The organism is Stenotrophomonas sp. YJH_SMC_12-1, assembly GCF_059370935.1.
Genome location: NZ_JCAFUD010000007.1, coordinates 168747 through 226417 on the forward strand (window position 1 = coordinate 168747; position 57671 = coordinate 226417).

The following is a 57671-nucleotide window of genomic DNA, read 5'->3' on the forward strand; positions in this document are numbered from 1 at the left end:
TGCGCGCGCCCTTGCGGGTGACCGGCAACGGCTTGTTGACCGCCTTGCTGCCCAGGAACGACGGCCGCGTCTCGGTGCGCAGCAGGCGCGTTTCCACCTCGCTGCCGGCGGCGCGACGGCGTGCGCGTGCGTTGTCGTAGGCACCATCGCTGTGGCGATTCAACGGGCCCTGCCTGCTGCCGGCATCCGAACCACTGCTGCTGCCACCGCGTGCGTTGCTGCCGGCAGCACTGCCACCGATCAGCGGATTGCGACCGCCTTCGTCTTCCCCCCCGGGCGCAGCGATCGGGTCGGGCAGCAGGTTGCGGTAGTCAACCGGCGCGTCCAGCGGGAACGGCTTGTATTCGAAGATGTTGAAGCCCAGTTCGCGCATGTTGCGCCGCTTGTACTTGTACGACAACGCATACACGATCGGGTTGTCAGTCGCCGCCAGGCTGTTGCTGGACACCACCACGCGCGGTGGCTGCGGGCGCTTGCGCAGTTCACGGAACAGCTTCTGCGCCGGCTTGGACAGCACCAGGTACGGCGTCTGCAGGATCACTTCCTTCTGCGCACTGGCGATCAGCGCATCCAGCTGGGGCTCGGTCACATGCTGGCCGGCCAGCGGTGCATCGGCCTTCTCGCGGCGATGCTTGCGTGGCAGGTCGGCCACGTAGCGCACCGAAGCCACCGGTAGCGCGGTATCCACGAAGGAACGGGTGACGAACTCGGTGTCGTTGGCTTCGGCGCTGACCCGCTGTACCCGTTCCGGGCGGCGGAAGCTGGCCGGCGGCAGCGTTGGCACGCCCTCGCGCAGCAACGTGCGGCCCACGTCGTTGAGGCGCTCGGCCGGCACGCTGCGGTGTGCGCGCCAGAACGCGTCGAAGTTGGCCGCCATCGCACGTGCTTCCGGGCCGGCGATCAGTACATCGCGGTCGCGGAAGTTGTACTCGCGGTCCCAGTCGTAATAGTCGTCCTGGTAGTTGCGGCCACCGACCACGCCGATCGCATCGTCGATCACCAGCAGCTTGTTGTGCATGCGCTGGTTGAACCGGCGGAAGCAGCACAGCACGCTGCCGGCATAGTCGAAGTAGTTCAGCCGGGCCTTGCCGAAGGTCGGGTTGTAGACCCGCAGCTGGAAGTTCTGGTGGGCGCCGGACAGGGCGCCGAGGATCTGCAGGTCGGAGATCGCCGAGAGCTGGTCGATCAGCAGCCGCACCTTCACCCCGCGCCGCGATGCGGCCAGCAGTTCGTCGATGACCAGACGGGCGCTGTCGTCCTTGTCGAAGATGTAGGTCTGCAGGTCGATGCTGCGGGTGGCGCTGCGCAGCAGGTTCAGGCGTGCGACCAGGGCGCCCTCGCCCTCATCGAGCAGGGTGGCGTAGTGGCGCGGTCGTTCCGGGGTGGATTCGGTGAACGCCCGGCCGGCCAGCGCCCGCAGCGGCGAATCCTGTGCACAGCGGTCTGCACGCTGGCAGTCGACCACGGTCGAACGTGCCTGCACGGCGATTGCCTCGGCGCGGTCGCGCTCGGCATTCGACAGCGATGCACAACCGCTGCCCAGCAACACGGTTGCCAGCGCCAGTACACGCAGCAGGAGGTTCACGGTTTCGGCGCCTCGCTCAGGCGCGCACGCAATACGAAAGTCACTCGGTCACTCAAGGCAAGCTGCCAGCTGTCCATGCCATACCGGCCTCGCTGCACGGTACCGCGGCTGACGACGTCGCAATCATAGCCGGGTCGGGCGCACTCCGCCTTCTCGACCTTCAGTGTCTGGGGGTGGCTGATCCCGCGCAGGGTCAGCCGGCCGTTGATGTCGCCACCGCTCTCCACGGTTTCCGGCCAGTACGGCAGCGAGTCGAACTCGACCACCGGATGGCGGCCGGCATCGAAGAACTCCTCGCCGCGCATCCATCCGGTATAGCGCGCCTTGCCGGGGATCTCGACCGAGCGCGTGAACATCTTCAGATGCACCTGGTGGCGGCCGTCGGAGAGGATCTCGATGCGCCCTTCGAAGTGCGGGAACAGGCCTTCGATACGCTGCCCGAAACGGGTGCGCACCTCGAAGCCGATCTGCGAACGCTGGGTATCCAGGCGCATTACCCGGTGCGCTTCGGCGACCACCGGTGGCAGGGTGGTCGGCGTGGGCACGGCCGCCCAGGCCGGGCCGAGTGCCAGCAGCGCGGGCAGCAGATAGCGGCTGCGCCGCGCCAGGCTCATCGGATCACGGCCACCAGAATGCGTTCAGGCTGGCCACGCCTGGCTCGATCGAGGCCTCGCGCGGGAAGCCGAGCACGGCGATGCCGGCCGGCGGCATGCCGCGGTAGTCGCTGCTGGTGCCCTCGGTCATCAACGCCACCAGCCGCTCCAGGCCCGGGTTGTGGCCGACGATCAGCACCCGGTCGAGATCACGGCGGTCGTCCACCAATGCCGCCAGGGTGCCGGGGGTGGCTTCGTAGATGCGGTCTTCCAGGCGCTTTTCCACGTAACCGATGGTGCCGAGCACGGCTTCCAGGGTTTCGCGGGTACGCCGCGCCGGTGAGCACAGCACGCAGTCCGGCAGCAGGTTGTTCTCCTTCAGCCACTTGCCGGCGGCTTCGGCTTCGGCGAGCCCCACCGGCGACAACGGCCGGTCGAGGTCGGCCTGGCCGGGGGTAGCCGGTTCGGCATGGGCATGGCGCAGCAGGATCAGTTCACGCATCGCGGGTTTCCATGAAGAAGAGGATGCAGCAGGAAGAGTGACGCAGGCATCAAAGCTTGAGCCAGGACAGCAGCGGCTCCCAGTCGGCCTGATGCTCCCGCACCTGGGCCGAGCGGTAGTCGAACAGGCTGCGGCCGAGGCCGGTCATGACCACGTAGCTCTGGCTGTCACGCAGCTGCGCGACCACCGGGTACGGCCATTCGGCCAGCATCTGCAACGCCTGCTGCGAGGTCTGGGTCCAGGGCTTGGTGCGGTTGAGGACCAGCCCCACCGGCAGCTTGCGGCTGTGCACCCGCGGGTTCTGGGCCAGGCTGTTGAGGAAGCCGACGATGGCTTCGATGTCGAGCGCCGAGGGCAGCACCGGCACCACCACCGCGTCGGCAGCGTCAAGGAAATGGGGGATATCGTCGGCCAACGCGCCCGCCGGTGCGTCGATGATGACGGTTTCGGTGCCATCGGGCAGCTTCTGCGCCCACTGCTTCTTTCGATACACATCAATGGGGAGCACCGCGCTTTCCAGCCCGGCCCGCCGTTGCGCCCAGCGGGTGCTGGAGCCCTGAGGGTCGGCGTCGGCGATCACCGTGGCCCTGCCCTGCAATGCCGCGTACGCGGCCAGGTGGGTGGCGACGGTGGTCTTGCCCACCCCGCCCTTGGAACCGGCCACCAGGATCGTCTTCATGCCAGCCTCGCTTCCGGGTACGTGCCCCGAGCGTACACCGGCGGTGGTGACGGGAGGTAGCACCGCGCTGAACCTGCGGCCATCGCCTTTGCTATCGTGGCGCCCCCGAAGGATCGAACCGGCATGAGCGAGCTGCAGGACCTGAGCGCACTGATCCGCGCCAACACCCCCCTGATCGTGATCGAGACCCAGGACGAGGGTCGCATCGTCGACCTGTTCCGGCAGACGCTGATGCACGTCTGGCGGGCGCTGCACCGGTGGTCGATCACCGAGGGCCTGCGCCGCATCGACCTGGACAGCGAAGATCCGCCGGCCGGGCCACCCGACGCCAGCGCGGCCCTGCAGATGATCCGCCAGGCCGGGCAGCGCGGGGTCTACCTGCTGCTCGATTTCCACCCCTACCTGGGCTATGCCAGCCACCAGCGCGCCCTGCGCGACCTGATCCAGCGCCGCCACAGCGAACCGCACGTGCTGGTGCTGATCGGCGCCAAGGTCGAACTGCCGGCCGAGCTGGAAGCGCTGGCGGTCCGCTTCAACCCGCGCCTGCCCGATGCCAACGCCCTGCTGAAGATGCTGCGCGAGGAGGCCGATGCCTACGCCCGCGAACACGGCGGCCGCCGCGTCGAAGTCGACAGCGAGGCGGTGAAGAAGATCCTGAAGAACCTGCAGGGCCTGAGCCTGGTCGATGCCCGGCGCATCGCCCGGCAGCTGATCTACGCCGACGGCGCGCTGCGCGACGACGACCTGCCGCAGCTGGCACGGCTGAAGTTCGAGCTGCTCAACCGCAGCGGCCACCTGTTCTTCGAGCATGACAGCGCGCGGTTCGGCGACGTGGCCGGCGCCAACCGGCTCAAGCGCTGGATCAACCAGCGGCGTGTGGCGTTCATCGCTGGCTCCGCACCGGCCGGGCTGGACCCACCGCGCGGCATGCTGCTGCTGGGCGTGCAGGGTTGCGGCAAGTCGATGCTGGCCAAGGCCACCGCCGCCGGTTTCGGCGTACCGCTGCTGCGCCTGGACGTGGGCGCGCTGTACAACAAGTACCACGGCGAGACCGAGGCCAACCTGCGCCAGGCCTTGGCCTCGGCCGAGCAGCTGGCGCCCTGCGTGCTGTGGATGGATGAAATCGAGAAGGGCCTGGCCAGCGGTGGCGAGGACGGTGGCGTGTCACGCCGCGTGCTGGGCCATCTGCTGACCTGGATGGCCGAGCGCAAGGCACCGGTGTTCATCGTGGCCACTGCCAACCAGGTGCACGAGCTGCCTGCCGAGCTGCTGCGCAAGGGCCGCTTCGACGAGATCTTCTTCGTTGACCTGCCTTCGCCGGAGGTGCGCGTGGAACTGCTGCGGCTGCACCTGGGTCGGCGCCAGCTCAATGCCGACGACTTCGCGCTGCCGGCGCTGGCGGCCGCGGCGAATGGTTTCTCAGGTGCGGAGATCGAGCAGGCGATCGTGGCCGGGCTGTATGCGGCGCACGCCGAAGGGCGGCCGCTGGATACCGAGCTGCTGATGAACGAGATCCGTGCGACGCGGCCGCTGTCGGTGCTGATGGCCGAGCAGGTCGAGGCACTGCGGGCATGGGCGTCGGGGCGGACGGTTTCCGCGGACGATTGAGGTTTCCAGCGAACGGCGCAGCCCCTCGTGGCGGCTGGTTGGCTGTGAACATCAAAAGCCACGCTTGGCCGGGCGGGGTGGATTCGCGGGGGACGCCGTGAACCCGGCCCAACCCCTCCCTCAGGGCCACGCAGGCGGGGCCGCCGCCCAGGCCTGCTGCACTTCGGCCAACGACGCGCGCTCATCCTCGCGCCACTGCGGCAGCAGCTGCGCGTAATTGGCACTGGTGCTCCATTGCGACGGCTCGGTACGCACTGCTGCGGCATACCACTGCACGGCCTCCTGTTTCTGCCCCATCCGCCATAGGGCCAGCGCGTACGTGGGTGGCACCCAGCTGGGCTTGCTGCGCGCATTGCCGGCCGACGACAACCATTGCTCCAGCGCCGCCTCCGGCTTGCCCTGGCGCAGCAGGTCCCAGCCATAGTTCCAACGCACGCTGCGGCCCGCGCTGCTCTGTGCCGGCGCCTCCTTCAGGGCCTCGCCATACAGCTGGTCGGCCAGCTCGGCACGGCCCTGGGTGCTGGCCACCGAAGCCAGCTGCACGGTGGCTTCCACCGCGCGCCGGCCGCGCTCGCGCAACCTCACCAGCTGGGTGACCAGCTCATCGCCCTCGCCCTGCATCGCCACCATCGGTGCCGCCGCCAGGTCGCTGTCGAAGTAGAACTCCTGTGGTGCCGGCATGGCCGGCGCGGCCCACGCCGTGGCCGCTCCCGAGGCCAGCAGCACGCTGGCCAGGATCTTTCCTGGAACTGACATCCCTTCTCCCCAGGCTGCACAACCGCAGCCTCCCTCTCTCGCCCCGATCCTAACCCCAGCAGCGGCGCGGGCGCGAGTGCCGGGCCCACCACGGCCCCGCTGCTACAATTCGCGCCTTTCCCGCCGCGTGCCCGCACGCGGCCGGTGCCAGCCGATCCTACCGGGCCAGCCATGACCAGTACCGCGCAACTCACTTCGCCCTCCTCCGCCGACCTGCTCGACCGTGATTACACGCTCGACCACAAGTACACCCGCAACGAGGGGCGGATCTACCTGAGTGGCGTGCAGGCGCTGGTGCGGCTGCCGCTGATGCAGCGCCTGCGCGATGCCGCCGAAGGCATCGACAGCGCCGGCTTCGTCAGTGGCTACCGTGGCAGCCCGCTGGGTGGCTTCGACCTGGAACTGTGGCGCGCGCGCAAGCATCTGGAAGCGGCCAAGGTGAAGTTCACCCCCGGCCTGAACGAGGACCTGGGCGCCACCATGGTATGGGGCACCCAGCAGACCAACCTGTTCCCCGGCGCCAACGTGCAGGGCGTGTTCGGCATGTGGTACGGCAAGGGACCGGGCGTGGACCGCTGCGGCGACGTGTTCAAGCATGCCAATGCGGCCGGCACCTCGCGCTATGGTGGCGTGCTGGCACTGGCCGCCGATGACCATGCCTGCCGCAGTTCGACCCTGCCGCATGGCAGCGAGGACGAGTTCGTCAGCGCGATGATGCCGGTGCTGAACCCGGCCGGCGTGCAGGACATCCTCGACATGGGCCTGCTGGGCTGGGCGATGAGCCGCTATACCGGCCGCTGGGTCGGCTTCAAGACGATCGCCGAGACGGTGGAATCGTCGGCGTCGGTGCAGGTCGATCCGATGGCGCGCCGCATCGTGCTGCCGGAAGACTTCGAGATGCCGTCGGGTGGCCTCAACATCCGCTGGCCGGACCCGCCGCTGGACCAGGAAATGCGCCTGCACCGCTATGCGGTGAAGGCCGCGCAGGCCTTTGCCCGCGCCAACGGCATCGACAAGGTGGTGATGGATGCGCCGCGCGCGCGGCTGGGCATCGTCACCACCGGCAAGAGCTACCTGGACGTGCTGCAGGCGCTGGAGTACCTGGGCCTGGACGAAGCCGCGTGCGCCGACATCGGCATCCGCGTGTACAAGGTCGGCATGACCTGGCCGCTGGAACCGCAGGGCATCGCGCGCTTCGCGCAGGGGCTGGAAGACATCATCGTGGTGGAGGAGAAGCGTGCCTTCATCGAGCGCCAGATGAAGGAACAGTTCTTCAACTGGCCGGCCAGCTGGGGCCAGCGCCCGTCCATCGTCGGCAAGTACGACGAGAGTGGCGAATGGATCCTGCCGTCCACCGGCGAACTGACCCCGGCCACCATCGCCGGCGTGATCGGCCGCCGCATCCAGAAGTTCTTCAACAACGAATCCATTGAACAACGCCTGCAGTGGATGCAGCAGAAGGAAGCCGAGCTTGCGTTGCCGCGCGCCAGCTTCCCGCGCGTGCCGCACTACTGCTCGGGCTGCCCGCACAACACCTCCACCCAGGTGCCGGAAGGCTCGCGGGCACTGGCCGGCATCGGTTGCCATTACATGGTGACCTGGATGGACCGCAGCACCGACACCTTCACCCACATGGGCGGCGAAGGCGTGACCTGGGCCGGGCAGGCGCCGTTCACCGATACCCCGCACGTGTTCCAGAACCTGGGCGACGGCACCTATTTCCACAGCGGCTCGCTGGCGATCCGCCAAGCGGTCGCGGCCGGCGTCAACATCACCTACAAGATCCTCTACAACGACGCGGTGGCGATGACCGGCGGCCAGCCGGTGGACGGCCCGCTGAGCGTGCCCGACATCGCACGGCAGATGCGCGCCGAAGGCATCCACACCATCGTGGTGCTGTCGGACAACATCGGCAAGTGGACCGGCCAGCGCGAGCACTTCCCCAGCGACGTGGAGTTCCACGACCGCAGCGAACTGGAGGAGGTGCAGAAGCGCCTGCGCGAAGTGAAGGGTGTTTCGATCCTGATCTACGAACAGACCTGCGCCACCGAGAAGCGTCGCCGCCGCAAGCGCGGCAAGCTGGAAGATCCGCAGAAGCGGGTGCTGATCAATTCGCTGGTCTGCGAAGGTTGCGGCGACTGCGGCAAGAAGAGTTTCTGCGTGTCGGTGCTGCCGAAGGAAACCGAGTTCGGGCGCAAGCGCGAGATCGACCAGTCCAACTGCAACAAGGACTATTCGTGCGTGAACGGCTTCTGCCCGAGCTTCGTCACCGTACACGGTGGCCAGCCGCGCAAGGGCAGCAAGCGCGATGCCTCCACGCTGCTGGACAATCTGCCGGCACCAACCATCCGCGGCACGCTGGAACAACCTTGGAACATCCTGATCACCGGCGTCGGCGGTACCGGCGTGGTGACCATCGGTGCACTGCTGGGCATGGCCGGCCACCTGGAAGGCAAGGGCGCGACCGTGCTCGACCAGACCGGCCTGGCGCAGAAGGGTGGCGCGGTGACCACGCACATCCGCATCGCACGCCGCCCGGATGACATCCACGCCGTGCGCATCGCCGCCGGTGAAGCCGACCTGGTGCTGGGCTGCGACATGGTGGTGGTCAACGACTACTGGGCGCTTTCGAAGGTGCGCGCCGGCCGTTCGCAGGTGGTGCTGAACACCTACGAAGCGATGCCGGGCACGTTCACCACCCGTCCGGACATGCAGTTCCCCGCCGCCGACATCATCGCCGGTGTGCGCGTAGCCCTGGGCGGCCAGGAGCCGCTGCTGCTCGATGCCACCCAGCTGGCCACCGCGCTGCTGGGCGATGCCATCGCCGCCAACCTGTTCATCCTCGGCTACGCCTGGCAGCAGGGCCTGGTGCCGCTGTCGTTCGAGTCGCTGATGCGCGCCATCGAACTCAATGGCGCCGCCGTGGCGATGAACCAGCAGGCCTTTGCCTGGGGCCGCCTGGCGGTGGTCGACCCGCAGGCCGTGCAGCAGGCCGCCGGCCTGGTGCGCAACCGCCACACCGATACCGAGTCCACCCCCGGCCCGTTGCACCCGCTGCCGCCGGGCGAGTGGGAAGGCAATGAATGGGGTGCGACCGCGGCACCGCGCAACACCGGCGACGAACGCGAGCTGCGTGGCCTGCCCTCGCACGGTGGCGACGTGGCATTCCTGCCGCTGGACGACGCACGCCTGTCGCGTTCGCTGGACGAAATGATCGAGCGTCGCGCCGCCTTCCTGGTCGATTACCAGGATGCTGCCTATGCCAACCGCTACCGCAGCCTGGTCGAGCGCGTGCGCGCCGCCGAAGCCGAGCGCATCGGCGGTTCCACTGCGTTGACCGAGACGGTAGCCCGCTACCTGTTCAAGCTGATGGCCTACAAGGACGAGTACGAAGTGGCCCGCCTGTACACCAGCGGTGACTTCCAGCGCCGCCTGCAGCAGCAGTTCGAGGGCGATTACCAGCTGCGCTTCCACCTGGCGCCGCCGCTGTTCGCGAAGAAGGACGAGCAGGGCCGGTTGCTGAAGAAGGAATACGGCCCGTGGATGTTCAAGGCGTTCGGCCTGCTGGCGAAACTGAAGTTCCTGCGTGGCGGCCGACTCGACGTGTTCGGCCGCACCGAGGAACGTCGCATGGAGCGCAAGCTGATCGGTGACTACGAGGCGACCGTGCAGGTGCTGCTGGATGGCCTGGATGACGACCGCCTGGCGCTGGCGGTGGAGATTGCCAGCATCCCCGAACACATCCGCGGCTTCGGCCACGTCAAGGAAGCCCACTTCGCGCAGGCCAAGGCGCGGGAAGCCACGCTGCTGGCGCAGTGGCGGAACCCGAAGGCACTGCACATCGTGCAGGTGGCCTGATGGGCGTGCCGGCTGCTGGCCGGCATCCCTCCTGGCAATCGGTTGCCGGCCAGCGGCCGGTACTACCGGCGGTTCAGCCCAGCCGCCACAGCAACAGGCGGTTGTTGGCCGGCATCGCCACATCCCCCAGTCGGGTGAATCCGTGGTCGGCGGCCAGCGCCTGCACCGCTTCGCTATCGCGGATGCCGCTGCGCGGATCACGTGCCTTCAGCCAGGCATCGAACTGCGCGTTGCTGTCGCTGGTGTAGCGGCCGCCGTAGTTGAGCGGGCCATACACCGCCAGCAGCGCACCATGACGCAGCGCCGGTGGCAGCGCGGCGAACAGTGCCTGCACGTGTTCCCAGCTCATGATGTGCAGCGTGTTGGCGCTGAATGCGGCGTCGAACGTGCTGCCCTGTGGCAGGCTGAGCCCAGGCGCCGGTGGCAGTTCCACCTGCAACGCCAGCGGCGGCAACAGGTTCAGCAGCGCGGTCTCCGCACGCCAGGCCTCGATGCCGGGCAGATGGTCCGGATGATCACTGGGCTGCCAGCGCAGCCACGGCCAGCGCTCGGCGAAGAAGGCCGCATGCTGGCCGGTGCCACTGCCGATCTCCAGCACCCGACGGCGGTCGCCCATCCACGGGTCGAGTGCGGTGGCGATGGGTTCGCGGTTGCGCTCGCAGGCTTCTGAATACGGCTTGCTCGACATCAGGACGGGGTCCAGGCGGGGTCGGCTCCATTGTGCACGAGGGGGTGTTGCTCGGCAGGGCTGCGCCCTGCACCCGCAGAAGCCGGAGCAACGGCAACAGCCAAAGCAACAGCAACAGCGGACTTGCTGTGGGATGGCGGGGTAGGTGGGCAGGACCGTTGGCGCCATGGAGGGCGCCATCGAGCCCCAGGGACGGGTTTACGGCGTGTCCTGCCCACCCACACCGCCCCGCCATCCCTCAGCAAGCCCGCTGTTGCTGTTGCTGTTGCTCCGGCTCTGAGCAGGTGCAGGGCGCAGCCCTGCCGAAACACCCCCAACCATGACTGCAGTCACTTGTCCCCACGCCCCGCGCTGGCGAAAGTCGAGGAGTTGACGTGATCGGTCCGGCCCATTGCCAACCGCACGCAAGCGAGAGAGAGAAACGCTGTGCAACGACGTGAGTTCCTGGCTTTTTCCGGTCTGGGCCTGGCGGGCCTGCTGCTGCCGCATTCCCGTGCCATCGCCGCCGAGCAGCTGCTTGCCCCGGTCGATACCGCCCAGCGCAGGCGCCTGGCGGACGTGGCGCTGGCCGCCGCACGCACCGCCAAGGCCAGCTACTGCGATGTCCGCATCGGCCGCTATCTCAACCAGTCGGTCATCACCCGCGAACACCAGGTCGGCAATGTGACCAACCGCGAGTCGTCCGGCGTGGGCGTGCGCGTGATCGTCAACGGCGCCTGGGGCTTCGCCGCGACCCATCAGCAGACCGAGGCCGCCGTACGCGCTGCGGTCGAGCAGGCTGCGGCGATCGCCCGTGCCAACGCCAGCATCCAGACCCGGCCGGTGCAGCTGGCGCCGACACCCTCGGTCGGTGAGGTGCGCTGGCAGACGCCCGTCCGCAGGAACGCAATGGCGGTGCCGATCCAGGACAAGGTCGAACTGCTTCTGGCGCTCAACGCCGCCGCGCTGAATGCGGGTGCCGACTACATCAATTCCACCCTGTTCCTGGTCAACGAACAGAAGTACTTCGCCTCCAGCGACGGCTCGTTCATCGACCAGGACATCCACCGCATCTGGCTGCCGTTCACCGCCACCGCCATCGACAAGGCCAGCGGCAGGTTCCGTACCCGCGCTGGCCTGTCCTCGCCGATGGGCATGGGCTACGAGTTCCTCGATGGCGATGCGAGTGGCAAGGTGCAGCTGCCCGGCGGCATCACCGCCTACCGCGATTCCTACGACCCGGTCGAGGACGCCATCGCGGCCGCCCGCCATGCCCGCGAGAAGCTGAAGGCGCCGTCGGTAAAGCCCGGCAAGTACGACCTGGTGCTGGACCCGTCCAACCTGTTCCTGACCATCCACGAGAACGTCGGCCACCCGCTGGAGCTGGACCGCGTGCTCGGCTACGAAGCCAACTACGCCGGCACCAGCTTCGCCACCCTGGACAAGCGCGATGCGGGTTTCCGCTGGGGCAGCGACATCGTCACCTTCTTCGCCGACAAGACCCAGCCGGGCAGCCTCGGCGCCGTCGGCTACGACGATGAAGGGGTGAAGACGCAGCGTTGGGACCTGGTGCGCGACGGCATCCTGGTTGACTACCAGGCCACCCGCGACGAGGCCCATATCCTCGGCCGCGATGCATCGCATGGCTGCAGCTATGCCGATTCCTGGTCCAGCGTGCAGTTCCAGCGCATGGCCAATGTCTCCCTGGCGCCGGGCAAGCAGCCGTTCAGCGTCGAGGACATGATCAAGGACGTGGAGAACGGCATCTGGATCCACGGCCGCGGTTCGTATTCGATCGACCAGCAGCGCTACAACGCGCAGTTCGGCGGCCAGCTGTACTACCAGATCAAGGACGGAAAGATCGCCGGCATGGTCGAGGATGCGGCCTACCAGATCCGAACGCCGGAATTCTGGAATGCCTGCACCGCCATCTGCGATGAACGCGACTTCCGCCTGGGCGGTTCGTTCTTCGACGGCAAGGGCCAGCCCGGCCAGGTCTCGGCGGTCTCGCACGGTTCGTCCACCACCCGCTTCAACGGCATCAACATCATCAACACCGCGCGCAGTCTCGGCGCTTGAGCCACCCATCCTTCGACATGGAGAGCAGCCTTGCAAAGACGTGACTTCCTGGCCCTGACCGGGCTTACCGCGGGCGGGCTGATCGTGCCCTCCTTCTTCGGCAAGGTGATCGCCGCCGAACAGCTGCAGAGCTCGCTGGACCTGGGGCTGAAGAAGCGCCTGGCCGATGCGGCGCTGGCCGCCGCCCGCCAGGCCGGCGCCACCTACTGCGACGTGCGCATCGGCCGCTACCTGCGGCAGTTCGTGATCACCCGCGAGGACAAGGTGCAGAACGTGGTGAACACCGAGTCCACCGGCGTGGGCATCCGCGTGATCGTCAACGGTGCCTGGGGCTTTGCCGCCACCAATGCGCTGGGTACGGCCGATGTGGCCAAGGCCGCGCAGCAGGCGGCGGCGATCGCCAAGGCCAATGCCGGCGTGCAGACCGCGCCGGTGCAGCTGGCCAAGGCGCCGGGCGTCGGTGAGGTGAGCTGGCGCACGCCGATCCGCAAGAATGCGATGGACGTGCCGATCAAGGACAAGGTCGGCCTGCTGCTGGACGTCAACGCCGCCGCAATGGGCGCCGGTGCCAGCTTCGTCAACTCGATGCTGTTCCTGGTCAACGAGCAGAAGTACTTCGCCTCCACCGACGGCTCCTACATCGACCAGGACGTGCACCGTATCTGGGCGCCGATGACGGTCACCGCCATCGACAAGTCCAGCGGCAAGTTCCGCACCCGTTCGGGCCTGTCCTCGCCGATGGGCCTGGGCTACGAGTACCTGGATGGCGCCGCCGCGGGCAAGGTGGTCGGCCCCAATGGCGTGGTCAACTACAGTTCTTCCTACGACATGAAGGAAGACGCCATCGCCGCTGCCAGGCAGGCGCAGGAAAAGCTGAAGGCACCGTCGGTGAAGCCGGGCAAGTACGACCTGGTGCTCGACCCGTCGCACACCTGGCTGACCATCCACGAGTCGATCGGCCATCCGCTGGAGCTGGACCGCGTGCTTGGCTACGAGGCCAACTACGCCGGCACCAGCTTCGCCACCCTGGACAAGCGCGAACAGCATTTCCAGTACGGCAGCGAACTGGTCAACATCTTCGCCGACAAGACCCAGCCGGGCAGCCTCGGCGCAGTGGCGTACGACGATGAAGGCGTGAAGTGCAAGCGCTGGGACCTGATCAGCAACGGCAAGCTGGTGGACTACCAGACCATCCGCGACCAGGCCCACATCCTCGGCAAGACCGAGTCCGACGGCTGCTGCTATGCCGACTCGTGGTCCAGCGTGCAGTTCCAGCGCATGGCCAACGTGTCGATGGCACCGGGCAAGAAGCCATTGAGCGTGCCGGACCTGATCAAGGACGTGGAGAACGGCATCTACATCATCGGTGATGGTTCGTTCTCGATCGACCAGCAGCGCTACAACGCGCAGTTCGGCGGCCAGCTGTTCTACGAGATCAAGAACGGCCAGATCACCCGCATGCTGGAAGACGTGGCCTACCAGATCCGCACGCCGGAGTTCTGGAACGCCTGCACCGCCGTGGCCGACGAGCGTGACTACCGCCTGGGCGGTTCGTTCTTCGACGGCAAGGGCCAGCCGGGCCAGGTCTCGGCGGTCTCGCACGGTTCGTCCACCGCGCGCTTCAACGGCATCAACGTCATCAACACCGCACGCAGCCTCGGCTGATCGGTCAGGAGCCCTTACACCATGAGTATCTTCACCGAAGCCCAGGCCAAGGCCATCCTCGACAAGGTCATCGCCCTGTCCAAGGCCGACGAATGCACCGCCGTGCTGGCCGGCGCGATCGACGGCAACATCCGTTTCGCACTGAACAATGTCTCCACCAGCGGCATCGTCGACAACACCGAACTGGCGGTCACCGTTGCCTTCGGCAAGCGCGTCGGCACGGCCTCGATCAACGAGTTCGACGATGCCGCGCTGGAACGCGTGGTGCGCCGTGCCGAAGACCTGGCCCGCCTGGCCCCGGAAAACCCGGAGTTCATGCCGGCCATCGGCAAGCAGACCTACCGCGCCAGCCCCACCTTCAGCGAATCCACTGCCGCGATCGATCCGGCGTTCCGTGCCAAGGTTGCCGCAGATTCAATCGCGCCCTGCCGTGGCCATGGCCTGATCGCCGCCGGCTTCCTCGAAGACGGCCAGGGCTTCCAGGCCACTGCCAACAGCAACGGCAACTTCGCCTACCAGCGCACCACCAACTTCAATTACACCTGCACCGTGCGCACCGAGGATGGCCGTGGTTCGGGCTGGGTCGGCCGCAACCTGAAGGATGCGGCTGACTTCAAGGCGGACCAGGACATCCGCATCGCCATGCGCAAGGCCACCGAATCGGCCGAAGCCAAAGCGCTGGAACCGGGCAAGTACACGGTGATCCTGGAGCCGGCTGCGGCGGCCGGCCTGATCAGCTTCATGATGAACTTCTTCAGCGCACGCTCGGCCGATGAAGGCCGCAGCTTCCTGTCCAAGAAGGGCGGCGGCAACAAGCTGGGCGAGCAGGTCTACGACCCGCGCGTGACCATGATCGCCGACCCATGGCACCCGGACGCACCGGTGCTGCCGTGGGACAACGAGGGCCTGCCCCGCGAGCGCATGGCCATCATCGAGAACGGCAGGATCGCCAACCTGGACTACTCGCGCTTCTGGGCGCAGAAGCAGGGCAAGACCGCCAAGGCGTCGCCGGGCAACCTGCTGATGAGCGGTGGCGACAAGAGCACCGCCGAACTGGTTCGCGGCACCCAGAAGGGCATCCTGGTCACCCGCACCTGGTACATCCGCATGGTCGATCCGCAGACCGTGCTGCTGACCGGCCTGACCCGCGACGGCACCTTCTACATCGAGAACGGCCAGATCAAGCATCCGGTGAAGAACTTCCGCTTCAACGAATCGCCGGTGATCATGCTCAACAACATCGAAGAGCTGGGCAAGCCGGTGCGCGTGGCCGGTGATGAATCCAGCTACGTGATGATGATCCCGCCGATGAAGCTGCGCGATTTCACCTTCACTTCGCTGTCCGACGCGGTCTGATGGATCGCCGGGCCTGCCTGCGCTGGTTGGCCGCTGCCGCTTCGGCGGCGGCGCTGCCAACCTGGGCACAGGCAGGCCCGCGCAGTTCGCGCTACGACTTCTGGTTCACCCGCCTTCAGTACGACTCCGGTGACTGGGACGTGGACGCGCGCATGCCGTCCAACCTGATCACCTCGCTGATCGACTACACCTCGCTGCGCGTGGACCCGCAGGAACACGTGGTGGCGCTGGCCGACCCACGCATGCTGGAAGCGCCGTTCTGCTACCTGGCCGGGCACACGCTGGTGGAGTTCAACGCCGCCGAGCGGCAGAACTTCGTGCGCTACGTGCGCAATGGCGGCTTCGTCTTCGTCGACGACTGCAACCACGATATCGACGGCCTGTTCGCTACCTCGTTCGAGGCGCAGATGGGTCGCCTGTTCGGGCCCAGGGCATTGCAGAAGCTGCCCAACAGCCACCCGCTGTACCGCAGTTTCTTCCGCTTCCCGGATGGCCCGCCTGCCACCAGCTTCGAACTCAACGGCTGGGGCGACGACCTGGTGCACGACTACCTGAAGGGCATCGAGGTCGACGGCCGCCTGGGCCTGCTGTACAGCAACAAGGACTACGGCTGCGAGTGGGACTACGACTGGCGCAACAAGCGCTTCCTGGCCGAAGACAACACCCGCTTCGGCGTCAACATCGTGATGTACGCGTTGAACAACTGATAGGACCTGCACGCCCATGACCTCCCCCGACCTCGATTCCCTGCTGCCGCGCCTGGATGAGCTGCGCGCCGCGCTCGCACGCGCCGTGGTGGGCCAGAACGCCGTGGTCGAGCAGCTGCTGATCGGCCTGCTGGCCGGCGGTCACTGCCTGCTGGAAGGCGCACCCGGGCTCGGCAAGACCCTGCTGGTGCGCTCGCTCGGCCAGGCACTGGAGCTGCAGTTCCGGCGCGTGCAGTTCACCCCCGACCTGATGCCCAGCGACATCCTCGGCACCGAGCTGCTGGAGGAAGACCACGGCACCGGCCATCGCCACTTCCGCTTCCAGCAGGGCCCGATCTTCACCCACCTGCTGCTGGCTGACGAACTCAACCGCACCCCACCCAAGACCCAGGCCGCACTGCTGGAAGCGATGCAGGAACGCACGGTCAGCTACGCTGGTACCACCTACGCGCTGCCCGCGCCGTTCTTCGTGCTGGCCACGCAGAACCCGATCGAGCAGGCCGGAACCTACCCGCTGCCGGAAGCGCAGCTGGACCGCTTCCTGCTGCACGTGCTGGTGGATTACCCCAGCGAAGACGAGGAGCGGCAGATCCTGGAACAGACCACCGGCGGTGCCACCGACGCGGTGCCGAAGGTGATGGATGCCGACGCGGTGATCGCGCTGCAGGCCGCGGTGCGCCAGGTGCATGTCAGCCCGGATGTGCTCGCCTGGATCACCCGCCTGGTGCGCGCCAGCCGGCCCGGCGACGGTGCTCCGGCGGCGATCAACCAATGGGTGAAGTGGGGCGCCGGCCCGCGTGCCGGCCAGTCGCTGGTGCTGGCAGCGAAGGCACGCGCGCTGCTGCAGGGCCGTTTCGCCGCCACCCGCGAGGACGTGCAGGCGCTGGCCGCGCCGGTGATGCGCCATCGCCTGCTGCTGTCGTTCGCCGCCGAGGCCGAGCAGAAGCGTGCCGACGACGTGGTCGCCGCGCTGCTGCAGGCCGTGCCCTTCCCGGGTTGAGCCACGCGTGAACGCAGGTACGCCGTTGACCCTGCCGCCGGAACTGCGTGCGCGCTTGCGCATGTTGCGGCTGCGACCGCGCCTGGCCAGCGGTGCCAGTGGCATCGGCCAGCACGCCAGCCGCAGCCGCGGTGCCGGCCTCGAATTCGCCCAGTACCGTGCCTATGAGCCTGGTGACGAACTCCGCCAGATCGACTGGAAGCTGTATGCACGCTCGGACCGCTTCTTCGTGCGTGAGTCCGAGCGCGAAAGCCCGATCACGGTCTGGCTGCTGCTCGATGCCACCGCCTCGGCCGGCCAGGCTGATCGCGCGGTACCGCAGCGCACGCGCCTGGACCACATGCGTGGCGTGGCCGCGTGCCTGGTTGAACTGGCCCTGCAACAGGGTGATCGCTTCGGCCTGCTGGCGATCAATGGCGCTGGCCTGCAACTGGTGCCTGCGGCGAACGGCGCGCGCCAGCGTGATCGCGTGCATCTGCAACTGCACGCCCTGCAGGCGCGCGGCGCCTGGCCTGCGGCCGATCGCCTGCGCCCGCTGTGGGAGCGCGTGCGCCCGGGCGACCTGCTGCTGGCAATCGGTGATGGCTTCGACGACGCCGGCATCGTGCTGCTGGAACAACTGGCCAGCGCGCGCCGCGAAGTGGCACTGCTGCAGATCCTCACCGCCGACGAGCGCGACTTCCCGTTCGACGCCGGCCACCGCTTCCGCGACCCGGAGACCGGCGAGGAACTGCTGGGCGATGGCGCGGCGATCCGCGCTGACTACCTGCAGCGCTTCGCCGACGCACGCAGCGCATTGCATGCGCGCCTGCAGGCCAACGGGATTGCCAGTGCCACAGGCTGGCTCGACCAGCCGCTGGACCAGGCGCTGCAGGCGTTGTTTGGCCGTGGGGGCGATGCATGACCCTGCTGTTCCCGCTCGGCCTGGCCGCGCTCGCTGCAGGGTTGCTGCCGCTGCTGATCCACCTGGCCCGTCGCCATCCCTACACGCCACTGGATTTCGCCGCGCTGCGCTGGCTGCGCGCGCAGATGCGGCCGCGCCAGCGCATCCGCTTCGATGACTGGCCGTTGCTGCTGGTGCGCCTGCTGTTGCTGGCCGCGCTGGCCCTGCTGCTGGCACGACCTGCGTTGACTGGCCCGACGGCGCCTCCCGCTGCATGGACCGTGGTAGCGCCGGGACTGGATGCTACGGCCCTGCGTGGAACGGCCGAGGATGGCAACTGGCACTGGCTGGCACCCGGCTTCCCCGGCATCGATCAGGCGCCATCTGCATCAACCGCCCCCCTGCCCAGCCTGTTGCGCGAACTGGACGCGCAGCTGCCCGTTGGCACCGCATTGACCGTGCACGTTCCCGATCCCCTGCCCAGCCTGGATGGGGCCCGCCTGCAGCTGTCGCGCGACGTGCAATGGCACACGCAGCCGATACCGGTCACTGCGCAACCGAGTGCCGCGACGTCGCCGCGCCTGCGCGTGCACAGCGATGCTTCGGCCACTGCCCAGCGCTGGTTGAACGCACTGCAGCGCGCGTGGGGCGTGCAGGCACCGCTTGCTCCGCTGCCGGCGGATGCCCTGCCGGAGCGCGGCGAGATCGGCGTGTGGAGCCGCAGCGATGCACTGCCGGCGAACTGGCAGGCGTGGCTGCGCGGCGGCGGTCGTGTCATGACTGCCGGCAAGCCTGCTGCCAGCACGAGCATCCTGCTGCGCGATGCCGAGGGCGCACCGCTGCTGTGGCAGCAACGCATCGGCCACGGCTATCTGCTGGCGCTGCCGGGTGGCTGGAATGCCGCCAGCAACCCTGCGCTGCACGATCCGCGCCTGCCACGTGCCCTGCTGCTGGCGCTGCAGCCGCCTACGGCCCCGCGCCTGGGCGATGCACGTGACCAGGCACCGCAGCGGGCCGCATTGCCTGCTGCAACACCACCGCTGCGTGAGCCCACGCCTTGGCTGTTGCTGGCCGTCGTGCTGCTGTTCGCGCTGGAACGCTGGATGGCCAGCAGCACCCGGCGCAGGGTGGCCGCATGAACACCCTGCAGCACGCCTGGCAACGCGCACGCCGCCGCCGTGCGCTCATCACCCTGCTGTTGGGCCTGCCATGGGCATTGGCCGCCGCGGTGCTGGCCCTGCGTCTTGCAGGCTTCGATATCGCCTGCGTCGTCGGCACGGTCAGCCTGCTCACCTGCGCGGTCTTCGTCACTGCGCGTGCCCGCCAGCTGGACCGGCAGTGGCTGCAGCGCCAGCTCGATGGCAGCGGTGCCAGCGAGGACAGTGCCGATCTGCTGTTCGCCGACACAACCACACTCAATCCGCTGCAGCAGCGCCAGCGTGTGCATGTGCTGGCCATGCTGGAACACGCGATGCCGGAGCTGCGTCCGCGCTGGCCGCGTGGGGCACTGGCGCTGTACTGGATCGCAGGCCTGGCCATTGTTGTGCTGGCATTCGGCTGGCCACTTTCCAGCCCCGGCTCCGTGCCTGTCCGCACGCCGACGCCTGGCAGCGCTGCTGCTGCGGGCCCGCTGCGCCTGCAGTCCACCCGCCTGCGCATCGACGCGCCGGCCTATACCGGCCAGGCCACGCTCACCCAGAATGCGCTGGATGCGAAGGTTGCCGCCGACAGCCGGCTGTCCTGGTCCCTGCGCTTCGACCGCGCCCCGGACAAGGCATGGCTGCAGTTCCACGATGGTCGCCGGTTGGCACTGAGCGAGCGCGAAGGACAGTGGCAGGCGCAGGATGTGGCACGTATGCCGCTGCTGTACCGCGTGGTGAGCGAACCGGCACTGGCAGAGACCCGCCTGCATCGGCTGGATGTGGTGGCCGACCGTGCACCCAGCGTGCGCGTACTGGAGCCCACGGCCAGCCTGGTGCTGGGCACGCCGGGGCAACGGCAGTGGGCACTGCGCTTCGAGGCCAGCGACGATTACGGTGTCGCGGCGCAGGCAACGCTGTCGATCAGCACTACCCAGGGCAGCGGTGAGAACATCACCTTCGTGAAGCGCAGCGTCACGCTTGCCGGCAGCGGCGAAGCCACCGCGCGGCGTTTCGCCCACACCCTTGATCTGGCTGCGCTGGGCGCGCAGCCTGGCAACGATGTGATCGCCCAGCTGGAGGTACGCGACAATCATGCACCCACCCCGCAGACCGGGCGCAGCAGCAGCGTGATCCTGCGCCTGCCCAGCGCCGAAGTCGCGCTCGGTGCAGAGCTCGAGGGCCGCATCAAGAAGACCCTGCCTGCGTACTTCCGCAGCCAGCGGCAGATCATCATCGATGCCGAAGCGCTGATCCGGCAGCGACGCAGCCTGGCCGCCGAGGACTTCGTGAAGCGCAGCGATGCGATCGGTGTCGACCAGCGCATCCTGCGCCTGCGCTACGGCCAGTTCCTGGGCGAGGAAAGCGAAGGTGCGGCGAAGCCGCCGCCGACCAGCGACCTGCCCACCAGCGATGCGCCGACCGCAGACGGCCACAACGACGATCACGGACACGACCATGGCGCGCAGGCCGGCGCGCAAGACGACCATGGCCACGATCATGGCAGTACAGCCAACGCAGATATCCCGCCGGTGTTCGGCAGCGAGACCGACGTGCTTTCCGAATACGGGCACACCCATGACCACGCCGAGGCGACCACCCTGCTCGACCCGCAGACCCGCGCCACGTTGAAGGCCGCGCTGGACCAGATGTGGTCGGCCGAAGGCGAGCTGCGCCAGGGCCGCCCGGAGCAGGCGCTGCCATTTGCCTACAAGGCGCTGGGCTTCATCAAGCAGGTGCAGCAGGCCGAGCGCATCTACCTGGCCCGGGTCGGGCCGGAGCTGCCACCCATCGATGAAAGCCGCCGGCTGGGCGGTGATCGCGCCGGACTGGCCAGTCGTGAACTGCCGTTGGCCGCGCGAACCCCGCCGGACCCGGCCATCGTTGAAGCCTGGCAACGCCTCGGTGAAGACAACGGCGCACCGGATCTCGATGCGCTGGCGGCCTGGCAGCAGCGCAACGCCGCCTACCTGCCCGATGCACTCGATCTGGCTGCGGCCATCGAGCAGCTGCGCATCGAGCCCGACTGCGGCGACTGTCGCCAGCGCCTGCGCGCACAGTTGTGGCGGGCGCTGCAGCGTCCGCTGCCACAGGCGATGCGGCGCAGTGCCGCCGATGCGATGGGCCAGCGCTACCTCGACGCGCTGGAGGCGCAGCCATGAACGCCTCCGCTGTGAACCTGTGGATTGCACCGGCACTCGCCCTGATCGTGGTCATCGCCAGCGTGCGCCAGCTGCGTGCGGACACAGCGCACCCCGGCCGCCGGTGGGTCGTGATCGCACTGCAGATCGTCGTCGCCACGCTGCTGTATTTCTGCCTGGCGCCCCCCAACCGCCAGCAACCCGCAGGCGGGCTGGTCGTGCTTGGCGTCGATGCCGGCAAGGCCGGCGCACTCCCGGCCAGCGAAGGCCCGCTGTTGCTGTTGCCGGAAGCTGCCGATGTGCCCGGCGCACAGCGCGTACCCGACCTGGCCACCGCGCTGCGCCAGCATCCGGCCGCCACGCTGACGCTGGTCGGTGCGGGCCTGGTCGCACGTGACCGCGACGCGGTGCTGCCGCCGGATGTGCGTTGGCAGGCTGCACCGGAGCCGCGCGGCTGGATCGCGCTGCAGCCGCCGGCCGATGTCGCACCCGGTGCCCGCTTCGACGTGCAGGCACAGGCGCGTGGCGCGGCCAAGGCGAAGGCCGAACTGCTCGACCCGGCCGACAGCGTGGTCGATCGCACGGAGGTTGCCGACGACGGCCGCGTGCAGCTGAGTGGTATCGCCCGCGCCGAAGGCCGCAGCGTGTTCCAGCTGCGCCTGCTCGATGCCGACGGCCATGTGGTGGACAGCGTACCGGTGCCGCAGCAGACCCTGCCGTCCGCACCGCTGCGCCTGCTGGTGCGCGCCGGCGCGCCGGGTCCAGAGCTGAAGTACCTGCGGCGCTGGGCAGCCGATGCAGGCATCCGTGTGCAGGTGCAGGCGGATACCGGGGCCGGACTCAGCATCGGCGATGGCGCGGTGTCGATCAATGCAGCATCGCTCACGCGCAGCGATCTGTTGCTGCTGGACGAGCGCAGCCTGGCGGCATTGAGTGCGGGCCAGCTGGCCGCCGTGCGCCAGGCGCTGCGCGATGGACTGGGCGTGCTGGTGCGCAGTGCGGGCGCACCTTCGGCCAGCGCGCGGCAACGCCTTCGCGATCTGGGCCTGCCAGTGCAGGGTGATGGCAGCAGCCACCCCCTCGAACTTCCCGGCGATGGCGAAAGCGCGATCCTCGCCGCACGCCGTGGCCCGCTCGCCGCTGGCACATTGCCGACCGGCTACGGCGAAGAGGCCGACCGCAGCTCGCACAGTGCCGCGCTGCCTTCGCTGGAAGCACTGGCGTTGCAGGCGCCGGGCAGCAACGCGCTGCTGCACGATCGGGGCGGCCAGGCCGTCGGCGGCTGGCGCGCGGTCGGCAAGGGCCGCATCGGCCTGCTGCCGCTGACCGACAGCTGGCGCTGGGTGCTGGCAGGCCGTGATGACCGCCACGGCGAACTGTGGAGCGACGTGGTTGCCACGCTGGCACGCGCGCAGGGCAGCGGTGATGCGCTGTGGTCACCACAGCCCATCAGCTGGGCAGGCGAACGGCAGGCGCTGTGCGGCGTGCAGGCGCCGCTGCAGGCCTTCAACCCGCGTGGCGACAGCGTGCCGCTGATCGCCGATGATGCAACGTCGGCGCTGCGCTGCGCCGGCTGGTGGCCCCGTGAGGCAGGCTGGCAGCGCCTGCAGCATGGCGACAGCGTTGTCTGGCGCTATGTGTTCGACCCGAAGCACGCACCCGCACTGCATCGACAGGCGATGATCGATGCGACCACGCAGGCGTTGGCCTCCAGCACGTCGGCGAACGCGTCGGTGATGCAGCCCGTGCCGGGCTCACGCTGGCCGTGGTGGCTGGCGTTCGTGTTGTGCGCATCGCTGCTGTGGTGGCTGGAACGGCGGCGCTGACCCGGGGTCGGATCCCTTTCGCCCGCGAAAGGGCTCTGACCCCCTCCGTCAGGCGTTCTTCAACGCGAGCCCGCGCGCCGGTACACGCCGTTGAAGCGCACGTTCATGCCACCGCATTCGCTGTTGTCGGCCACGATCAGCACCTCGCCCAGCGAATGCACGCGTACCTTGCAGGTATCCTCGACGAACTCGACGTCGGCACCGCGCGGCGCGGCGCGCGCTTCCACCTGGCCCATGTTCGGTCCGTAGGGACGCTGCTCCGGCGTGGGGTTGGCGGAGGGCCAGTAGGCGTCCCCCTCCACATGCAGTTGCCCACCCTGCACGGTGATGCGCAGGCCGTTGTCGCCGTCCTTCCAGTTGCCCGCCCAGTCCTGCAGCGACGGCACGGCCACCGGCAATGGCTGCAGCTTGCTGCGGTCCACCCAGCCGGCACTGCCACCCACCCTGTTCGGGAAGAACGCGCAGCGATAAGCGCCCAGGTCGCGCCCGGTCACCACCGTATCGCCGTTGACCACATAGCTGCGCTGTCGGCAGGCCGGCTCGCCCTTGGCCGGGCAGCCGTCCATGTCGCCAAGCAGGTACAGGCGCGGTGCATCGACCACCCGCGCCAGTGCAAACCGGCTCTGTTCGGACGGGAACGCGCCATTGCGGCAGGCGCCGTCATCGGCGATGCCGGAAGCGAAGGCGGAGGCCGGCAGCAACGCGGCCATCAGGCAGATCGAACGCAGGAACATGGCAGCACTATTGGTGGGGAAGCCGGCAGGATATACCGGCCTACTTCACCGGCGACGCATCACCCGCACCTTGCTCCTGGGAGAACCGCAGCGCACGCTGCTGCTGTTCGGCACTCAGCTCCGGCGGTGGCCGCGCCACCGCGGCCTGGATCTGCGAAGGCCCGCCGGTGAGTTTGTTGATCCCCTTGGCCGCCGCCATCACACCCTTGACCACGCCCATCATGATGTAGCCGCCGCCCATGCTCACCTGCTCCGGCGATGGCGGTTCGCTCCAGTCACGGCTGAAGCGGTTGTCGCCGAACTTCACCGGGTTCTTGAAGCGGTAAAGATCCAGCGGCTCCTCTTCCGGCTTGAGCGCACGCACTTCGCCGAGGGTGGTGACGTTGTCCTGCGGCAGAGCGGTGGAGATCGGTGCGGTGGTTGCCGCCGAAGCATCCACCGGGGGAACGGGCGCAGGATCGGGCACCGCCACCGGCGTGGCCTGCTGCGCCTGCGCGATGCCGGCCAGCAGCATGCCGGCCAAGAGGGCTCCCTGCGTTCCACGTCGTGCCACAGCCATCCACCTGTTGGTTGCGTCCAGCGCCCAAGGATACGGATGCCGGCTTCAGATTTCGTTGCTGCACTGGCAGCTGTTCAGCCAGGGGAGATGCGGCGACTCCACGGGACGCGGGCACTGAACGGTTCACGCCCTCCGTGTGCGGTGTCTCACATCCTGAGACGTGAGTGTGGTGCCATGTGACCCCTCGCAATCCGTCCCGGCTCCATCTTCCATGGCCTACGAACTCGCCAAGCGCACCGCCGATGCCGAGCAGAAGCTCGCCACGCGCGACGGCCTGCCCGCCCGCGACGGCGCCCTGCTCAGCGCGCGCCTGCAGCGCCGCTACCAGGACCGCATCACCGGCAGCTTTGCCATTCCCGGCCGCGAAGGCCGCTATGCGCCCATTCCCGATTCAGTTCCGCCTGCCCTGGCCGCCGCCCTGAAGGCGCGTGGCATCGAACAGCTCTACAGCCACCAGGCCGAAGCCTGGGAGGCCAGCCAGCGCGGCGAGCACGTGGCCATCGTCACCCCCACCGCCAGCGGCAAGTCGCTGTGCTACACCCTGCCGGTGGTCAGCGCGGCAATGCAGGACAAGGCCAAGGCGCTGTACCTGTTCCCGACCAAGGCACTGGCCCAGGACCAGGTGGCCGAGCTGCTGGAACTCAACCGCGCCGGCGATCTGGGCGTAAAGGCCTTCACCTTCGATGGCGACACGCCCGGCGATGCACGACAGGCCATCCGCCTGCATGGCGACATCGTGGTGTCCAACCCGGACATGCTGCACCAGGCCATCCTGCCGCATCACACCAAGTGGGCGCAGTTCTTCGAGAACCTGCGCTACATCGTCATCGACGAAGTGCATACCTATCGCGGCGTGTTCGGCAGCCACGTCACCAACGTGCTGCGCCGGCTCAAGCGCATCTGCGCGTTCTACGGCGTGAAACCGCAGTTCATCCTGTGCTCGGCCACCATCGGCAACCCACAGGCGCATGCCGAGGCGCTGATCGAGGCCCCGGTGACTGCCATCACTGAATCCGGTGCGCCCAGCGGGCCGAAACAGGTGCTGCTGTGGAACCCGCCGGTGATCAATCCGGACCTGGGCCTGCGCGCCTCGGCGCGCTCACAGAGCAACCGCATCGCGCGCATCGCGATCAAGTCCGGGCTGAAGACCCTGGTGTTCGCGCAGACACGTTTGATGGTGGAAGTGCTGACCAAGTACCTGAAGGACATCTTCGACCACGACCCGCGCAAACCGCCGCGCATCCGCGCCTACCGCGGTGGCTACCTGCCCACCGAGCGGCGCGAGACCGAGCGCGCGATGCGTGCCGGCAACATCGACGGCATCGTCAGCACGTCGGCGCTGGAACTGGGCGTGGATATCGGCAGTCTGGACGTGGTCATCCTCAACGGCTACCCCGGCAGCGTGGCGGCCACCTGGCAGCGCTTCGGCCGCGCCGGCCGCCGCCAGCAACCCGCACTGGGAGTGATGGTGGCCAGCTCGCAGCCGCTGGACCAGTATGTGGTGCGCCACCCGGACTTCTTCGCCGAGGCCTCGCCCGAGCACGCGCGCATCGCGCCGGACCAGCCGCTGATCCTGTTCGACCATATCCGCTGCGCGGCCTTCGAGCTGCCGTTCCGGGTCGGCGATGGCTTCGGCCCGATCGATCCGGAGGTATTCCTGGAAGCGCTGGCAGAGACAGAAGTGATCCACCGCGAAGGCGAGCGCTGGGAATGGATCGCCGACAGCTATCCGGCCAACGCGGTCAGCCTGCGTGCGGTGGCCGACGGCAACTTCGTGGTGGTCGACCGCAGCGATGGCCGCCAGCAGATCATCGCCGAGGTCGATTACTCCGCCGCCGCGCTCACCCTGTACGAGGGCGCCATCCACATGGTGCAGTCCACCCCGTACCAGGTGGAGACGCTGGACTGGGAGGGGCGCAAGGCCTACGTCACCCGCACCCACGTGGACTACTACACCGACAGCATCGACTTCACCAAGCTCAAGGTGCTGGACCGTTTCGATGGCGGCGTGGCCGGCCGGGGCGATTCGCATCATGGCGAAGTGCACGTGGTGCGCCGCGTGGCCGGCTACAAGAAGATCCGCTATTACACCCACGAGAACATCGGCTACGGGCCGGTGAACCTGCCCGACCAGGAACTGCACACCACTGCGGTGTGGTGGCAGCTGCCGCAGGCGCTGCTGCTGCGCGCGTTCGCCAGCAAGCAGGATGCGCTGGATGGCTTTCTCGGCGCCGCGTATGCACTGCACATCGTCGCCACCGTGGCGGTGATGGCCGATGCGCGCGACCTGCAGAAGTCGGTGGGCAACGGCGATGGTTCCTGGTTCGCGATCGCCGACCAGAGCGGCCGCGGCCAGCTGCGCGGCAGCGAGGGTGATCCCGGTGGGGTGGAGCTGCTGCAGGAGTTCGTGCCGACCGTGTACCTGTACGACAACTTCCCCGGCGGCGTCGGCCTCAGCGAACCGCTGTGGCAGCGCCAGGCCGAACTGGTGCAGCGCGCGCGCGAACTGGTGCAGCGCTGCGACTGCAGGGCCGGCTGCCCGGCCTGCGTGGGCCCGGTGCTGGCCGCGCAGGAAGACGATGAGACTTCGCCGCGCGCGCTGGCGCTGCGTGTGCTCGACCTGTTCGATGCCGACGCCTGCCAGCACGTGCCCGACGTGGTGGTGACCACGCGCGACCCGATGGAGCTGCTGGCACCGTGAGCCTGAGCCTGGACAAGCTGCGCCTGCTGCGCCGGCAGGCCGGCGACCCGAAGGCGAGCACACCGGCCGCGCCGGACGTGCCCCCTGCACCACCGGCACCCGTGGCCGCGAACGATGCGCGGCAACCACCGGCCGAACGTTCGGTGTTCGCCTGGGTCGAACAGGAGATCCGCCACAAGCCGACCGGCGCTGCGGTTTCCACACCGGCACCCGCACCGCTGCGTCGGCCGGAAGTGGGCGGTCTGCATCGCCTGCTCGGCCTGCGTTCGCGCGGTGGAGCCGCGCCGGCGCGCGCCAGTGCACAGGATCGTCAGCTGCCCGGCGAGGAGATCGCGCCGGGCCTGTTCCTGATCGAATCGCTGCAGCCGCAACCAATCCCGACTGCGCCGCTGTCATTGGCCTTCGCCAAGCGCGAGGACCAGCACGTAGCTGCGCGCGACCTGCTGTTCTTTGATACCGAGACCACCGGCCTGGCCGGTGGCACCGGCACGCGTGCCTTCATGATCGGCGCGGCCGACTGGTACGTGTGCCCGCAGCGTGGCGCAGGCCTGCGCATCCGCCAATTGTTGATGTCCACCATGGCCGCCGAGGACGCGATGCTGGCCACCTTCGCCAGCTGGCTGCAGCCCTCCACCGTGTTCTGCAGCTACAACGGCCGCAGCTACGATGCGCCGCTGCTGAAGGCGCGCTACCGGCTAGCGCGCCAACGCGATCCGATCACCGCGCTGGACCATGTGGACCTGCTCTACCCCACCCGTCGCCGCTATCGCGGCACCTGGGAGAACTGCAGGCTGTCCACCATCGAGCGCCAGCTGCTGCGCGTGGTGCGCGAGGACGACCTGCCCGGCTCGGAAGCGCCCGGCGCATGGCTGCGCTTCCTGCGCGGCGGCGACGCGGTGAACCTGCGCCGGGTGGCCGACCACAACCACCAGGACGTGGTAACCCTGGCCCTGCTGCTGCAACGGCTGGTGCACGAGGAGCAGCGCGAGCGCGAGACGCTGGCGCTGGTCGCCAGGCAGGACGACTCGCGTTGACCGCAGCGCCCGCTTTTTCCCCGCGATTCACTCAGTCAAGAACTTCCGCAGTCGTCCAGCAAACCCACTGGGCGCGGGCACGTCGCTGCTGGACGAATCGACAGCGGCGGCCTTGATGCGCTCGGCAATGGCGAAGTGATCCAAGGTCGCTTCCAGGTTTGCGGCCCGTTCGTCTACGGCGACCAGCAGCCGTTCCAGGTCCTGCTGTGGGTCAGCATGGAACCAGTCGACGGTGAACTTCAGGGTCTGGCCAAACTGCTGCTCCAGGGGGGGCAACGCCAGGCTGCGCAACTGCATCAGTGCTCCACTGCGCGCAGCGTCACGCACCCACCACGACAGAAACTCCAGCGCCAGCAAGCCTGCCGGGCCGCCGTCCAGTTCAAACTCGATCCCAATCAGCACCTCATGCGACAGAGTACCTTCGCTACGCCGCAATACGGCCAGCGGTAGATCCGCGTAGGGCAATAGCGACAATTCGTCTACAGCCAGCTCCGACAAATCCTGCTTGGTCACCGAAGCGGTGCGCACGCCAGGAATGGACGAAACCGCATTGATCAGGCGTTGAACGCGCTCAACCATCGGACATGCGCCTTGAGTTGACTGGGTGCAAGACACTAACCGCTGCCCGCACAGGCATCAATCCGCTGCTCTTCGACGACTTCACACACTGTGGCGCTTGCCAGGCACGGATTCAGGCCGCGTTGACACCACTGACACGCGCAGCGGCGACACTGCCCCCTGTCCCTTCACCGGAGCCGTGCCCATGCGCCCTACCACCCTGTTGCTGCTGGCCAGCATCCTGCCGCTCGCGGCCTGCAGCCATGCCGGTGCCAACGGCACCGCCGATACCGGCAGCCTGCCGGCCAAAGTCTCCGATGGCCCGCACGAATGCCGCCCCGAGGCGCTGGAAGCGTTCACCGGCAAAACCGCCGACGAAGCCACGATCAAGAAGCTGGTGGCTGACAGCGGCGCGCGCGGTGCACGGGTAGTCAAACCCGGCATGGCGGTGACCATGGACTTCCGCCAGGACCGCGTGACCGTGCAGGTGAATGCGCAGAACCGCATCGAGCGCGCCAGCTGCGGTTGATGTTCCTTACCGATCCCGCTGGCACCGGGTATCCACCCGCGCCAGCGGGATAAGCTTCCAGCCACACTGCAAGGAGTGCTGTATGCCGAGGTTCCGCAACGGGAAACCGTATCGACGGTGGTTGGGCTGTCTGTTCGCCACTCTGCTGTGCGTGGCCGCCCCCCCGCTGGCGGCACAAGAGGGCCGGCCCCCATGGTCCGCCACCTGGTTCGCCGCCCAGCAGGACTACGGCGTTACCTTTCCGGACAACATCGTTCCCCCGCCCCCACCCGTCACCCTGGCCGACCAGACCGTACGCATGACCGTACGTCTTTCGCGCGGCGGAGAAACACTGCGCGTTCGCTTCTCCAATCGGTTCGGCAAGGCCCCGGTCACATTGGAGGACCTCCGTATTGCGCCAAGCATGGGCGCCGATGGTATCGTCCTCCACAAGCAGCGCTCATTGCGTTTCAGTGGTGCAGCACGCTTGACGCTCGCCCCCGGCGAAGAGCGCTGGAGTGATCGGATCAACCTGCATGTGGCTGACCAGACGGAACTGTCCGTCAGCCTGTACGTCATGGCACCGACGCCGGTGGTCACCACGCATTCGGTCGGCCTGCAGACCAACTACCGCGCGCCCGGCAACCAGGTCGGCGCGGCCCTGCTGCGCTTCGCCGACCCCATGCGGGCCTATTATTGGCTGGACGCCATTGACGTTGCCGGAAACCAGCCATCGGCGGTACCAGCAGCTGGCGGCAAGCCGGTGGTCATGGTCGCCTTCGGTGACTCGATCACCGATGGTGCCGGCTCTACAGTGGATCGCAATTTCCGCTGGCCCAACCTGCTTGATGACCGTGTCCGCAGTGCAGGCCTGCGCAAGGTCAGCGTAGTCAATGGCGGCATTGCCGGCAATCGCTGGCTGCATGATGGAGTCGGGCCAGCAGGCGTGTCGCGCTTCGGGCACGATGTGCTGGCGGTGTCCGGTGCCAGCCATGCCGTGCTGCTGCTGGGCATCAACGATATCGGCATCGGCCAGCTGCATCCGCCGCAGGCGGTGTCTGCAGCGCAGTTGATCGACGCCCTGCGCACGTCGGTGCAGCGAGCCCGGCAACGTGGGATCAGGGTGATGCTTGGAACGTTGCTGCCCTATGGAGGATCAGGCTACTTCGACGCCGCCGGAGAAACCAAGCGGCAAGCCGTGAACGATTGGATCAGGGCAGCACAGGGCGTCGATGGTGTCATCGACTTCGATCGCATCATGCGCGATCCACAGCGCCCGACCCATCTGCGTCCCAGCTATGACAGCGGGGATCATCTGCATCCCAGTGATGCCGGCTATGCAGCGATGGCGGACGCGTTCCCGATACGCTGGCTGCAGCACTGATTGCCCCAGGGTAGTGCCGGCCGCTTGCCGGCACCCCCCATTGCCGGCCAGCGGCCGGCACTACCGATCAGAGTCGGTCGGCCTTGCCACTGGCCAGTGCGCGCGCGATCACCTGCTGCGCCTGCTGCGATGCCTGCGCATGCACGCGTGCCTGGCGCTCGCCCAACGCGGCCTGTTGGCTGCCCAGCGCCGCCTGGCGGCTGGCCAGTTCAGACTGCTGGCTGGCCAGGCGCTGCATGGCGCGGGTGCGGCTGGCACGCGCGGTTTCGTTGTCCACTTCCTGCATCGCACGACGCGCCTCGGCGGCAGCCTCACGTGCGGCCTCACGTGCAACCGCCGCGTCGTTGGTCGCGCCCCGCGCCGCCTTCGCCGCTTCGGCCGCCGCTTCGCGGTTGATGTCATGCGCGGCCATCGCACTGCGCGCGGCCTCCGCTGCGGCCAGTGCCAGGCGGCGCGCCTCTTCACCCTGCAGACGCCCCATCTCACCCATCTGCTTGCCCAGGTCGCCCTGCTGGCGGTCCAGCGCACTCTGCTGGCGGCCCAGTTCGCTCTGCTGGCGACCAAGGTCCGCCGCACCGGCATAGGCGCGCTGCAGCGACTGGATCAACATCGGGTCGCGCACCACATAGCGCTTGTCGCCCTGGCGGAACCACAGCGCCGGGCCCTTGCCGAGCTGCCGGCGGGCCACCATCACGTCGTCCATGCCGCCGTTGGCGAAGGTCGAATCACCATCGACCAGCACGAAGGCCTCCCGGGGCGACTTGCCCAGATCGAGGCGACCGTAGGTCGTGATGGAGGAGGTGGTGGTCGTGCCGTCATGGTCCTCATCCATGCCAGCGGCATCGTCGACATCGGCCACATCGGCATCGTCAGGACCGGAGGGTTCTTCCATATCGGCCGGTTCTGCGGGCGGTGCGGGAGCCACCGGCTCGGCCGGAACGCGCGCGGCCGAGGCTGGTGCGGGCGGCGCTTCCGGGGCCTTCGGCGGCCGCGGCACAGCAACCTTCGGTGCGGCCGGAGGCGCAGGCGGTGCCGGCGGCACCGGCGCTGCGACCAGCCGCATCGGCGCCACGCCCACCACCACCACGACGGCGGTCAACGCCATCGCCAGCAGACGCGGGCAGGACCGGTGCGACTGCAGCGAAAGCAGGCGACGCTTGAGGCTGGTGGTGCTCGGTGCGGCACTGGCCACGCCCAGATGCGGCTGCGCTGCCACGCCCAGCTGCAGCAACAGGCGGCCATAGGCCTGGCGGCTGGCGCCATGCTGGCCGACCACGGCCGCATCCACTGCTTCCTCGCGGGCCTGGGCGTATTCGCGCACCGACAGGCGCAGCAGCGGGTGGAAGAAGAACAGGTGCTGGGCCAGCGCGGGCAGCAGGCCCCATTGCAGGTCACGGCGCTGCAGGTGCTGCAGTTCGTGGGTCAGTGCCAGGTCCAGCGCGTCACCCTGCAGGGCGTTGTCGCCGGCCGGCAGCAGCAGCACCGGGCGGAACGGCCCGACCAGCTGCGGCGAGTCCACCTGCGCGCTCATCCACAGCCGCGGCGCAGGGCGCACGCCGTGCGCGTCGGAGGCCAGCTGCAGGGCCTGCACCAGCGCCTCGTCCTCGCAGGGATACGCCGCAGCCAGCAGTGCGCGGCAGCGGCGCCACTCACCGAAGGTGCGCAGCGCCATCACCAGCACGCCGGACAGCCACAGCGCGGCCAGTGCGACCGCCCACCATGCAACTGCCGGTACATCGGCCGTGGGCAGCGGCATCGCGGCCAGCAACTGCGCAGAGGCCTCCGGGGCCAGCGGGTAGACGATGTCAGCGGCCACGTCGGTCGCGGTCATCGCCACCGCCTGCGGCGCCGGCAGCCAGGCCAACTGCAACGGCTGGCTCCAGAACAGGCCGAGCACGGCCTGCAGCGAGACCAGCCACCACAGGCGGCAGCGGGTCGCCGCCGACAGCGACGGCAGCGCGCGGCACAGGCCGTACACCAGCGCCACCAGCAGCACGGTCTGCAGGCTGGTCCAGCCCAACCGTTCCAGCATCGGAATCAGCATCGTGGTGTCCATGGCTCAGCCCTCGTGGCGACGCGATTGGAGTTGGGCGACCAGCGCTTCCAGCTCGGCCAGTTCGTTGTCGCTGACCTGCTGGCGCTGCGACAGGTAGGCCACGAACGGCGACACCGAGCCCTGCAGGGTGTTGTCGACGAACTGGGCCACGGCACCCTGCAGCACGCTCTGCGGGCCACGGGTGGCCTGGTAGCGGTAGACGCCGTCCTGCTGCCGGCGCTGAAGATACCCCTTCGCCCGCAGCCGCTCCATCATCGTCAGCACGGTGGAACGGGCCAGGCCGCGGGCCTCGCCGTAGCCACTGGCGACCTCGCCGACGCTGGCCGGCGCATGTTCATCGATGTACTGCAGCAGGGCCAGTTCCTGGTCCCCGATGGTCTTGCCACGCATGACACCACTCCCTTGACTACACGTGTCGTCACTGTCAGCTTGACGACAACTGTAGTCAACCCCCCGGAAGTCATGGGCCGACGAACGGTAGGCACCACCGAGCGCTTAAACCTTTGACCCGCCCGCTGCATCCGATCCGCAACGCCCCGCTGGAATTCCGCATGTCCCGCCCAATGCTCCGAGTCCTGCTCATGCTCATCAGTGCACTGCCCTTCGCCGCCGTCTCTGCCAGCCAGGACCAGGCCAACGACCAGACCCGCCGCCTGATCCGCCAGATCATGCTGGAGCAGCGCATCCCGGGATTGCAGATCGCGGTGGTCAAGGACGGGCAGACGGTGTTGTCCGAGGCCTACGGGCTGGCCAACGTGGAGAACGGTGTGCTTGCCTCGCGCGACACCCGCTTCCCGCTCAATTCGGCCACCAAGGCGTTCACCGGCGTGGCGGCCGCGCAACTGGCCCAGCAGGGGCAGCTGGATCTGGACGCACCGGCCTCGCGCTACCTGGATGGCCTTCCGCCAGCGTGGAGAGACGTACGCGTACACCAGCTGCTGGCGCATACCTCCGGCCTTCCCGACATCCTTGATGCGAAGGGACTGCTGGGCGGTGGCTCAGAAGCGCAGGCGTGGGCGGCCGTCACTGCGCAGCCGCTCGAAGCCGAACCCGGGCAGCGCTTCGCCTACAACCAGACCAACTACGTACTGCTGGCACGAATCATCGCGAAGCAATCCGGCATGCCCTACGAACGTTTCCTCGCCACCGGCCAGTTCAGCAGCGCGCGCATGGCCCGCACCACCTTCGGCGACAGCTACGACCTGATTCCCGATGCGGCGACGATGTACAGCCTGGCCCCGCGTGCCACCGACGCTGCGGATGCACCGTCCCGCCTGTCGCACTGGTTCTACGACATACCGCCTTCGCTGTGGGCCGGTGGCGGCATCCTCACCACCGCCGACGACACCGCGCGCTGGCTGGTCGCGCTGATCGAAGGCCGCCTGCTGCCGGAGACCGCCCTGCGGCGGATGTGGAGCGCAGAGCGCCTGGCGGATGGCCGTGCCGGCCCGTGGGCGGGGGGCTGGCCGGTACTGCGCGCATCGCCCGACCTTCAGGTGGCCGGTATCGGCGGTGCGCGCTCGGCGTTCGTGGTCTATCCCGAGCGCGGCGTGGCGGTGGTGGTGCTGACCAATCTTGTCGGTGCCAATCCGCAGCAGTTCATTCCACGCATTGCCGATTTCTATGCGCGCGATGCCTCAACGCCCAGTCACGAACGGGTCGCCCCTGCACGGCAATAACGGGCTGTCATCGCAGGGCCATAGCCCGGCCGGCACGGTCCTGGCCACTTCGAAGTGATCCTGGTTCCAGCGCAGGAAACCGCCGTGGATGGCATTGCCATGGTCGAAGCTGCGCGCATCGTCGGCTAATGGCTGCTCAGGGTCGGCTTCGGCCACCCAGCGCACCACCGGTACCTTGTCCAGCTGCGCGATGAAGGCGAACAGATCGCCCGCGCCCCTGTCCTGGTAAGCCGTCATCGTCGCCGCATCAGGCAGCTCGGCCTGCGCCAGCAACGACGCGGTGACATCCTGCAGCGGTGCGGCTCCCTGTGCGATGTAGGCGCGCATGCCCGTGGTGGTTGCTGGGCAGTCCTGCAGCTGCACGAGATACCCGGTGGTACCGCCACTGCTGGAGAACGAGCGCATCCAGTAGCGGAAACGCGGACCGCTGCGATCGGTGACCATGAAATCCTGCTGGCCACCCTGCGCGGGAATGGAAAGCACCTGCGCATTGCCGGCACTCTCCACGTTGCACTTCAACTGCGCCAGCACCCGCCTGGCCGGTTCGGGCAGCACAGCGTAGCGGCCGCCGGGATGGGCGCTGCCGGAAGCTTCCGGCAATGCAGGCAATCCGCGTTCAGTGGGTCGTGCCTGCGCAGGCAAGGTCTCCGGTTTCGCCTCAGGCTTCGCTGCGCGTGCGACCGGCACGGTGTGCTCCCCGGCGGGTGCACATGCGCTGCACGCCAGCAGCAACACCCACGGCAAACCGGACATCAAGGGTAGACGGATCATCCTTCAACGTACTCCCATCGCGGGTGTTTCGTGCTGCTGTGCCGGCGCGGGCACGGGTGCACCCTGTTCGCGCGCTTGCTGCTGCAGCTGGCGCAGGCTGGTTTCCACCGCAGTCTCGCGCACCTCGGCTGCGTTGACGCCTGCGCGCACGGCCGCCGGGTCGCCCGGAGTGCCCTGCACCAGGAACAGTGTCTCACCCGCAGCGCGGCCGCCACTGGGATTGCTGGCCACGATCTGGTCGACCCGGGTGATGCCTGCGGCCTTCGCTTCGCGCAGCATCACCAGGCTGTAGTCATCGGCGTGCTCGGCGTAGCGCCCGCCCAAGGCCTGCAGGTGCGTGCTGATCTGCTGCTGCAGGGCGTGGTCGCGATGCTGCGGCTGCCGGGGATCGTCATTGGCCGCGAGCGGTGTGTCCTGTCCCAGCCCGCGCGCCTGGCCCGGCGCAACCGAGGTCAGCACATACTGCCAACGGTTCTGCCCGGGGGTGCCGCGTACCGTCGCCACGAAGTCGTCGTACTCACCGCCGCCGATGGTCTGGCAGCCCGCCGAATCGGTATTGGACCGGCTGCCACGATGGATCTTGAAGGTGTCGTTGAGGTCCTGCACGCCCTGGGTATCGCGCGCATCGAACCAGCCATCACCATTGCTGTCGCGCTCCACCCGTCCAGCGCCGGCGGTGATGGCCGCCTGCGAAGGGCGCAACGCGAACTCATCGGGATGGCCGTTGCGCGGATGCGTGGTCGCGCGCATCTCGGTGGTGCCTTCGCCCAACCGTCCAAGATCCTTGACCCGGTCGCCGTTGACGTCCTCGCCCTCGGTCTTGGTACGCGGCGCCACGTTGCCGAAGCCAGGGCTGCGTGGCGTGGTCTTGGCGTGTCCGTCGTACTGGGCGGTCGGTTCTGTCGTGGCCTGGTTGAACTCGCGCACATGGCCGTGGCCCTGCGCATCCTTCCACAGCACCACGATGCGGTCGTCGTAGACACCACGTCCTCGCGCCTCGGTGGTGCGGTTCTCGTCGCGCAGCCCCAGCACCACGCGATCCTGCGTGGCCATCGCATCGTTCGCGGCGGCGTTGCCGCGCTGGGCCACGATGCTGCCATACACGTCGTACTGCTGGGCCTGGCTCAGGCCCGCAGTCTCCGCGGCGTCGGGCATGCGCGGTGGGCGCGTCGCGTCGCTCAGGCGATCCAGCATCGGGTTGACCGTGGCCGCGTCGGTGGCGGATACGCCACCGCTCTGTCGCAGCGCCTCAAGCTCGGTGGCGCCCCGCGCCGCGATGTAGCGATCCAGCGATTCCTGCACCACCGCACGCTGGCCGTTGTGCAGGGCCTCCAGGCGGGCGGCCGCGCCACGGGCATCGTTCTGCCGCAACAGGGCGACGACTTCATCGGCCGCTGCGTTGATATCCATCTCCGGCATGATCTTTCCCTGAACGTGATCGGTATGGGAGTCCAGCCTACCCCACCGCACCGGCGCAGCCGTTGACACACGCCACACGCCTGCGCGAAGCCCCGTTCAGCAGACGCCACGCCGTAGTGCTGTTCACCCTCGTGGCCCGCCCATCACCGGCAGGATCACCCCGCTGATGTAACTGGCACAGGCCGGCGAGGCCAGGAACACGTAGGCCGGCGACAGTTCCTCGGGCTGTGCAGGCCGGCCCATGTCGCTGTCCTTGCCAAATTCCGCCACGTCCTGCGCCGGCTTGTCGGCCGGGTTGAGCGGCGTCCATACCGGCCCCGGCGCCACGCAGTTGACCCGGATGCCGCGCGGCAGCAGCTGGCTGGCCAGCGATTTGGTGAACGCGTGGATCGCGCCCTTGGTCGCCGAGTAATCGATCAGCGCCTTGCTGCCGAAGATTCCCGTTTCCGAACCGGTGTTGATGATGCTGGCGCCCTCGCCCAGATGCGGCAGCACCGCGCGCGCCATCTGGACGTACCCGCCGATGTTGGTCTGCAGGGTCTCCTGCAGGTGCGCGTCTTCCAGGTCTTCCAGCCGCTCGCAGTGCAGCTGGAACGCGGCGTTGTTGACCAGGATATCGATGCCGCCGAAGGCCTTGGCCACCTGCTTCACCGCTTCGTCGCAGAAGCGCGGATCGCGCACGTCACCGGCGATCACCACGCAGCGACCGCCTTCGCGCTCCACGTGCTGGCGGGTGATGTCCGCGTCCTCGGCCTCGTCCAGGTGCAGCACGGCCACGTCGGCACCTTCGCGTGCGAACAGCACCGCCACCGCGCGGCCGATGCCGGAATCGCCACCGGTGACGATCGCACGCATGCCCTGCAGTTTGCCGCTGCCGGTGTAGTCGGGTGCAAGGAAACGCGGCGCCAGCTCCAGTTCGTGTTCGTGCCCGGGCTTGGCCAGCTGCTGCGCCGGCATCGCCTCCGGCTGGCGTCGTGCTCCGGCCTGGGTCGCGGTCTTCTTTGTTGCCTTCTTGGTTGCCTTCTTGGCCGCACGGGCGTCCCTGGCCTTCTCCTGGTCCTGCAGGCGCCGCTGCCGTGCCGCAACGCGGGCGGCGCGGGGATCGCTGGCGGCTGCCTTGCGGGTTGCAGTCTTCACCACGCGCGGGCGATCGGGGTCGGCGATGGTCCTGGTTGCAGTGCTGCCTTTGCGCACCTTGGGTGAGGCTTTGCGGCGGGCGGGGGTTTTCCTGGTGGTGGCCATGCAGGTCTCCTCGGGGGGGGGAATGGGATTGCCGGCCAGCGGCCGGCACTACCGGGCGCATGCGCCGCAGTACCGGGGGCGGCATCCGCCGCTCCTGCAGTGTCTCCACCCCTGCTGTTGGCGGCAGTGAGTGCGCCGTGTCCATGATGTGCACGGCATTCATTCCGCCACCACGTGCGCCGTCGCACCCTGCACGCAATCACACAAGGAACGCCTTCATGAAACACGCCATCGCCACCGCCGCCGTCTGCTTTGCCCTCGCCGCCTGCAGCAGCACACCGGTGGCCCAGGTACAGCCGATCGACGGTGTGATTTCCGGCCAGTGCCACAGCGACAGGGTGCGCGGCGCACTTGGCCTGGCCGCGTCGGACGCCACCGTCGCACGCGCACGGGTGGACAGCGACAGCCTGCACGTACGGGTGCTGCGCCACGACGGCCCGCGGGTGCCGCCGGCCAGCGAAGGCGGCGACCGCCTGACCATCGAAAAGGGCCGTACCAACAACATCACCGCGATCTACTGCGGCTGAGCCGGCGCGCCCTGCGCAGCACGCGCAGGGTCGCCTGTTCCCACTGGCGCGGCCCACGCAGGCCGGCCAGCGTGGCCAGTTCGCCGCGCTCCCAGCCGGCGAACACGCAGGGGTCGATATAGGCCTTGCGGCATACCGCCGGGGTATTGCCCAACAGCGACGCCACTTCGCACACCACCGCGCGCTGCGCCTGCGACAGTGCGCGCTGGCTGGCCGGTTCCGGCAGTTCGGTGGCGGCGAACGCCTGCACCGCCGCAACCGTCCCGCCCCAGGTGCGGAAATCCTTGGCAGTGAAGTCCTCGCCCATCACCTCGCGCAGGTAGTCGTTCACCGCGCCGGAGTCGACCGGCTGCAGCGCACCGTCGTCATCGCGGTACTGGAACAGGGCCTGCCCCGGCAGCTGCTGCAGGCGCCGCACCAGCAGCCCCAGCCTGCGGTCGCCCACGGTGACCTCCTGCAGCTGCCCGGACTTGCCACGGAAGCGCATGCGCACGCGGCCACCGCGCAGCAGCTCCAGATGCCGGTTTCGCAGTGTGGTCAGTCCGAACGAACGGTTCTGCTGCGCATAGGTCTCATTGCCGACCCGCACCAGCGTGTCCGCCAACAGTGCGACCACCATGGCCAGCACCTTCTCCTTCGGGAAACCGGGGCGCTTGAGATCCCGCGACAGCCGCCGCCGCAGCGTAGGCAACGCCTCGCCAAAGGCGATGATGCGGTCGAACTTGCCGGCATCGCGCTCCCGGGCCCAATCGGGGTGGTAACGGTACTGCTTGCGACCGCGCGCATCACGACCGGTGGCCTGCAGGTGGCCGTTGGCATGGGCGCAGATCCACACCGCGGTGTAGGCCGGTGGGATCGCCAGTGCGCGGATGCGTTGCAGGGTGGTGGCGTCGCGTATCGCGTGGCCATCAGCATCGCGGTAGCTGAAGCCCTTGCCGGCGCGGCGCCGGCTGATGCCCGGCTGGGTGTCGTCGACATAGCGCAGGCCGGCCGCGCGCGCTGCCTGTCGTTCGGGGGTGGAGGGAGTTGGCATGTCTCCAGTGTCGCCGTCGCCATGCCGCGATCCTGTCGATAACACAAGACAAACACGTGAGGGCCGGTTCGCCGCTATGCTCGGGTCTTCACAACCCCTTCCGGAGTCATGATGTCGTTCCCGATTCGCGCCCGTTCGCTCTCCGCCCTGTTGCTGCCGGCCGTGCTGGCCCTGACCGCCTGCCAGGCACCGGCGCTGGATGAACAGGATTCGGCCACCGCCCACGCCCAGCAGGCCGCCGAAGCAGCCAAGGCGCCGGCCGACGACGCCGGCAAGGCTACCGAGGCTCCGCCGGTCGGCACCTGCGATGCCAGCCAGGTACAGAGCCTGGTCGGCCAGGCCTACACCGATGCCCTCGGCAAGCAGGCACAGGAAGATGCAGGTGCCAGCCAGGTGCGCGTGCTCAAGCCCAATGATGTGGCCACGATGGAGTTCCTCGGCGACCGCCTGAACATCGAAGTGGACGACAAGGGCGCCGTCAGCGGCGTGCGTTGCGGCTGAGTCCCGCCCCGCGCCGGCACTGGGTTGCCGGCGCGTTCCGTTGCACCTGCAACCGTGTATTGCGGCGTTGCAGCAACCTGTGATCTAGTCGAGGCATCCGGTGGCCTCACGATGCGCTCCAGGGAATGAGCGGGGACGAGTGTCGCCGCCAACCCTATACGCATCGAGGTAGAGATGGCCCCCCGCAACCGCCAAGGGCTTTACGACCCGCGCTCCGAGCGCGATGCCTGTGGCTTTGGCATGGTCGCCCAGCTCGACGATCAACCATCGCGCCTGTTGGTTGATACCGCCATCGCCGCGCTTTCGCGCATGACCCACCGTGGCGGTGTCGCCGCCGATGGCCTGACCGGTGATGGCTGCGGCCTGCTGCTGCGCCGCCCCGATGCGTTCCTGAAACTGCTGGCGAGTGAGGCCGGCATTGCCGTCGCCGCGCGCTTCGCCGCCGGCCTGGTGTTCCTGCCGCACGACGCCGACGCGGCGCAGGCCTGCCGCGCGCAGCTGCAGGCGCAGGTGGAAGCGGTGGGCTGCAAGGTCGCCGGCTGGCGCGAGGTACCGACCGACGACAGCGTCTGCGGCCAACTGGCGCGCGACACGCTGCCGCGCATCGAGCAGGTGTTCGTCGATGCCGGGGTTGGCCAGGATGATGCCGGCTTCGCACTGGCGCTGTTCCTGGCCCGTCGCCGCAGCGAACAGCAACTGCGCGAACACGCCGACTTCTACGTCGCCACCCTCACCCCGGATGCGATCAGCTACAAGGGCATGGTGCTGCCGGACAAGCTCAGCCGCTTCTTCCCGGACCTGCAGCGCCGCGAGCTGGCCTCCAGCGCGATCGTGTTCCACCAGCGCTTCTCGACCAACACGCTGCCGCGCTGGCCGCTCGCCCACCCGTTCCGCATGCTCGCCCACAACGGCGAGATCAACACCATCGAAGGCAATCGCCGCTGGGCGCAGGCGCGCAGCAAGGTGTGGAAGACGCCGCGCTTTGACATCGCCGAATTCGACCCGGTGATCTCCATGCACGGCTCGGACTCGCAGAGCCTGGACAACATGCTGGAGCTGATGGTCGCCGGTGGCATGGAGCTGATCCAGGCGCTGCGCATCCTGGTGCCGCCGGCCACCCAGTCGCTGGAGTTCAAGGACCCGGACCTGGCCGCGTTCTACGAGTTCCACGGCCTGAACAGCGAGCCGTGGGATGGCCCGGCCGGCATCGTCGCCTGCGACAGCCGCTATGCGGTGTGTACGCTGGACCGCAACGGCCTGCGCCCGGCGCGCTGGATGCTGACCGCCGACCGCCACTTCCTGGTCGCCTCCGAGGCCGGCGTCTGGGAAGTGCCAACCGAGCGCGTGGTGCGCAAGGGCAAGCTCGGCCCCGGCGAGATGGTCGCCATCGACCTCAAGCGCGGCGACCTGCTCGACTCCGACGCGGTGGACCGCATCAACCGTGGCCGTGCGCCGTACAAGCAGTGGCTGCAGCAGGGCGTCACCTACCTGCAGACCGAGCTGATCGATCCCTCGCTGGTGGAGGAACCCTTCGACGAAGCCACCCTGCGCAGCTACCACAAGCTCTACCAGCTCAGCAGCGAGGAAGTGGAGCAGGTGCTGCGGCCGCTGGCCGAGACCGAGCAGGAAGCCACCGGCTCGATGGGCGACGACACGCCGATAGCCGTGCTGAGCCAGCGCAGCCGCCCGCTGTACGACTATTTCCGCCAGGCCTTCGCGCAGGTCACCAACCCGCCGATCGATCCGCTGCGCGAAGACTGCGCGATGTCCCTGTCCACCCAGCTCGGCAAGGAGACCAACATCTTCCATGCCGGCCCGGAGACGGTGAACCACGTCATCCTCAACTCGCCGGTGCTGAGCCAGCGCAAGCTGCGCCAGCTGCTGAAGATGGAGCAGTACGTGCAGGCCAACCGCCTACTCGACCTGTCCTACAGCGAGGACGAGGGCCTGCGCGCCGGCATCGAGCGCATCTGTGCCGAGGCCGAACAGGCCGCGCGCGATGGCATGGTGATGCTGCTGCTGTCCGACCGCTACCCGGTGGCCGGTCGGCCGATGGTGCATGCGCTGCTGGCCACCAGTGCCATCCATCACCACCTGTCGCGGCTGGGCCTGCGCTGCGACGTGAATCTCATCGTCGAGACCGGCACCGCGCGCGACCCGCACCACATGGCCTGCCTGCTCGGCTTCGGTGCCACCGCGGTATACCCGTACCTGGCCTACCAGACCCTGTTCGACCTGGGCCGCCGCGGCATCCTCAAGCTGAGCAAGGGCGGTGAGCAGTCGCAGATCGGCCGCCGCTACCGCAAGGGTGTCTACAAGGGCCTGTCGAAGATCATCTCGAAGATGGGCATCTGTACCGTGGCCAGCTACCGCGGCGCGCAGCTGTTCGAGATCATCGGCCTGGAACCGGAAGTGGTGGACCTGTGCTTCCCGGATACCGCCTCGCGCATCGGTGGTGCTGGCTTCGCGCGCCTGGATGCCGACGCACGCGAGCTGTGCGTGCAGGCCTGGGACGCGCAGCAGGACGTGGACGTGGGCGGCCTGCTGAAGTACGTGCACGGCGGCGAGTACCACATGTACAACCCGGACGTGGTCACCACCCTGCAGCGCGCGGCGCGCAGCGGTGACCCGCGTGCCTGGCAGCAGTACTGCGATGCCGTGCACGCACGGCCGCCGTCGGCGCTGCGCGACCTGCTGGAACTGGTGCCGGCGGCCACGCCGGTAGCGCTGGAAGAGGTGGCTCCGGCCAGTACCCTGTTCCCGCGCTTCGATACTGCGGCGATCAGCCTGGGCGCACTGTCGCCGGAAGCACATGAAGCATTGGCCATTGCCATGAACCGCCTCGGCGGCCGCAGCAATTCCGGCGAAGGCGGCGAGGATCCCGCCCGCTATGGCACCGCAAAGCGCAGCAAGATCAAGCAGGTCGCCTCGGGCCGCTTCGGCGTCACCGCCGAATACCTGGTCAACGCCGAAGTGCTGCAGATCAAGGTCGCGCAGGGCGCCAAGCCCGGCGAGGGCGGCCAGCTGCCGGGCCACAAGGTGAACGAACTGATCGCGCGCCTGCGCTATGCCCGGCCCGGGATCGGCCTGATCTCGCCGCCGCCACACCACGACATCTATTCGATCGAGGACCTGGCGCAGCTGATCTACGATCTCAAGCAGGTCAACCCGACCGCGCTGGTGTCGGTGAAGCTGGTCAGCCATGCCGGCGTGGGTACGATCGCCGCCGGCGTGGTGAAGGCCGGTGCCGACCTGATCACCATCTCCGGCCATGACGGTGGCACCGGAGCCTCGCCGGTCAGCTCGATCCGCTATGCCGGCGTGCCGTGGGAGCTGGGCGTGGCCGAAGCGCACCAGGCGCTGCTGGCCAACGACCTGCGCGGGCGCACCCTGCTGCAGACCGATGGTGGCCTGAAGACCGGCCTGGACGTGGTCAAGGCCGCGCTGCTGGGCGCGGACAGCTTCGGCTTCGGCACCGCGCCGATGATCGTGCTGGGCTGCAAGTACCTGCGCATCTGCCACCTCAACAACTGCGCCACCGGCGTGGCCACCCAGGACGAGCGCCTGCGCGAGAACCACTTCACCGGCCAGCCCGAACGCGTGGAGAACTTCTTCCGCCTGCTGGCCGAGGAAGTGCGCGGCTGGCTGGCGTACCTGGGTGCACGTTCGCTGGAAGAGATCGTCGGCCGTACCGACCTGTTGCGGCAGATCGAGGCTGCGCCGCGTGACGGCGTGCGCGTGGACCTGTCGCGCCTGCTGGCCGATGCCCGTTACGAGGGCAGCCACTGCGCCGCCCAGCGCCTGTACGAATCGCCGGACAGCCTGGCCACGCAGATGGATGGCCTGCTGGCGCCGGCCATCGAGCACAAGCGCGGCGGCGAGCATCGCTTCCTGATCCACAACACCGACCGCAGCATCGGCACCCGACTGGCCGGTGCGGTGGCGCGCGCGCACGGCAACCAGGGCATGGCCGAGGCGCCGCTGGAACTGCGCTTCCGTGGCAGCGCCGGGCAGAGCTTCGGCGCGTTCAACGTGGGCGGCCTGCATCTGGAAGTGGAAGGCGAAGCCAACGACTACGTCGGCAAGGGCATGGCCGGCGGCCGTCTGGTGGTGCGCCCGCCGCGTGGCGCGCGCTTCGAAGCGCGCAGCACCGCGATCATCGGCAACACCTGCCTGTACGGCGCCACCGGCGGCGAGCTGTTCGCCGCTGGCCGCGCCGGCGAGCGTTTCGCGGTACGCAATTCCGGCGCGCTGGCGGTGGTGGAAGGTGCCGGTGACCACTGCTGCGAGTACATGACCGATGGCGTGGTGCTGGTACTGGGCAAGGTCGGCCTGAACTTCGGTGCCGGCTTCACCGGTGGCCTGGCCTACGTGCTGGACGTCGACCGCGATTTCGTCGACCGCTACAACCACGAGCTGATCGACATCCATCGCGTCTCCGCCGAGGGCTTCGAGAACTACCGCCAGCACCTGCACCGCCTGATCGGCCGCCACCGCGAGCTGACCGGCAGCATCTGGGCGCAGCAGATCCTGGACGAGTTCCGCGATTACATCGGCAAGTTCTGGCTGGTCAAACCGAAGGCCGCCAGCATCGAGTCGCTGACCGAAACCCTGCGACGCGCCGCGTAACGGTAGTGCCGGCCGCTGGCCGGCAACCCAGGACCACGTAGTGCCGGCCGCTGGCCGGCAACCGCAAAACACCACAGAGCCCGCCATGAGCCGCAAGCACGCCTTCCAGTTCCTCGACCTGCCCCGCAGCATGCCGCAGCGCATTCCGGTGGAACTGCGCACGTCCGGCGACTGGGGTGAGTTGTACGGCAAGTTCGGTAAGGAAGATGCCCAGTACCAGGCTGGTCGCTGCCTGGACTGCGGCAACCCCTACTGCAGCTGGAAGTGCCCGGTGCACAACGCCATTCCACAGTGGCTGCAGCTGGTGCAGGAAAACCGCATCCACGAAGCGGCCACGCTGTGCCACAGCACCAACCCGCTGCCGGAAGTGTGCGGCCGGGTCTGCCCGCAGGACCGGCTGTGCGAAGGCAGCTGCACACTGGAGGAATTCGGCGCAGTCACCATCGGCGCGGTCGAGAAGTACATCGTTGATACCGCGCTGGCCACGGGCTGGCGCCCGGACCTGGGCGCGGTGCAGCCGACCGGCCACAGCGTGGCGGTGATCGGCGCCGGCCCGGCCGGGCTGGCCTGTGCCGACCGTCTGGCGCGCGCCGGCATTGCCGCCGTGGTCTACGACCGCTACGAGCAGATCGGCGGCCTGCTGCAGTTCGGCATTCCCAGCTTCAAGCTGGACAAGGATGTGATCCACCGCCGCCGCGAAGTGCTCGAGGGCATGGGCGTGCAGTTCCGCCTCGGTGTGGAGATCGGCCGTGACCTCAGCGTGCAGCAGCTGCTGGACAGCCACGATGCGGTGTTCGTCGGTACCGGTGCCTACCGCTATACCGACGGTGGCCTCGACGGCCAGGACCTGAAGGGCGTGCTGCCGGCACTGCCGTTCCTGGTGCAGAACAGCCGCATCGTCGGCGGCGATGATCCGAAGGGCCGGCCGATTGCCGGCTGGGAAGACAGCATCGCCCTGCCCGACCTCAACGGCAAGCGCGTGGTGGTGCTGGGCGGCGGTGATACCGGCATGGACTGCGTGCGCAGCGCGGTGCGGCTGGGCGCGGCCAAGGTCACCTGTGCCTACCGCCGCGACGAAGCCAACATGCCCGGCAGCGCGCGCGAAGTGGCCAATGCGCGCGAGGAAGGCGTGCGCTTCCTGTTCAACCGCCAGCCGCTGTCGATCGAAGCCGGCGCCGACGATGAGGTGATCGGCGTGACCGTGGTCGAAACCCGGCTGGGTGAGCCCGATGCCAATGGCCGCCAGAATGCGGTGCCGATCGACGGCAGCGAATCGCTGCTGGAGGCCGACGTGGTGATCATCGCCTTCGGCTTCTCGCCAACCGTGCCGGCGTGGCTGGCCGAGCACGGCGTGGAAGGCCGGTCCAACGGCCGCATCGTGGCTGGCGGCAAGGACCGCCTGCCATTCCAGACCGCGCACCCGCGCCTGTTCGCCGGCGGTGACGCAGTGCGTGGCGCCGACCTGGTGGTGACCGCCGTGGCCGAAGGCCGCGACGCCGCCGCCAGCATCATCCGCCTACTGGCGCACTGATTCCGGCGCCAGCAGCACGGCCAGCAAGCCCCGCAGTTCCTGCGCCGCCACCGGCTTGGCCAGGAAATGATCGATGCCCGCTTCGCGGCAGGCCTCGCGGGTGCGATCCAGCGCGCTGGCCGTGAGCGCGATGATCGGGACCTGCGCGCGAACCGCGCAGGCGTCGGCGCGGATGGCCCGTGCCAAGGCAAAGCCATCCATGTGCGGCATGTGGCAGTCGGTGATGACCAGGTCGAACGCCCGCGCCTGCCAGGCCTCGAAGGCCTGGCGACCATCGGTGCAGGCGTGCACCTGCAGACCCAGATCATGCAGGCGCTGCTCCAGCAGATGCAGGTTGGTGGGGTGATCTTCAGCTACCAGCACCCGCGCCGACGACAGTGGCCGCGCCGCCTCTGCCGGAAGCGGCAATGCCTCGGCAGGCAACTCACAGGCGTCCAGATCCAGTTCCAGCCACACGGTGGTGCCCTTGCCTGGCGCGCTGCGCAGGCACAGTTCTGCTTTCATCGATGCAGCCAGTTCACGGCAGATCGCCAGGCCCAGGCCGCTGCCGCCGAAACGGCGCGTTGTCGATGCCTCGGCCTGGGTGTAGGCAGCGAACACCGCCTGTTGCCGTTCCGGGCTGATGCCCACCCCGCTGTCACTGACCTGCAGGCGAAGACGTTGGCCGCGATCGTGCTGCTGCAGCACCTGCACCTGCAGATCCACGCCGCCATGCTCGGTGAACTTGAGCGCGTTGCCGGCAAGGTTGAACAGGATCTGGCGCAGGCGCAGGCCGTCGGCCAGCGATCCGGCCTGCAATTCCGGATCAAGTTGGATCCGCAGATGCAGGCCCCGGCTGGCCGCCACCGGCATCAGCAACTGCTGCACCGCGCGCACCAGTGCCGCCAAGCTCGTGGGTCGCAGCTGCAGCGGCAGTGCCTGCAGCCGTTGGCTGTGCAGCACGTCGTCCAGGATCTGCCGCAGCATCTGGGCAGCATCACCCACGGTCACCAGGACCTGTTGCTGGCGATGATCCAGATCGCTGTCCTCCAACCGCTCGAGCATGCCCAGCAGGGTGCTCATCGGCGTACGGATCTCGTGGCTCATGGTTGCCAGGAAGTGGGCCTTGGCCAGCGCTGCCTGCTCGGCCGCACGGCGCGCCTCGGCCAGCGCATGGGTGCGCGCCTGCACTCCGCTTACGTCGATCCAGTAGCCACTCCACTCGACGTCGCCGCTGTCCAGGGACAGCGGCCGTCCATGCGAGTGGACCCAGCGCCAGCCTAGTGGCGAGCGCGTGCGGAAGGTGACATCGATCGGGCCCCGCGCCAGGGCAGCGGCGTCGACGGTGTCCATCAGCCGCGAGCGATCATCGGGATGAACCGCTGCCAGCAGGCGCTGATGATCGATCAGGGCGGTTTCCACGCTGATTCCGAACAACGCCTGCACGTCGCCTGCGATCTGGGAAAAGCTGTAGTGGCCGGTGGCAGAGCGACGCGCCTGATAGACCACCGCTGGCAGGTTCGAGGTCACCTCCTGCAGGCGTTGCGCAGCCACGCGGCGACGCTCGCTCTCGCGATGCACGCGCCAATAGCCGAAGGCGTACACCAGCATGAGCGCCAGCAGGGTCAGCGAGGCCGGCACCAGCCAGCGCAGGGGGGACGTAGGGGGCGGGTGTCGCGGCTGGTTCGGCAGCCAGGCCGTGCGGATCGCCTCGCGTTCGTTCGCGGTCAGCTGCGACACGGCCCGCTCGAACACCGGGATGACGTCGGCGCAGGCGGGCACGGTGGCCAGCACCGGCGCGTCGTCGATTCCGGCCGGCGCAGCGATTACCAGCGGCTCGCCCCGATAGTGGCGCAACGCGGCCTCGACCTCTCCAAGATTGGCGACCACGGCATCGACCAGGCCCGTGCCCAGCAGTGACAGGGCGTCGTCGATGGGGGCGGGGGGCAACAGCTGCACGCCAGATGCCTGTTCGGTCAGCGCCCCGACCAGCGACAGCGGGTCGGGACTGGCCACGGTGCCTCCGCGCAACGCCTCCAGACCCAGCACCGGCGATGCATCCCGGCGCCGCACGATGACCTGTGGCAGCTGCACGTAGGGCGCACTGGCCACCCACCCCGTCGGCAACTGCGAGCGCGACCAGCCCAGCAGTGCCTGGACGTCGGGCGGCACCGTTCCCTCCGCGATGGCGGCGGTTGGCAATGGCTGCATCTGCAGTGGTCGCTGCGCGCCCAGCAGCTTCAGGTACTGCGCGCTGAGCCCGCGCGGCTGGCCCTGCTCGCTGGAGGACAACGGCGCGCGGTCGGCGGGCCAGGCAATGCGCAGCGGCGTCCTGCAATCCGCAGCGGCGGCCAGGGCAGGCAACAGCAGGCCGGCCACGACCGCGGTGGCGGCACGCAGGCCAGCGGCGTTCACGATGGGCATCCTCTTCTGGCGGGCGGAATGAACGGCCGCGCAGCGGTACCGCTGCCTCTTACGCTAGCGGCGCGTGGACGGGGCGCAATGAAGAAAGTTGTAGAAACGCCAAGATAGGTGAATGGCGACATACACTGCCGCTTTCACCCGTCTCTGCGGAGCATTCGATGCGCATCGGCCTGGCTGCCAACCGTCTCCATCACCACGACGCGCGCGCCGCCCTGTTCCGCTGGCTGCGCGTCAGCGAACCCGGCCTGCGCGAGCTGGGCGTGTCGCTGCACGCGGTCGGCCGCACCCATGACGCGATACAGCGTCAGGGCTTCCTGACCGGATACGCGGGCCTGCATCGCTACCCCTACGGTCGCGAGGGTGGCTTGATGAAGCTGGTGGCCGAGGTGGTTGGCATGGGGCCGGATCGGACACTGGATGGCGCGGTCTACCTGATCGATCCGGTCGATCCATCCTCGGTGTTTCCGGAAGCCACGGCGCTGAAGCGGCAGTGCGTGATCCACGGCAAGCCTTTCATTTCCACCGTGGCCACCGCGCGCGACTGGATCGAGGTGGAACGCATCCATGCCGGACTGGTTGCCGATGCTGGCGCCGACGACCTGCATGCGTTCGAAGGACAGACGCTGGCGCTGATCGCGCACGACGCGATGAAGCCGGCGATGCTGGCCTTCGCCGATGAGCACTTCGATGTGCTGGCGCGGTTCGGTGAGCGGGTGGCAACCGGAACCACCGGCCAGCGCTTGAACGAGCTGGCGTGGAGCCGTGGCTGGCCCAGCGATACGCCCTGGGTGACGCGCTACCAGAGCGGCCCGATGGGCGGCGATGCGCAGATTGCCGACCGGGTACTGGAAGGGCGCTGCCAGCGCGCGATCTTCTTCGAGGATCCGCACGTGGCGCGCCAGCATGAGGCGGATATCCAGCTGCTGGAGCGCGCGGTGACGACGGTGACCGACCAGGCGGTGTGCATTACGGCGCCGCGGGTGGCGGCGCGCTGGGCGGCGGCGGCGGCGTTGCGGGCGAGGTGAGGATTTCGGCCAACGGCTGAGTCCCTCGTGGTGGGTGGCATCCGAAGGCAAAGCCGTGCTTGGCCGGGCGGGGTGGATTGCGCAGGGGTCGCTGCAAGTACCCCTCCGGGGCCCGGCCCAGCCGCTGGCGGCTGTGCGTTCAGGCGCTTGCGAAGCAGTGCTTCGCAAGCAAAGCGCCTTCACCCCTGTAAGCTCGGTCGCCGCATCCATGCGGCTCACGCCCCTGCGCAACCCACCCCGCCCGGCCACGGACCGATTCCGGTGTGCCCACCACGGAAGAAAGAAAAGAAGAGCAGGCGCGGGTCGCGCGCTGCGCGCGCTCCATGGCGCGTTGCCATGGTGGGGAATGCCCATTCTTTGCGCAGCATCGGGCTTGCTCGACCGCTCAGCACACGCTCTGGAGTGAAGCCCCTTCTGTTGAAGGGGCGCGCCGAAGGCGGGGGTAGAGGAAGAATGCGTGGGCAACTGCTGTAGCGCTGGCGCTACAGCAGTTGCCGCAGCATCGCCTTCAGTCGGCGCCCTTCGAGCTGGAAGTAATCGCGCTGTTCGCGCCAGGCGGGGAAGCGTTGTTCCACTTCGTGCCAGAACGCGGGCGAGTGGTTGGGCTGGATCAGGTGGCAGAGTTCGTGCACCAGCACGTACTCGAACGCTTCCGGACGACCGAGCACCAGGGCCAGGTCCAGGGCCATGCTGCCATCGGGGGCGAGCGAGCCCCATTGCGAGGACATCACCTTCAATCGCAGGCGGCTGGGTGCGCGCGGCAGTGTGGGCAGGTACTTCGGCAGCCAGCGGCCGACGTCGGCGCGGGTCTGTGCTTCGTAGAATTCGCGCAGCAGGCGACGCAGGGTGGCGTCACCACCACGTGTCGGCCACTGCACGCAGGCGCCGTGTGCGTCGATCTCCAGGCGCGCGTAGCGGCCTTCCTGCCAGCGCAGCGGCAACAGTTCGCCGCGCAGGGGCAGCACGCCGTCTTCGCCCGGCTGCAGCGGTGCCGGCAGGTCCTGGCCCTGGTACTGGCGCAGCTGCAGTGCCAGCCAGTCGCGGTGCTGTTCCAGGAAGCGTTCGCCCATCACCAGGCTTGCGCGCGGCGGCAGGGTCAGGCGTGCACCGCGTTCGTCCACGCTCAGCTTGATCCGGCGCGCACGCGGATCACGCACGCGCAGTACCTCGATCTCGGCATCCTCCAGGCGCAGGCGAACAGTGTCGCGCTGTACGGTGGCGGGCGGGGTCGGGCTGATCAGGCGGCGCAGCAGACGGCTCATGCGCCCAGCATAGCGCCGCTTCGGGCCGCCGGATGACCGGCGGCCGTCGGGCTGCCTGTTCAGTCAGCCTTGCTGAGCTTGAAGGCTTCTTCCAGCAACAGGAACAGACGGCGGATCTCGGCGCTCTGCAGGGCGAAGCGGGCGTCGAACTCGGCGCGGCGGCCGTCTTCGTCGGCATGCTCCAGCTGGTCCAGGGCACCGTCGAGGAACTTCAGCTTGCGCACGATCAGGTCGTCGCCGATGACGAAGGACAGGTTGTCTTCGAAGATCAGCGCCAGCTTGGTCACCTGCTTGCCGGCGTCCAGGTGCTTGTCGATCTCGTCGCAGCGCAGTTCCTGGTGCTGGCACTTGACCACCGCGCCGCCTTCCACCGGGTCCTTCATCTCGCACTCTTCGCCCAGGCTCAGCCCGGTCGGCAGCGGCTCGCCGGCGATCCAGCCGGTCAGGATCGAACGCGGCGCGACTTCGGCGTTCAGCGGCATCGCCGGGAAGCTGCCGAGCAGGCCGCGGATGTCGGACATGAAGTACTCGCCGGTCTTGCGGCTGGAGGTATCCACCGCCACGTAACCGTGCTGCAGGTCGATGAAGGCGTCGTTGCGCGAGGACTTCACGAAGGCGCGCGGCAGCAGTTCATGCAGCAGGTCGTCCTTCATCCGCTTGCGTTCGCGGCCACCCGGGCGGCGGCCTTCCTTCTCCTCGATCTCCTCCAGCTTGCGCTCGAGCAGGTCGTTGACCACCGCCGCCGGCAGGATCTTGTCCTCGCCGCCCACGGTCAGCCACAGGTGTTCGGCGATGCGGTGGGAGAGCAGTTCCTTCTCCTCGCGGCCGAACGGCGAGATGAAGCCGCGCGAATTCATTTCCAGTGCGCCGACCGGCTTCAGCAGGGCGTGCGGCAGCAGCGTGTCGACTTCGGAAAAATCGGTGGTGGTCGGGAAACGGAAGAACGTCAGGTTGCGAAAGAACATGGAATTCCGGATGGCAAAGAGGAAGGGCGACCGACCTTAAACGGTGGGCGTCTCGGGATCTGCGTCGGCGTCGGCCGGGGAACCGGCCAGCCAGGCATGGGCGTCAGGCAGCGGCGCGTCGTCGCGACGGCCCAGCGCCATGAAGTCGAACAGGGTGGTGTCGGCCAGCTGCGAGGGCCGGACTTCGCCCATGGCGCGCGCGATCTGCTCGATGCGGCCCGGGTGGTCCTTCTCCCACTGCTTCAGCATCAGGCCGACCTGGCGGCGCTGCAGGTTCTCCTGGCTGCCGCACAGGTTGCAGGGAATGATCGGGAACTGGCGTGCCTGCGCGTAGTCGACGATGTCGCTCTCGCGCACGTAGGCCAACGGCCGGATCACCACATGCTTGCCGTCATCGCTGCGCAGCTTCGGCGGCATGCCCGACAGCTTGGCGTGGTGGAACAGGTTCATGAAGAACGTGGCCACCATGTCGTCGCGGTGGTGGCCCAGCGCGATCTTGGTGAAGCCGTGGGTCTCAGCGTAGTTGTACAGCGCACCACGACGCAGGCGCGAGCACAGCGAACACATGGTCTTGCCTTCCGGGATGACCCGGCTGACCACCGAATAGGTGTCCTGCTCGATGATGTGGTACGGCACGCCCAGCCCGGCCAGGTACTCCGGCAGCACGTGCTCGGGGAAGTCCGGCTGCTTCTGGTCCAGGTTCACCGCCACCAGCTCGAACGGCACCGGCGCCTTCTTCTGCAGCTGCAGCAGCACGTCCAGCAGGGTGTAGCTGTCCTTGCCGCCGGACAGGCAGACCATCACCTTGTCGCCGGCCTCGATCATGCCGAAGTCGGCAATCGCCTCGCCGACCTGGCGGCGCAGGCGCTTGGCCAGCTTGTGCTGCTCGCGCTCGGCCACGCGCGGATCGCGGGCGGCGCGCGGCTGGGGATCGGGGAGGGAAATCACGGCACTCATGGGCTCCATTCTAACGGCTCGGAGCGGCCACGGCCGGGGGTCGGGATTCCCCTCTCCCGGCGGTCATCATCGCTGTGTATCCTCGAAGCCGTGGATACCTACGACCCCGCCGAGATTGTCGAACGCCTCGCCGCCCTGCGCGCCGAGCACCGCCTGCTGGATGAACAGATCACCCGCATGGCCGCCAACGGCGAGGATGAACTGGAATCCAAGCGCCTGAAGCGGCGCAAGCTGCAGTTGAAGGACTGCATTGCCAGGCTGGAAAGCCTGCAGATTCCCGACGAACCGGCCTAAAGACCGTCCTGGTGGGTGCCAACCCTGGTTGGCACGGCTGGGAGGTGTGGACCAAGGTCCACACCCACCGCATGGCCCGGCGCTGCCTTCAATCCTGCGGCGCCGGCTCGTCCGGGCGTGCCGCTTCCGGGCTGACCCGTTCGATGGTGTGGCGCAGTTCGCGGCCAAGGATGAACTTGGCGTCCTTGGCCCAGGCATCCAGGCGCTCGTCGAACAGCAGCTTGCTGTTCTCGTCCGGCCACACCAGGCGCAGTTCGCGCAGCTTCTGGATGAAGCCGCGGAACAGGGTGCGGTCGAAGAACTCCGGCGCGGCCGGTGCATAGAGCAGGCTCAGACGCTGCGCCGCCTGCTGGCACAGGCTTTCCAGCTCGGCCGCGCCCAGCACGCCCGGGCCGTTCTTCACCAGCACCGAAATGGCGATGTAGTAGCGCTCGAACGCCTGCTGCAGCGAGTGGCCGATCGCACGCAGGCGGAACACCTCGTCGGTCTGCCCGGTGTTGCGCGCCAGGATGCCGCCGTCGTCGTCATTGACGTTCTGCAGCAGGCCCTCACGCACGAACACGTTGATGGTCTGGTCGATGCGCTGTGCGAATTCGTCCTCGCTCCACGGCAGGAACAGCTCGGCCTGCAGGAATGGGTACACCGTGCGGCCCAGCTGGACCAGGCCGGTACGGCTCATGCGGCGGTTGTTCTGGAAGCAGCAGGCCACCCACGACGAGGCGGTGAACAGGTGCAGCACGTTGTTGCGGAAGTAGCTGAGCAGCACCGCGGTATCGCCGCTGACGCTGAGCACGTCGCCCAGCGGGTGCTTGATGCGGGTGAGAACGTTGATTTCCTCGGCGTGGGCGATGATCCGCTCCGGCGAGTGCGGGGTCACCGTCACCCGGTCCGAATACGGCATCTCGACCAGCAGCGTCTTGCACAGCTCGATCTGCGCGATCAGGTCGGCCTCGCCCATCGCGTGCTTCGGCGTGGACAGCAGCGCCAGCGCCAGCAGGTTGATCGGATTGACGTCGGCGGCGCCGTTGATGCGCACCTGGATGCGTTCGGCCAGCGTGTCCACCGTGGTCGACAGCCACGCCGGTTTCTCGTCCTCGGAGACCGCCTCGCCCTTCCACTCCGGCGCCTTCTCGGCCAGTACGTCGTTCAGTGCGATCGGTTCGCCGAAGTTCACCACCACCTGGCCGTAGTTCTGCTTGAGCACCTTCGGGATGCCCCACAGCAGCGACCAGATCGATTCCTTTTCCTTCGGCCGGCCGGACAGTTCGTCCAGGTAGCTGCCGCCTTCCATCAGCTTCTCGTAGCCGATGTAGATGGGCTGGAACAGCACCGGCTTGCGCGGCTGGCGCAGGAACGCACGCAGCGTCATCGAGATCATGCCGCCCTTGGGCTGCAGCAGTCGGCCGGTACGCGAGCGGCCGCCTTCGACGAAGTACTCCAGCGAGTAGCCGCCAGCCACCAGCTGCGCGACATACTCACTGAGCACGGCCGAGTACAGCGCGTTGCCACGGATCGAGCGGCGGATGAAGAACGCACCGCCCTTCCGCAGCAGGGTACCGACCACCGGCAGGTTCAGGTTGATGCCCGCCACGATGTGCGGCGGCACGATGCCACGGTCGTACAGCAGGTAGGACAGCAGCAGGTAGTCCATGTGGCTGCGGTGGCTGGGCACGTAGACCACTTCGTGGCCCGGCGCGGCGGCCTTGAACTTGTCCAGATGGTGCACCAGCACGCCCGCATAGATGCGGTTCCACACGTGGCTGAGCATGAAGCTGGCCGAGCGCACCACCGGGCTGGAATAGTCCGCGGCGATTTCCCAGGCGTAGGCGTGTGCCTTCTTCCAGGCATCGGCCGTCTTCGAATTGTCGCGCTTGGCCTGCGCGGCGATCGCTTCGCGCACCGGTTCGGCGGCCAGCACCTGGTCCACCAGCAGGCGACGGGTCGACAGGTCGGGGCCGATCACCGATTCACGGATGCGGCGGAAATGGGTGCGCAGCACGCGCTGCAGCTTGCGTACCGTGCGTTCCGGCTCCAGGCCTTCGTCGATGATGGAACGCAGCGAGATCGGCGGCGCGAAGCGGACGATGGTGCTGCGGCCATTGAGCAGCACCGCCAGCAGGCGGCGGAAGCGGCCGACCAGCGCCCAGTTTTCCGAGAACAGCACCGCGAACCAGCCGCTCTGCTTGTCCGGCGCGCGGCCGACGAAGATCGACACCGGCACCAGGTGCACGTCCAGGTCATCGCGCACGCGATGTGCCTGCAGGACCTTGGCCAGCGAGTCGGAATGGGTCTTGGCACCGCGCTGCTCGGGGATCAGCGAATTGCTGGAGCTGCGCCGCGACAGCGCCAGGTAGGCGCGCTTGCGGCCGGTCGGGTCACCGGCCAGCGGCACCAGCGGCGACGGCAGGCCGGCCTGGCGGCAGGCCTTGTCCAGGATCAGCGCGTTGGACAGGCCGTAGTCTTCCAGCACGTACATGACCGGGCGGCCATCGTTGTACTGGCCCGGGTCTTCCGGCTCGATCTTCAGCGACAGCCACGGCTCGACCAGGCGGCCCAGCAACCGTGCCCACAGTGGGCGTCGGCCGGCCGGACGCGCGTGCGCGGGCGGCGGTACCGGGTTCGGGCCGGTACCGGTCGAGGGGGACGCCGGCACCGTATCGGCGGGCGTCGACTGGGATTCTTCGCCGGGGAACGGCAGCGGGTTCTGTTTCGACATCGGCGCCATTATGGCTTAGGCGGCGGCGTTGCCGCTTCCCCACCCTCGGCGGGGGCTTCAGCCGGTGACGGCGACGCAGCGGCGCGGGCCGCATCGGCCTTGCGCAGCAGGGCGTCGGTATCGGCCAGGGTGCGGGTCAGGTACCAATGGCCTTCGCGGCGGCTCAGCGGCAGCTGCAGGCTCATCTCGCGACCGGCGAGGTCGTAGCGCAGGCGTACCAGGGCGTTGTCACCTTCCACCGACAGCAGTTCGCCGCGCACGCTGCGCAACGCGTCGTCCACGCCCAGCCCGTAGCTGCCCAGCACCGCCTTGAGGGTGTGGATGAACGGCGCCAGCTGCGCCAGGCTGCCTTCCATGCCCGCGGCCTGCAGGCCGGCTTCGTCGTCGAAACCGACCTTGTTGGCGGCGCCGACCAGCGCGGCGATGGTGCTGCGTGCGCGGGCCCGGTCACTGATCGGGGCACCCTGCGCCCAGCTGGCCAGGGTTTCGACCAGGGCGATGTAATGCGCCTGTTGGCCAGGCGTATAGCCCTTCTGGTGGCGCAGGTACTGCACACCGAAGTTGCCCATCGATTGTGCGGCCTGGCGAACGGCGCCGGCCTGTCCGGCCAGCTGGCGATCGAAGCTGCGCTGCAGTTCGGCGCTGGCATTGGGCCTGCGCAGTGCGGCCAGCATCGGCAGCAGCTGGTCACCCAGCGGCAGTTCGGTCAGCGGCCATTGGCTGTGGCCTTCGGTCCAGGCCTGTTGCAGGCGCTGGTACTGGCTGGGCGGCACCGACAGCTTTGCGTAGCCGACCAGATCGTCCTCGGCCAGGCGCAGCGCCATGGCCTGCACCGCCGCGACCGGCCCGGCCGCCGGCTTGGCCGGGTCCTGGGCCGATTCACGACACGCCGCCACGGCCAGCAGCAGCATGGCTGCCAGCCCCCATCCACGCGCAGACCTTCCTCGCACTGCCACGCTCATGCACTCGGACTCCCCGGACCGGTCCGCATCTTGCGGCCTGTGACGTGACAGCGGCAAGCCGGGACGTCACGGTTTCCGCTGTTGCTTGTGCAAGTCACTGATGGGAATAAAAAAAGAGCCGGGATCACGGGGATCACAGGCTCTTCAAACCGACGCAGGGCCGGTGGACAGTGTTGTGGCACATGTCCGGTCCGAGGACCGGATGGCGGCGATCCTACGCTGCCGCTCAAGTTAAGGCAACACTTCACCTATCGTCGTATAAATCATTGATTTTATTGATCCACCTGATGATGGGCGTAAAAGCAATGAAATCTACGGCAGGTTTTGCGGCGATTCGGGCACAACCGCTCGGTGGACGGACGCAGAAACGCCATCCCGCGCGGGTCGGGATGGCGTTCGGGCCTGCAGCCTGCGCAACGGAATCTCAGCGCGCAGCCAGCGCCGACGCGATTTCCTGCTGGATGGCCCGCGCCGCGGCCTGCGGATCGGTGGCCAGGCGGATCGGGCGACCAACCACGATGGCATCGGCGCCATCGGCAAAGGCCTGGGCCACGCCAACGGTACGCTTCTGGTCATCGCCGACCGGGCCACCGGGGCGGATGCCCGGGCAGACGATCGAGAACCCGGCGCCGGTAGCGGCGCGGATCGGGCCGGCTTCCTGGCCCGAGGCGATCACGCCATCGATACCGGCCGCCTGCGCGGCCAGCGCGCGTTCGACCACTACGTCCACCGGTTCACGGTCGATGCCCATCTGCGCCAGGTCCGGGCGGCCCATCGAGGTCAGCACGGTAACCGCCAGCAGGCGCATGTCGCTGCTGTTGGCGGCGGCGCAGGCTTCCATCATCGCCGGGTGCCAGCCGTGGATGGTGGCGTAGCTGACCGGCCACTGCGACAGGCGCTTGATCACCGCCGCGGCAGTGGCCGGGATATCGAAGAACTTCAGGTCGACGAACACGCGCTTGTCGCGGCGGGCCAGCTCGTCCAGCACCTGGAAGTACTCGCCCGACGCCAGCAGTTCCATGCCGATCTTGTAGAACGCCACGCTGTCGCCGAGGCGGTCGACCCACTCCAGCGCCTGCGCGCGATCAGGCACGTCCAGCGCGAAGATCAGGCGCTCGTCATCGCGCAGCGGCAGCGGCGCGCGGCTCACGGCGCGTAGTCCAGGGCAGCGCGCTTG

Annotated in this window: 45 protein-coding genes (2 of these 45 cut by a window edge); 22 read left to right on the forward strand and 23 right to left on the reverse strand. The window is 68.3% G+C overall.

Going from position 1 to position 57671, the window contains the following annotated elements; genetic code table 11:
* The 4 genes in view from AC5P8Y_RS14360 to AC5P8Y_RS14375 are tightly spaced (at most 49 nt apart) and all read right to left on the reverse strand, a layout consistent with a single transcriptional unit that may run on beyond the window.
* On the reverse strand, positions 1–1585 hold the 5' portion of the coding sequence (locus AC5P8Y_RS14360) for a phospholipase D family protein (RefSeq protein WP_005407541.1). 464 nt of this gene lie to the left of the window's left edge; the window shows 1585 of its 2049 coding nt (coding positions 1–1585); it begins with the start codon at positions 1583–1585; its stop codon lies beyond the left edge, outside the window.
* The gene (locus AC5P8Y_RS14365; RefSeq protein ID WP_495202031.1) at positions 1582–2199 is read right to left on the reverse strand and encodes a YceI family protein; all 618 of its coding nucleotides are present in this window, start codon (positions 2197–2199) and stop codon (positions 1582–1584) included. The genes AC5P8Y_RS14360 and AC5P8Y_RS14365 overlap by 4 nt, the downstream gene beginning before the upstream one ends.
* 4 nt (positions 2200–2203) lie before the next feature.
* Entirely contained in the window at positions 2204–2680 is a 477-nt protein-coding gene (locus tag AC5P8Y_RS14370; RefSeq protein WP_005407539.1) for a SixA phosphatase family protein, read from the reverse strand.
* Positions 2681–2729: 49 nt separating this feature from the next.
* Positions 2730–3359 (reverse strand): nucleotide-binding protein, encoded by a 630-nt coding sequence (locus AC5P8Y_RS14375; RefSeq protein ID WP_005407538.1) that lies wholly within the window; start codon positions 3357–3359, stop codon positions 2730–2732.
* Positions 3360–3482: 123 nt separating this feature from the next.
* On the opposite strand from AC5P8Y_RS14375, the gene AC5P8Y_RS14380 reads away from it, so the two are divergent.
* Positions 3483–4967, forward strand: coding sequence for an AAA family ATPase (locus AC5P8Y_RS14380; protein WP_005411847.1), 1485 nt, complete (start codon positions 3483–3485; stop codon positions 4965–4967).
* A gap of 120 nt (positions 4968–5087) precedes the next feature.
* Here the strand turns inward: AC5P8Y_RS14380 and AC5P8Y_RS14385 are convergent, their stop codons facing one another.
* Positions 5088–5723 carry a tetratricopeptide repeat protein gene (locus AC5P8Y_RS14385; RefSeq protein ID WP_005407536.1) on the reverse strand — a complete coding sequence of 212 codons (636 nt, stop codon included), beginning with the start codon at positions 5721–5723 and terminating at the stop codon, positions 5088–5090.
* A 171-nt stretch (positions 5724–5894) separates the two neighbouring features.
* On the opposite strand from AC5P8Y_RS14385, the gene AC5P8Y_RS14390 reads away from it, so the two are divergent.
* Positions 5895–9581: an indolepyruvate ferredoxin oxidoreductase family protein gene (locus AC5P8Y_RS14390; RefSeq protein ID WP_049402864.1), complete on the forward strand. Its 3687-nt coding sequence runs from the start codon at positions 5895–5897 to the stop codon at positions 9579–9581.
* A 73-nt stretch (positions 9582–9654) separates the two neighbouring features.
* On the opposite strand, the gene AC5P8Y_RS14395 is transcribed toward AC5P8Y_RS14390, so the two are convergent.
* Positions 9655–10269, reverse strand: a complete 615-nt coding sequence (locus AC5P8Y_RS14395) for a DUF938 domain-containing protein (protein ID WP_049452630.1) — start codon at positions 10267–10269, stop codon at positions 9655–9657.
* A 426-nt stretch (positions 10270–10695) separates the two neighbouring features.
* Here AC5P8Y_RS14395 and AC5P8Y_RS14400 point away from each other — a divergent pair, with 426 nt between their 5' ends.
* The 9 genes from AC5P8Y_RS14400 to AC5P8Y_RS14440 are packed head-to-tail and all read left to right on the forward strand — an operon-like array spanning position 10696 to position 23044.
* The gene (locus tag AC5P8Y_RS14400; protein WP_033834598.1) at positions 10696–12327 is read left to right on the forward strand and encodes a TldD/PmbA family protein; all 1632 of its coding nucleotides are present in this window, start codon (positions 10696–10698) and stop codon (positions 12325–12327) included.
* A gap of 30 nt (positions 12328–12357) precedes the next feature.
* Positions 12358–13992, forward strand: coding sequence for a TldD/PmbA family protein (locus tag AC5P8Y_RS14405; RefSeq protein WP_033834597.1), 1635 nt, complete (start codon positions 12358–12360; stop codon positions 13990–13992).
* A gap of 21 nt (positions 13993–14013) precedes the next feature.
* A complete protein-coding gene (locus tag AC5P8Y_RS14410) occupies positions 14014–15348 on the forward strand; it encodes a TldD/PmbA family protein (protein WP_005407529.1) in 1335 nt (444 codons plus the stop codon).
* Positions 15348–16055, forward strand: a complete 708-nt coding sequence (locus tag AC5P8Y_RS14415; protein WP_033834596.1) for a DUF4159 domain-containing protein — start codon at positions 15348–15350, stop codon at positions 16053–16055. Before AC5P8Y_RS14410 ends, AC5P8Y_RS14415 begins: the two co-directional genes overlap by 1 nt.
* Positions 16056–16071: 16 nt before the next feature.
* The gene (locus AC5P8Y_RS14420; protein ID WP_033834595.1) at positions 16072–17055 is read left to right on the forward strand and encodes an AAA family ATPase; all 984 of its coding nucleotides are present in this window, start codon (positions 16072–16074) and stop codon (positions 17053–17055) included.
* 7 nt (positions 17056–17062) lie between these two features.
* Complete coding sequence (locus AC5P8Y_RS14425) at positions 17063–17959, forward strand: DUF58 domain-containing protein (RefSeq protein ID WP_033834594.1); 897 nt, start codon at positions 17063–17065, stop codon at positions 17957–17959.
* Positions 17956–19077 (forward strand): BatA domain-containing protein, encoded by a 1122-nt coding sequence (locus tag AC5P8Y_RS14430; protein WP_111109045.1) that lies wholly within the window; start codon positions 17956–17958, stop codon positions 19075–19077. The genes AC5P8Y_RS14425 and AC5P8Y_RS14430 overlap by 4 nt, the downstream gene beginning before the upstream one ends.
* A complete protein-coding gene (locus AC5P8Y_RS14435; protein ID WP_495202032.1) occupies positions 19074–21239 on the forward strand; it encodes a hypothetical protein in 2166 nt (721 codons plus the stop codon). The genes AC5P8Y_RS14430 and AC5P8Y_RS14435 overlap by 4 nt, the downstream gene beginning before the upstream one ends.
* A complete protein-coding gene (locus AC5P8Y_RS14440) occupies positions 21236–23044 on the forward strand; it encodes a hypothetical protein (protein ID WP_049432538.1) in 1809 nt (602 codons plus the stop codon). The genes AC5P8Y_RS14435 and AC5P8Y_RS14440 overlap by 4 nt, the downstream gene beginning before the upstream one ends.
* Before the next feature lie 59 nt (positions 23045–23103).
* On the opposite strand, the gene AC5P8Y_RS14445 is transcribed toward AC5P8Y_RS14440, so the two are convergent.
* Positions 23104–23778: a hypothetical protein gene (locus AC5P8Y_RS14445; RefSeq protein WP_033834590.1), complete on the reverse strand. Its 675-nt coding sequence runs from the start codon at positions 23776–23778 to the stop codon at positions 23104–23106.
* A gap of 40 nt (positions 23779–23818) precedes the next feature.
* Positions 23819–24337, reverse strand: coding sequence for a hypothetical protein (locus AC5P8Y_RS14450; RefSeq protein ID WP_049402868.1), 519 nt, complete (start codon positions 24335–24337; stop codon positions 23819–23821).
* 211 nt (positions 24338–24548) lie between these two features.
* Here AC5P8Y_RS14450 and AC5P8Y_RS14455 point away from each other — a divergent pair, with 211 nt between their 5' ends.
* Together AC5P8Y_RS14455 and AC5P8Y_RS14460 are read left to right on the forward strand one after the other, a co-directional pair.
* Positions 24549–27038 carry a DEAD/DEAH box helicase gene (locus AC5P8Y_RS14455; RefSeq protein ID WP_049402869.1) on the forward strand — a complete coding sequence of 830 codons (2490 nt, stop codon included), beginning with the start codon at positions 24549–24551 and terminating at the stop codon, positions 27036–27038.
* Positions 27035–28072: a ribonuclease H-like domain-containing protein gene (locus AC5P8Y_RS14460; protein WP_049402870.1), complete on the forward strand. Its 1038-nt coding sequence runs from the start codon at positions 27035–27037 to the stop codon at positions 28070–28072. Before AC5P8Y_RS14455 ends, AC5P8Y_RS14460 begins: the two co-directional genes overlap by 4 nt.
* A gap of 27 nt (positions 28073–28099) precedes the next feature.
* Here AC5P8Y_RS14460 and AC5P8Y_RS14465 read toward each other — a convergent pair whose 3' ends face one another.
* On the reverse strand, positions 28100–28651 hold the full coding sequence (locus AC5P8Y_RS14465) for a hypothetical protein (protein ID WP_065428036.1): 552 nt from the start codon (positions 28649–28651) through the stop codon (positions 28100–28102).
* A 184-nt stretch (positions 28652–28835) separates the two neighbouring features.
* On the opposite strand from AC5P8Y_RS14465, the gene AC5P8Y_RS14470 reads away from it, so the two are divergent.
* Together AC5P8Y_RS14470 and AC5P8Y_RS14475 are read left to right on the forward strand one after the other, a co-directional pair.
* A complete protein-coding gene (locus tag AC5P8Y_RS14470; RefSeq protein WP_049402871.1) occupies positions 28836–29159 on the forward strand; it encodes an I78 family peptidase inhibitor in 324 nt (107 codons plus the stop codon).
* An 82-nt stretch (positions 29160–29241) separates the two neighbouring features.
* Positions 29242–30522: an SGNH/GDSL hydrolase family protein gene (locus AC5P8Y_RS14475; RefSeq protein WP_181454334.1), complete on the forward strand. Its 1281-nt coding sequence runs from the start codon at positions 29242–29244 to the stop codon at positions 30520–30522.
* 67 nt (positions 30523–30589) lie between these two features.
* On the opposite strand, the gene AC5P8Y_RS14480 is transcribed toward AC5P8Y_RS14475, so the two are convergent.
* Together AC5P8Y_RS14480 and AC5P8Y_RS14485 are read right to left on the reverse strand one after the other, a co-directional pair.
* Positions 30590–32578: a M56 family metallopeptidase gene (locus AC5P8Y_RS14480; protein ID WP_164227157.1), complete on the reverse strand. Its 1989-nt coding sequence runs from the start codon at positions 32576–32578 to the stop codon at positions 30590–30592.
* Between the two features lie 3 nt (positions 32579–32581).
* Complete coding sequence (locus tag AC5P8Y_RS14485) at positions 32582–32968, reverse strand: BlaI/MecI/CopY family transcriptional regulator (RefSeq protein WP_019661969.1); 387 nt, start codon at positions 32966–32968, stop codon at positions 32582–32584.
* 191 nt (positions 32969–33159) lie between these two features.
* Here AC5P8Y_RS14485 and AC5P8Y_RS14490 point away from each other — a divergent pair, with 191 nt between their 5' ends.
* Positions 33160–34257, forward strand: coding sequence for a serine hydrolase domain-containing protein (locus tag AC5P8Y_RS14490; protein WP_033834629.1), 1098 nt, complete (start codon positions 33160–33162; stop codon positions 34255–34257).
* Here the strand turns inward: AC5P8Y_RS14490 and AC5P8Y_RS14495 are convergent.
* From AC5P8Y_RS14495 to AC5P8Y_RS14505, 3 genes are all read right to left on the reverse strand, one after another.
* Positions 34216–34857, reverse strand: coding sequence for a hypothetical protein (locus tag AC5P8Y_RS14495; protein WP_229295605.1), 642 nt, complete (start codon positions 34855–34857; stop codon positions 34216–34218). The genes AC5P8Y_RS14490 and AC5P8Y_RS14495 overlap by 42 nt on opposite strands.
* A 174-nt stretch (positions 34858–35031) precedes the next feature.
* Positions 35032–36447, reverse strand: a complete 1416-nt coding sequence (locus AC5P8Y_RS14500) for an XVIPCD domain-containing protein (RefSeq protein WP_033834583.1) — start codon at positions 36445–36447, stop codon at positions 35032–35034.
* A gap of 123 nt (positions 36448–36570) precedes the next feature.
* Complete coding sequence (locus AC5P8Y_RS14505; RefSeq protein WP_049402875.1) at positions 36571–37689, reverse strand: SDR family oxidoreductase; 1119 nt, start codon at positions 37687–37689, stop codon at positions 36571–36573.
* Between the two features lie 218 nt (positions 37690–37907).
* Between AC5P8Y_RS14505 and AC5P8Y_RS14510 the strand changes: the two genes are divergently transcribed.
* Complete coding sequence (locus AC5P8Y_RS14510) at positions 37908–38216, forward strand: putative periplasmic lipoprotein (RefSeq protein WP_005407511.1); 309 nt, start codon at positions 37908–37910, stop codon at positions 38214–38216.
* Here the strand turns inward: AC5P8Y_RS14510 and AC5P8Y_RS14515 are convergent.
* Complete coding sequence (locus AC5P8Y_RS14515; protein ID WP_049402876.1) at positions 38194–39249, reverse strand: DNA topoisomerase IB; 1056 nt, start codon at positions 39247–39249, stop codon at positions 38194–38196. The genes AC5P8Y_RS14510 and AC5P8Y_RS14515 overlap by 23 nt on opposite strands.
* 111 nt (positions 39250–39360) lie before the next feature.
* On the opposite strand from AC5P8Y_RS14515, the gene AC5P8Y_RS14520 reads away from it, so the two are divergent.
* From AC5P8Y_RS14520 to AC5P8Y_RS14530, 3 genes are all read left to right on the forward strand, one after another.
* Positions 39361–39750 (forward strand): I78 family peptidase inhibitor, encoded by a 390-nt coding sequence (locus tag AC5P8Y_RS14520; protein WP_005407509.1) that lies wholly within the window; start codon positions 39361–39363, stop codon positions 39748–39750.
* Between the two features lie 174 nt (positions 39751–39924).
* On the forward strand, positions 39925–44379 hold the full coding sequence (gene gltB / locus AC5P8Y_RS14525; RefSeq protein WP_184013928.1) for a glutamate synthase large subunit: 4455 nt from the start codon (positions 39925–39927) through the stop codon (positions 44377–44379).
* Positions 44380–44464: 85 nt separating this feature from the next.
* Positions 44465–45910, forward strand: a complete 1446-nt coding sequence (locus AC5P8Y_RS14530; protein ID WP_495202033.1) for an FAD-dependent oxidoreductase — start codon at positions 44465–44467, stop codon at positions 45908–45910.
* Here AC5P8Y_RS14530 and AC5P8Y_RS14535 read toward each other — a convergent pair.
* The gene (locus AC5P8Y_RS14535; RefSeq protein ID WP_495202034.1) at positions 45896–48304 is read right to left on the reverse strand and encodes a response regulator; all 2409 of its coding nucleotides are present in this window, start codon (positions 48302–48304) and stop codon (positions 45896–45898) included. The genes AC5P8Y_RS14530 and AC5P8Y_RS14535 overlap by 15 nt on opposite strands.
* A gap of 167 nt (positions 48305–48471) precedes the next feature.
* On the opposite strand from AC5P8Y_RS14535, the gene AC5P8Y_RS14540 reads away from it, so the two are divergent.
* Positions 48472–49338, forward strand: coding sequence for a methylglyoxal synthase (locus tag AC5P8Y_RS14540; protein ID WP_033834579.1), 867 nt, complete (start codon positions 48472–48474; stop codon positions 49336–49338).
* Between the two features lie 482 nt (positions 49339–49820).
* Here the strand turns inward: AC5P8Y_RS14540 and AC5P8Y_RS14545 are convergent, their stop codons facing one another.
* Genes AC5P8Y_RS14545 through ttcA form a run of 3 tightly spaced genes read right to left on the reverse strand, consistent with a single transcriptional unit; the run spans position 49821 to position 52522 of the window.
* The gene (locus AC5P8Y_RS14545; RefSeq protein ID WP_495202035.1) at positions 49821–50600 is read right to left on the reverse strand and encodes a M48 family metallopeptidase; all 780 of its coding nucleotides are present in this window, start codon (positions 50598–50600) and stop codon (positions 49821–49823) included.
* A 59-nt stretch (positions 50601–50659) separates the two neighbouring features.
* Positions 50660–51565, reverse strand: coding sequence for a recombination-associated protein RdgC (locus AC5P8Y_RS14550; protein WP_005411825.1), 906 nt, complete (start codon positions 51563–51565; stop codon positions 50660–50662).
* Between the two features lie 36 nt (positions 51566–51601).
* On the reverse strand, positions 51602–52522 hold the full coding sequence (gene ttcA, locus AC5P8Y_RS14555) for a tRNA 2-thiocytidine(32) synthetase TtcA (RefSeq protein ID WP_171956739.1): 921 nt from the start codon (positions 52520–52522) through the stop codon (positions 51602–51604).
* A gap of 90 nt (positions 52523–52612) precedes the next feature.
* Between ttcA and AC5P8Y_RS14560 the strand changes: the two genes are divergently transcribed.
* On the forward strand, positions 52613–52816 hold the full coding sequence (locus AC5P8Y_RS14560; RefSeq protein WP_005411823.1) for a YdcH family protein: 204 nt from the start codon (positions 52613–52615) through the stop codon (positions 52814–52816).
* Positions 52817–52904: 88 nt separating this feature from the next.
* Here AC5P8Y_RS14560 and plsB read toward each other — a convergent pair whose 3' ends face one another.
* The 4 genes from plsB to AC5P8Y_RS14580 all read right to left on the reverse strand — a co-directional run.
* Positions 52905–55541, reverse strand: coding sequence for a glycerol-3-phosphate 1-O-acyltransferase PlsB (gene plsB / locus AC5P8Y_RS14565; protein WP_005407500.1), 2637 nt, complete (start codon positions 55539–55541; stop codon positions 52905–52907).
* Complete coding sequence (locus AC5P8Y_RS14570; protein WP_111109039.1) at positions 55541–56494, reverse strand: hypothetical protein; 954 nt, start codon at positions 56492–56494, stop codon at positions 55541–55543. Before AC5P8Y_RS14570 ends, plsB begins: the two co-directional genes overlap by 1 nt.
* A gap of 424 nt (positions 56495–56918) precedes the next feature.
* Positions 56919–57644: an orotidine-5'-phosphate decarboxylase gene (gene pyrF, locus AC5P8Y_RS14575; RefSeq protein WP_005411820.1), complete on the reverse strand. Its 726-nt coding sequence runs from the start codon at positions 57642–57644 to the stop codon at positions 56919–56921.
* A protein-coding gene (locus AC5P8Y_RS14580; RefSeq protein WP_021202272.1) for a 5'-nucleotidase, lipoprotein e(P4) family crosses the window boundary here: on the reverse strand, positions 57641–57671 show its final stretch. 893 nt of this gene lie beyond the right edge of the window; 31 of the gene's 924 nt are visible here — the last part of the coding sequence; its start codon lies beyond the right edge, outside the window — the gene reads right to left on this strand; it ends in the stop codon at positions 57641–57643. The genes pyrF and AC5P8Y_RS14580 overlap by 4 nt, the downstream gene beginning before the upstream one ends.

Bases quoted from the DNA above. Each gene is read 5' to 3' on its own strand.
- AC5P8Y_RS14365 (WP_495202031.1), bottom strand. From the start codon at position 2,199: ATGAGCCTGGCGCGGCGCAGCCGCTATCTGCTGCCCGCGCTGCTGGCA.
- AC5P8Y_RS14370 (WP_005407539.1), bottom strand. From the start codon at position 2,680: ATGCGTGAACTGATCCTGCTGCGCCATGCCCATGCCGAACCGGCTACC.
- AC5P8Y_RS14375 (WP_005407538.1), bottom strand. From the start codon at position 3,359: ATGAAGACGATCCTGGTGGCCGGTTCCAAGGGCGGGGTGGGCAAGACC.
- AC5P8Y_RS14380 (WP_005411847.1), top strand. From the start codon at position 3,483: ATGAGCGAGCTGCAGGACCTGAGCGCACTGATCCGCGCCAACACCCCC.
- AC5P8Y_RS14385 (WP_005407536.1), bottom strand. From the start codon at position 5,723: ATGTCAGTTCCAGGAAAGATCCTGGCCAGCGTGCTGCTGGCCTCGGGA.
- AC5P8Y_RS14390 (WP_049402864.1), top strand. From the start codon at position 5,895: ATGACCAGTACCGCGCAACTCACTTCGCCCTCCTCCGCCGACCTGCTC.
- AC5P8Y_RS14395 (WP_049452630.1), bottom strand. From the start codon at position 10,269: ATGTCGAGCAAGCCGTATTCAGAAGCCTGCGAGCGCAACCGCGAACCC.
- AC5P8Y_RS14410 (WP_005407529.1), top strand. From the start codon at position 14,014: ATGAGTATCTTCACCGAAGCCCAGGCCAAGGCCATCCTCGACAAGGTC.
- AC5P8Y_RS14415 (WP_033834596.1), top strand. From the start codon at position 15,348: ATGGATCGCCGGGCCTGCCTGCGCTGGTTGGCCGCTGCCGCTTCGGCG.
- AC5P8Y_RS14420 (WP_033834595.1), top strand. From the start codon at position 16,072: ATGACCTCCCCCGACCTCGATTCCCTGCTGCCGCGCCTGGATGAGCTG.
- AC5P8Y_RS14430 (WP_111109045.1), top strand. From the start codon at position 17,956: ATGACCCTGCTGTTCCCGCTCGGCCTGGCCGCGCTCGCTGCAGGGTTG.
- AC5P8Y_RS14435 (WP_495202032.1), top strand. From the start codon at position 19,074: ATGAACACCCTGCAGCACGCCTGGCAACGCGCACGCCGCCGCCGTGCG.
- AC5P8Y_RS14440 (WP_049432538.1), top strand. From the start codon at position 21,236: ATGAACGCCTCCGCTGTGAACCTGTGGATTGCACCGGCACTCGCCCTG.
- AC5P8Y_RS14445 (WP_033834590.1), bottom strand. From the start codon at position 23,778: ATGTTCCTGCGTTCGATCTGCCTGATGGCCGCGTTGCTGCCGGCCTCC.
- AC5P8Y_RS14450 (WP_049402868.1), bottom strand. From the start codon at position 24,337: ATGGCTGTGGCACGACGTGGAACGCAGGGAGCCCTCTTGGCCGGCATG.
- AC5P8Y_RS14455 (WP_049402869.1), top strand. From the start codon at position 24,549: ATGGCCTACGAACTCGCCAAGCGCACCGCCGATGCCGAGCAGAAGCTC.
- AC5P8Y_RS14465 (WP_065428036.1), bottom strand. From the start codon at position 28,651: ATGGTTGAGCGCGTTCAACGCCTGATCAATGCGGTTTCGTCCATTCCT.
- AC5P8Y_RS14470 (WP_049402871.1), top strand. From the start codon at position 28,836: ATGCGCCCTACCACCCTGTTGCTGCTGGCCAGCATCCTGCCGCTCGCG.
- AC5P8Y_RS14475 (WP_181454334.1), top strand. From the start codon at position 29,242: ATGCCGAGGTTCCGCAACGGGAAACCGTATCGACGGTGGTTGGGCTGT.
- AC5P8Y_RS14480 (WP_164227157.1), bottom strand. From the start codon at position 32,578: ATGGACACCACGATGCTGATTCCGATGCTGGAACGGTTGGGCTGGACC.
- AC5P8Y_RS14485 (WP_019661969.1), bottom strand. From the start codon at position 32,968: ATGCGTGGCAAGACCATCGGGGACCAGGAACTGGCCCTGCTGCAGTAC.
- AC5P8Y_RS14490 (WP_033834629.1), top strand. From the start codon at position 33,160: ATGCTCATCAGTGCACTGCCCTTCGCCGCCGTCTCTGCCAGCCAGGAC.
- AC5P8Y_RS14500 (WP_033834583.1), bottom strand. From the start codon at position 36,447: ATGCCGGAGATGGATATCAACGCAGCGGCCGATGAAGTCGTCGCCCTG.
- AC5P8Y_RS14505 (WP_049402875.1), bottom strand. From the start codon at position 37,689: ATGGCCACCACCAGGAAAACCCCCGCCCGCCGCAAAGCCTCACCCAAG.
- AC5P8Y_RS14510 (WP_005407511.1), top strand. From the start codon at position 37,908: ATGAAACACGCCATCGCCACCGCCGCCGTCTGCTTTGCCCTCGCCGCC.
- AC5P8Y_RS14515 (WP_049402876.1), bottom strand. From the start codon at position 39,249: ATGCCAACTCCCTCCACCCCCGAACGACAGGCAGCGCGCGCGGCCGGC.
- AC5P8Y_RS14520 (WP_005407509.1), top strand. From the start codon at position 39,361: ATGTCGTTCCCGATTCGCGCCCGTTCGCTCTCCGCCCTGTTGCTGCCG.
- gltB (WP_184013928.1), top strand. From the start codon at position 39,925: ATGGCCCCCCGCAACCGCCAAGGGCTTTACGACCCGCGCTCCGAGCGC.
- AC5P8Y_RS14530 (WP_495202033.1), top strand. From the start codon at position 44,465: ATGAGCCGCAAGCACGCCTTCCAGTTCCTCGACCTGCCCCGCAGCATG.
- AC5P8Y_RS14540 (WP_033834579.1), top strand. From the start codon at position 48,472: ATGCGCATCGGCCTGGCTGCCAACCGTCTCCATCACCACGACGCGCGC.
- AC5P8Y_RS14545 (WP_495202035.1), bottom strand. From the start codon at position 50,600: ATGAGCCGTCTGCTGCGCCGCCTGATCAGCCCGACCCCGCCCGCCACC.
- AC5P8Y_RS14550 (WP_005411825.1), bottom strand. From the start codon at position 51,565: ATGTTCTTTCGCAACCTGACGTTCTTCCGTTTCCCGACCACCACCGAT.
- ttcA (WP_171956739.1), bottom strand. From the start codon at position 52,522: ATGAGTGCCGTGATTTCCCTCCCCGATCCCCAGCCGCGCGCCGCCCGC.
- plsB (WP_005407500.1), bottom strand. From the start codon at position 55,541: ATGGCGCCGATGTCGAAACAGAACCCGCTGCCGTTCCCCGGCGAAGAA.
- AC5P8Y_RS14570 (WP_111109039.1), bottom strand. From the start codon at position 56,494: ATGAGCGTGGCAGTGCGAGGAAGGTCTGCGCGTGGATGGGGGCTGGCA.